The 57,671-nt window shown below is 72.3% G+C and carries 46 protein-coding genes and 1 pseudogene (2 of these 47 only partly in view); 27 read left to right on the forward strand and 20 right to left on the reverse strand.

The window, feature by feature from the left end:
* Positions 1–1,593: the 5' portion of a S9 family peptidase gene (locus OG310_RS11725; protein ID WP_329455822.1), read on the reverse strand. Its footprint begins 543 nt before the window's first position; only the first 1,593 of its 2,136 coding nucleotides appear in the window; it begins with the start codon at positions 1,591–1,593; its stop codon lies off the left edge, out of view.
* 239 nt (positions 1,594–1,832) lie between these two features.
* On the opposite strand from OG310_RS11725, the gene OG310_RS11730 reads away from it, so the two are divergent.
* The 8 genes from OG310_RS11730 to OG310_RS11765 all read left to right on the forward strand — a co-directional run bounded on the left by OG310_RS11730 (position 1,833) and on the right by OG310_RS11765 (position 9,467).
* Complete coding sequence (locus OG310_RS11730; protein WP_329455823.1) at positions 1,833–2,027, forward strand: DUF2304 family protein; 195 nt, start codon at positions 1,833–1,835, stop codon at positions 2,025–2,027.
* A 65-nt stretch (positions 2,028–2,092) separates the two neighbouring features.
* Positions 2,093–3,016: an N-acetyl-1-D-myo-inositol-2-amino-2-deoxy-alpha-D-glucopyranoside deacetylase gene (gene mshB, locus OG310_RS11735; RefSeq protein WP_329455824.1), complete on the forward strand. Its 924-nt coding sequence runs from the start codon at positions 2,093–2,095 to the stop codon at positions 3,014–3,016.
* On the forward strand, positions 3,013–3,420 hold the full coding sequence (locus OG310_RS11740) for a DUF6113 family protein (RefSeq protein WP_329455825.1): 408 nt from the start codon (positions 3,013–3,015) through the stop codon (positions 3,418–3,420). The genes mshB and OG310_RS11740 overlap by 4 nt, the downstream gene beginning before the upstream one ends.
* Before the next feature lie 192 nt (positions 3,421–3,612).
* Positions 3,613–5,778: a hypothetical protein gene (locus tag OG310_RS11745; protein WP_329455826.1), complete on the forward strand. Its 2,166-nt coding sequence runs from the start codon at positions 3,613–3,615 to the stop codon at positions 5,776–5,778.
* Between the two features lie 183 nt (positions 5,779–5,961).
* Positions 5,962–6,885 (forward strand): ABC transporter ATP-binding protein, encoded by a 924-nt coding sequence (locus tag OG310_RS11750; RefSeq protein ID WP_329455827.1) that lies wholly within the window; start codon positions 5,962–5,964, stop codon positions 6,883–6,885.
* Entirely contained in the window at positions 6,882–7,637 is a 756-nt protein-coding gene (locus tag OG310_RS11755; RefSeq protein ID WP_329455828.1) for an ABC transporter permease, read from the forward strand. Before OG310_RS11750 ends, OG310_RS11755 begins: the two co-directional genes overlap by 4 nt.
* Before the next feature lie 98 nt (positions 7,638–7,735).
* Positions 7,736–8,839, forward strand: coding sequence for a sensor histidine kinase (locus OG310_RS11760; RefSeq protein WP_329460134.1), 1,104 nt, complete (start codon positions 7,736–7,738; stop codon positions 8,837–8,839).
* 13 nt (positions 8,840–8,852) lie between these two features.
* A complete protein-coding gene (locus OG310_RS11765; RefSeq protein WP_329455829.1) occupies positions 8,853–9,467 on the forward strand; it encodes a response regulator transcription factor in 615 nt (204 codons plus the stop codon).
* A 259-nt stretch (positions 9,468–9,726) separates the two neighbouring features.
* On the opposite strand, the gene OG310_RS11770 is transcribed toward OG310_RS11765, so the two are convergent.
* From OG310_RS11770 to OG310_RS11800, 7 genes are all read right to left on the reverse strand, one after another.
* Entirely contained in the window at positions 9,727–10,848 is a 1,122-nt protein-coding gene (locus OG310_RS11770; RefSeq protein WP_329455830.1) for an ABC transporter ATP-binding protein, read from the reverse strand.
* Positions 10,849–10,873: 25 nt separating this feature from the next.
* On the reverse strand, positions 10,874–11,935 hold the full coding sequence (locus OG310_RS11775; RefSeq protein WP_329455831.1) for an ABC transporter ATP-binding protein: 1,062 nt from the start codon (positions 11,933–11,935) through the stop codon (positions 10,874–10,876).
* A gap of 11 nt (positions 11,936–11,946) precedes the next feature.
* Positions 11,947–12,924 (reverse strand): ABC transporter permease, encoded by a 978-nt coding sequence (locus tag OG310_RS11780; protein WP_329455832.1) that lies wholly within the window; start codon positions 12,922–12,924, stop codon positions 11,947–11,949.
* Between the two features lie 139 nt (positions 12,925–13,063).
* Positions 13,064–14,866, reverse strand: a complete 1,803-nt coding sequence (locus OG310_RS11785; RefSeq protein ID WP_329455833.1) for an ABC transporter substrate-binding protein — start codon at positions 14,864–14,866, stop codon at positions 13,064–13,066.
* A 111-nt stretch (positions 14,867–14,977) separates the two neighbouring features.
* Positions 14,978–16,009 (reverse strand): ABC transporter permease, encoded by a 1,032-nt coding sequence (locus tag OG310_RS11790; protein ID WP_443078613.1) that lies wholly within the window; start codon positions 16,007–16,009, stop codon positions 14,978–14,980.
* A gap of 615 nt (positions 16,010–16,624) precedes the next feature.
* On the reverse strand, positions 16,625–18,496 hold the full coding sequence (typA, locus tag OG310_RS11795) for a translational GTPase TypA (RefSeq protein WP_329455834.1): 1,872 nt from the start codon (positions 18,494–18,496) through the stop codon (positions 16,625–16,627).
* A gap of 979 nt (positions 18,497–19,475) precedes the next feature.
* Positions 19,476–21,926, reverse strand: a complete 2,451-nt coding sequence (locus OG310_RS11800) for an ABC transporter family substrate-binding protein (RefSeq protein ID WP_329455835.1) — start codon at positions 21,924–21,926, stop codon at positions 19,476–19,478.
* Positions 21,927–22,191: 265 nt separating this feature from the next.
* Between OG310_RS11800 and OG310_RS11805 the strand changes: the two genes are divergently transcribed.
* From OG310_RS11805 to OG310_RS11820, 4 genes are all read left to right on the forward strand, one after another.
* A complete protein-coding gene (locus OG310_RS11805; RefSeq protein ID WP_329455836.1) occupies positions 22,192–22,419 on the forward strand; it encodes a hypothetical protein in 228 nt (75 codons plus the stop codon).
* A gap of 182 nt (positions 22,420–22,601) precedes the next feature.
* Positions 22,602–23,450, forward strand: a complete 849-nt coding sequence (locus OG310_RS11810; RefSeq protein WP_329455837.1) for a hypothetical protein — start codon at positions 22,602–22,604, stop codon at positions 23,448–23,450.
* A gap of 90 nt (positions 23,451–23,540) precedes the next feature.
* Positions 23,541–25,532, forward strand: a complete 1,992-nt coding sequence (locus OG310_RS11815) for a fumarate reductase/succinate dehydrogenase flavoprotein subunit (RefSeq protein WP_329455838.1) — start codon at positions 23,541–23,543, stop codon at positions 25,530–25,532.
* Positions 25,529–26,407, forward strand: a complete 879-nt coding sequence (locus tag OG310_RS11820; RefSeq protein WP_329455839.1) for a succinate dehydrogenase/fumarate reductase iron-sulfur subunit — start codon at positions 25,529–25,531, stop codon at positions 26,405–26,407. The genes OG310_RS11815 and OG310_RS11820 overlap by 4 nt, the downstream gene beginning before the upstream one ends.
* A 187-nt stretch (positions 26,408–26,594) precedes the next feature.
* Here OG310_RS11820 and OG310_RS11825 read toward each other — a convergent pair whose 3' ends face one another.
* The 9 genes and pseudogenes from OG310_RS11825 to OG310_RS11865 all read right to left on the reverse strand — a co-directional run bounded on the left by OG310_RS11825 (position 26,595) and on the right by OG310_RS11865 (position 36,374).
* Positions 26,595–27,146, reverse strand: a complete 552-nt coding sequence (locus tag OG310_RS11825) for an isochorismatase family protein (protein ID WP_329455840.1) — start codon at positions 27,144–27,146, stop codon at positions 26,595–26,597.
* A gap of 135 nt (positions 27,147–27,281) precedes the next feature.
* Positions 27,282–28,634: an MFS transporter gene (locus OG310_RS11830; RefSeq protein ID WP_329460136.1), complete on the reverse strand. Its 1,353-nt coding sequence runs from the start codon at positions 28,632–28,634 to the stop codon at positions 27,282–27,284.
* A 277-nt stretch (positions 28,635–28,911) separates the two neighbouring features.
* Entirely contained in the window at positions 28,912–29,355 is a 444-nt protein-coding gene (locus OG310_RS11835; RefSeq protein WP_329455841.1) for a MarR family winged helix-turn-helix transcriptional regulator, read from the reverse strand.
* Between the two features lie 275 nt (positions 29,356–29,630).
* The gene (locus OG310_RS11840; protein ID WP_329460137.1) at positions 29,631–30,677 is read right to left on the reverse strand and encodes a hypothetical protein; all 1,047 of its coding nucleotides are present in this window, start codon (positions 30,675–30,677) and stop codon (positions 29,631–29,633) included.
* A 192-nt stretch (positions 30,678–30,869) separates the two neighbouring features.
* Positions 30,870–33,437 (reverse strand): SpoIIE family protein phosphatase, encoded by a 2,568-nt coding sequence (locus OG310_RS11845; RefSeq protein WP_329460138.1) that lies wholly within the window; start codon positions 33,435–33,437, stop codon positions 30,870–30,872.
* Positions 33,438–33,608: 171 nt separating this feature from the next.
* A complete protein-coding gene (locus tag OG310_RS11850) occupies positions 33,609–34,028 on the reverse strand; it encodes an ATP-binding protein (protein ID WP_329460139.1) in 420 nt (139 codons plus the stop codon).
* A gap of 733 nt (positions 34,029–34,761) precedes the next feature.
* Positions 34,762–35,088: pseudogene (locus tag OG310_RS11855) on the reverse strand (NUDIX domain-containing protein); the annotation flags it as partial.
* Positions 35,089–35,098: 10 nt separating this feature from the next.
* Complete coding sequence (locus OG310_RS11860; protein WP_329455842.1) at positions 35,099–35,281, reverse strand: SPOR domain-containing protein; 183 nt, start codon at positions 35,279–35,281, stop codon at positions 35,099–35,101.
* Positions 35,282–35,621: 340 nt separating this feature from the next.
* Positions 35,622–36,374 (reverse strand): GntR family transcriptional regulator, encoded by a 753-nt coding sequence (locus OG310_RS11865; RefSeq protein ID WP_329455843.1) that lies wholly within the window; start codon positions 36,372–36,374, stop codon positions 35,622–35,624.
* Positions 36,375–36,677: 303 nt separating this feature from the next.
* Between OG310_RS11865 and OG310_RS11870 the strand changes: the two genes are divergently transcribed.
* On the forward strand, positions 36,678–37,880 hold the full coding sequence (locus OG310_RS11870; protein ID WP_329455844.1) for a serpin family protein: 1,203 nt from the start codon (positions 36,678–36,680) through the stop codon (positions 37,878–37,880).
* 206 nt (positions 37,881–38,086) lie between these two features.
* On the opposite strand, the gene OG310_RS11875 is transcribed toward OG310_RS11870, so the two are convergent.
* The gene (locus OG310_RS11875) at positions 38,087–38,878 is read right to left on the reverse strand and encodes a LysR family substrate-binding domain-containing protein (protein ID WP_329455845.1); all 792 of its coding nucleotides are present in this window, start codon (positions 38,876–38,878) and stop codon (positions 38,087–38,089) included.
* A gap of 59 nt (positions 38,879–38,937) precedes the next feature.
* On the opposite strand from OG310_RS11875, the gene OG310_RS11880 reads away from it, so the two are divergent.
* From OG310_RS11880 to OG310_RS11895, 4 genes are all read left to right on the forward strand, one after another.
* Positions 38,938–39,336: a DUF5997 family protein gene (locus OG310_RS11880; RefSeq protein WP_329455846.1), complete on the forward strand. Its 399-nt coding sequence runs from the start codon at positions 38,938–38,940 to the stop codon at positions 39,334–39,336.
* 1,504 nt (positions 39,337–40,840) lie between these two features.
* A complete protein-coding gene (locus OG310_RS11885) occupies positions 40,841–41,503 on the forward strand; it encodes a helix-turn-helix transcriptional regulator (protein ID WP_329455847.1) in 663 nt (220 codons plus the stop codon).
* Positions 41,500–42,192, forward strand: coding sequence for a DUF4255 domain-containing protein (locus tag OG310_RS11890; protein WP_329455848.1), 693 nt, complete (start codon positions 41,500–41,502; stop codon positions 42,190–42,192). Before OG310_RS11885 ends, OG310_RS11890 begins: the two co-directional genes overlap by 4 nt.
* On the forward strand, positions 42,189–44,456 hold the full coding sequence (locus OG310_RS11895) for an ATP-binding protein (protein ID WP_329455849.1): 2,268 nt from the start codon (positions 42,189–42,191) through the stop codon (positions 44,454–44,456). Before OG310_RS11890 ends, OG310_RS11895 begins: the two co-directional genes overlap by 4 nt.
* A gap of 146 nt (positions 44,457–44,602) precedes the next feature.
* Here OG310_RS11895 and OG310_RS11900 read toward each other — a convergent pair whose 3' ends face one another.
* Positions 44,603–46,018, reverse strand: a complete 1,416-nt coding sequence (locus tag OG310_RS11900; protein WP_329455850.1) for an RICIN domain-containing protein — start codon at positions 46,016–46,018, stop codon at positions 44,603–44,605.
* 557 nt (positions 46,019–46,575) lie between these two features.
* Between OG310_RS11900 and OG310_RS11905 the strand changes: the two genes are divergently transcribed.
* The 4 genes from OG310_RS11905 (at position 46,576) to OG310_RS11920 (ending at position 49,343) form a co-directional block, all read left to right on the forward strand.
* A complete protein-coding gene (locus OG310_RS11905; protein ID WP_329455851.1) occupies positions 46,576–48,171 on the forward strand; it encodes a phage tail sheath subtilisin-like domain-containing protein in 1,596 nt (531 codons plus the stop codon).
* An 82-nt stretch (positions 48,172–48,253) separates the two neighbouring features.
* Entirely contained in the window at positions 48,254–48,697 is a 444-nt protein-coding gene (locus OG310_RS11910; RefSeq protein ID WP_329455852.1) for a phage tail protein, read from the forward strand.
* A complete protein-coding gene (locus tag OG310_RS11915; RefSeq protein WP_329455853.1) occupies positions 48,697–49,188 on the forward strand; it encodes a hypothetical protein in 492 nt (163 codons plus the stop codon). Before OG310_RS11910 ends, OG310_RS11915 begins: the two co-directional genes overlap by 1 nt.
* Positions 49,185–49,343, forward strand: a complete 159-nt coding sequence (locus OG310_RS11920) for a DUF6760 family protein (protein ID WP_329455854.1) — start codon at positions 49,185–49,187, stop codon at positions 49,341–49,343. Before OG310_RS11915 ends, OG310_RS11920 begins: the two co-directional genes overlap by 4 nt.
* A 439-nt stretch (positions 49,344–49,782) precedes the next feature.
* Here the strand turns inward: OG310_RS11920 and OG310_RS11925 are convergent, their stop codons facing one another.
* Positions 49,783–50,154 (reverse strand): hypothetical protein, encoded by a 372-nt coding sequence (locus OG310_RS11925; protein ID WP_329455855.1) that lies wholly within the window; start codon positions 50,152–50,154, stop codon positions 49,783–49,785.
* A gap of 2,089 nt (positions 50,155–52,243) precedes the next feature.
* Between OG310_RS11925 and OG310_RS11930 the strand changes: the two genes are divergently transcribed.
* The 6 genes from OG310_RS11930 to OG310_RS11955 all read left to right on the forward strand — a co-directional run.
* Entirely contained in the window at positions 52,244–52,846 is a 603-nt protein-coding gene (locus OG310_RS11930) for a hypothetical protein (protein ID WP_329455856.1), read from the forward strand.
* Between the two features lie 80 nt (positions 52,847–52,926).
* Positions 52,927–53,364 carry a phage tail protein gene (locus OG310_RS11935; protein WP_329455857.1) on the forward strand — a complete coding sequence of 146 codons (438 nt, stop codon included), beginning with the start codon at positions 52,927–52,929 and terminating at the stop codon, positions 53,362–53,364.
* Positions 53,365–53,366: 2 nt separating this feature from the next.
* On the forward strand, positions 53,367–54,122 hold the full coding sequence (locus tag OG310_RS11940) for a CIS tube protein (RefSeq protein ID WP_329455858.1): 756 nt from the start codon (positions 53,367–53,369) through the stop codon (positions 54,120–54,122).
* The gene (locus OG310_RS11945; RefSeq protein WP_329455859.1) at positions 54,119–55,981 is read left to right on the forward strand and encodes a VgrG-related protein; all 1,863 of its coding nucleotides are present in this window, start codon (positions 54,119–54,121) and stop codon (positions 55,979–55,981) included. Before OG310_RS11940 ends, OG310_RS11945 begins: the two co-directional genes overlap by 4 nt.
* Positions 55,981–56,427 (forward strand): GPW/gp25 family protein, encoded by a 447-nt coding sequence (locus OG310_RS11950; RefSeq protein WP_329455860.1) that lies wholly within the window; start codon positions 55,981–55,983, stop codon positions 56,425–56,427. The genes OG310_RS11945 and OG310_RS11950 overlap by 1 nt, the downstream gene beginning before the upstream one ends.
* On the forward strand, positions 56,427–57,671 hold the 5' portion of the coding sequence (locus tag OG310_RS11955; protein ID WP_329455861.1) for a putative baseplate assembly protein. It continues 714 nt past the right edge of the window; only the first 1,245 of its 1,959 coding nucleotides appear in the window; its start codon is at positions 56,427–56,429; the stop codon falls past the right edge of the window. The genes OG310_RS11950 and OG310_RS11955 overlap by 1 nt, the downstream gene beginning before the upstream one ends.

The following is a 57,671-nucleotide window of genomic DNA, read 5'->3' on the forward strand; positions in this document are numbered from 1 at the left end:
GGGGCTGCGGCCCGGGGTGCCCCGGCCGTCGGCGACGACCACCGCGAACCCCTGGTCGGCGAACCACTGGGACGTCAGATGCGCGTGGTGCGAGTTGACCGCGCGCTGCGCGTGCGGGAAGGCGTACGGGTCCAGCAGGACCGGCAGCTTCCCGTCGGACTCCCGGTAGCCGCTCGGCAGCAGCACGGCGCTCGGGATGCGGCGCTCGCCCGCCTCGGTCAGCGTGAAGCGAGCGGTGAGGACGGGCTCCTCGGCGTGCGAGGCGATGGCGAGGGGCGGCCGGCCCTCCCGCAGCACGGCCACGGCGGGGCCGCCGCGGCCGGGACCCGCCGAGCGCAGGACGGTCGTGCCCCCGCCGCGTACCGCCCCGTGCAGTCCCGGCTCCTGCGAGACGCGCCGCACGCCGAGTTCGTTGACCCGGTAGACGTGCACCTCGCCCGTCTCGGGGTCCTTCGCCTCCGGGCCCGCCGACGCGGAGACGAGGATGTCCCGCACGTCGACGTCCAGCACGGCCCGCACGTGCAGCCGCTCCCCCGTCAGGACGCGGTCACCCACCACGAGGACGCGCGCGCCGCCCTCGTCGGCGATCCGGACGAGCCGGCCGTCCGGCGCCCAGGCGGGCACGCCCGGGTACAGCTCCAGCCAGCGCGGGTCCTCGTCCTGATGGACGATGCGGGTCTGGCCGGTCACCGTGTTGACGCCCAGGTACTGGGTGCGCCGCTGGTCCCTCGACTGGACCAGCAGGAGCGGCGCGCCGGCCCCGGACCAGTGCACGCGCGCGAGGTAGGGGAATCGGGCCCGGTCCCACGTGACCTCCGTGCGCTCGCCGGTCAGGCCCGTCAGGAACAGCGTCACCTCGGCGTTGGGCGTACCGGCGGCCGGGTACGACACGGAGGCCGACGGCTTGTCCGGGTGCGCCGGGTCGGAGATCCACCACCGGCGGACCTTCGCGGTGTCGACGCGTGCGACGAGGAGCCGGTCGGACTCGGGCGACCACCAGAAGCCGCGCGTACGGTCCATCTCCTCGGCGGCGACGAACTCGGCGACCCCGTACGCCACCTCGTCCTTCTCGGGGGCGGCCAGCTCCCGGTCGCCGCTCCCGTCGGCCTCGGTGACGCGCAGCGCGCCGCGCGTCACGTACGCGACATGAGCGCCGTCGGGCGAGAGCCGGGGGTCGATGACGGGACCGGGAGCGTCGAGCTCCCGCACCACGGGCTCGGTCAGGGACGCGGTGAACAGACGTCCGGAGAGCGCGAACACGGCGGTCTCCACGGCCTCGTCGACGGCGTACCCGACGACACCACCGGAGCCCTCCCGCACCCTCTCCCGCCGGGCCCGCTCCTGGGCCGACAACTGCTCGGGCGCGCCGCCGAGCAGGGACAGCGGATCGGCCGCGATCCGCTCCTTGGGGCGCTCGCCTGCCGCCAGGTCCACCACCCAGAGCCGGTTCACCCGGTCGGTGCCCGACGAGGACCGCAGGAAGACCACGCGGGTCCCGTCCGGGGAGACGGTGAAGGCACGGGGGGCGCCCAGGGTGAACCTCTGGGTCTTCGCATGCTGTCGCGGGAACGAGAGCTGATCGTTCAAGGTCATGCACCCGAATCTAACGGCCGTGCGCCCCCGTTGTGCTGCTGTGCTCCGATCGATGCGTTGGTACGGATAGTTATGATCCATAGCGGCTGGTGGGTATGAACCACCCGCCGGGCACATGCTGCCCGGGTTTTCCGCCGACCGCTGTCCGTCCGCCGTTTCGCCGGCCGATCCCCCGACCGTTCTCCGCTGACGTCTGTCCCCAGATCTCCTGCCCAAACGCCCTGTGGAGGTGAACCACCGTGGTGCTCTCGATCTCGCTGGCGGTGCTGCTCGTGATCATCGTCATCATGATGATCCGCAAGTCGGGACTGAAGGCGGGGCACGCCATCCTGTGCGCGCTGGCGGGCTTCTTCCTCGCGAGTTCGTCGATCGCCCCGACGATCACCAACCTGACGTCGAGCCTGGCGGGCATGATCGGGAACATCAAGTTCTGACGGCGGGCGGCGCTCGCCCGGGGACGGGCCGGACGGCTGTCGGCGGTGCCTCGTAGGCTGGTGCCATGACCGATCCGTCCGACCGCCGGCTACTGCTCGTCCACGCGCACCCCGACGACGAAACGATCAACAACGGCGCCACCATGGCCAGGTACGCGGCCGAGGGCGCCACCGTGACGCTGGTGACCTGCACCCTCGGCGAGGAGGGCGAGGTCATCCCGCCGGAGATCGCCCATCTCGCGGCCGACCGGGACGACGCCCTCGGCCCGCACCGGATCGGCGAACTGGCCGGGGCGATGAAGGCGCTCGGCGTCAGCGACCACCGCTTCCTGGGCGGTCCCGGCCGGTTCCGGGACTCCGGGATGATGGGCCTCCCGCAGAACGAGAGGGAGAACGCCTTCTGGCACACGGACCTCGACGTGTCCGCTCCCTACCTCGTGGAGGTCGTGCGCTCGTTGCGGCCCCAGGTCCTCGTCACGTACGACGAGAACGGCGGGTACGGGCACCCCGACCACATCCAGGCCCACCGGGTCGCGATGCGCGCGGCGGAGCTCGCGGCCGACGCCGCGTACCGCCCCGATCTCGGCCCGGCGCACACGATCGCCAAGGTCTACTGGAACCGGGTGCCGCGCTCCGCGGCCGAGGAGGGTTTCGGGCGGCTGCGCGCGAGCGGGGTGCGGTTCCCCGGTGTGGCGGATGTGACGGACGTGCCGGGCGTGGTGGACGACGATGTGATCAGCGCCGCGATCGACGGCTCCGCGTTCGCCGCGGCCAAGACGGAGGCGATGCGGGCACACGCCTCGCAGATCGCGGTGGACGGCCCGTTCTTCGCGCTCTCCAACGACCTCGGCCAGCCGCTGTTCACGACGGAGTTCTACGAGTTGGCGCGCGGGACGGCGGGGGCCCCGCCCGGCGAGTGGGAGAGCGACCTGTTCGCGGGGATCCCGGGCCTTGGCGGGACTCCGCTGGCCGGGGAGGCCGCCGCATGAGCGGCTCGCAGTCCGGCTTCGACATGACGAAGCCCATCGGAGCGGGACGTATCGCGGCCTGCGTCGGGCTCCTCGTCCTCGGCGCGGCGGTCGGCGTCGCGGGCGCGCTGGTGCAGGGCGGGCTCTTCCCCGGCGGGCTGCTTCTCGCACTGCTCGCGACGGCCGCCGTCTTCCTCGGCGGACGGCGCGCCACCCGCAGTCAGTTGGGGCTCGGTGCGGCGGTCGCGGGGTGGCTGGTTTCCGTTATTCTGCTCAGCATGGGCCGCCCGGAGGGTGACGGTGTGTTCGCCGCCGGCATCGGGCCGCTCGTCTACCTGCTCGGCGGGATGGTGATCGCTGTGATCTGCGCCACCGTCTCTCGCTCCGCCGTCTCCGCCGCGCGGTCGGGGCCCCGCAGCAGGTGAGTTCGTCCTCAGGCCCGGAATTGACCGTATACATACCGTGCCGGACGGAAGGCTTCACGCACGCACCGGGTACACGTCCGCCAGGCCCAGTATGGTGGTGCGCGCTCCGGACCGTCCCCCGGCTTCCGGCACGGGGATCTGCACACGCATATCAGTAAGAACGGGCGGCGGAGCCAACCGGGAGAACCTGCTTTGAGTCGTGAAACTGACAGTTCGCCCTCCGGGCCCCACGGGCGCGGTGGCTCGCCGTATCCGTCGGGGACTCCGCCGTACGGATCGCGCCAGACACCGGGGCTTCAGCAGGACGCCGCCGAGGAGTCCGGTGCACCGGCGAGTCCCCGCCAGGGAGAACCCAGAACCGAGACCACGCTGACCACCCGCATCCGGATCAACATCCCCGGATCGCGGCCGATCCCGCCGGTCGTCGTCCGGACACCGGTCGCGGACAGCGGCGAGGCCACGGACGGGCGCGGCATCGCCGCGCTCGCCGGGGACGACGGCGGCGCCGAGCGTACGGGCTCCACGCCGGTGCCCGGCGCGCCGGCCGTTCCGGCACAGGGCCAGCAGGAACCCGCCGGAGAGCCGTCGCCGCAGCCGGACAAGAAGACGAGCGACTGGTTCGCGCCACGCAAGCCGATGGCGCCGGGCAGCCCCATGGGCCCGGGCGAGGACGCGCCGGACGCCGAGCCGCCCGTCACCGGGGCGTCCCCCGGTGACGCCGGGCACGGCCAGGGGGCGTCCCCCTACGGCGACGCCTATCAGGACCCGTACCCGGCGGACGCGTACCGCGACGGCACCCCCGCGCCGGACGGTCTCGGCGTCCCGCCCTACGGCACTCCCCCGGCACCGGGCGCCGGCGACCAGCCGAGCGGCCCCACGGCGGGACCGGCCACGGGCAGCTCGGCGCTCGGCCGGAACGGCACACTCGGCGGGCAGGGCGGCCCGGTGTCCGCGGGCCCCGGTCACACGCCGCCCTACGGCACGCCGGAGACCGACGGGCGCAGGCCCGACGGCACCCCGGTCCACGGGACGCCCGCGCAGGGCACTGCCCCGGGCGCCGGCGGGCCGCCGCGCATGTCCGACGACACCGCGATCCTTACCCCGCAGCAGCTCGTTCCGGAGCCGGGTGCCCCCGGCACCGCACCGGACGGCAGCCATGTGTCGGGGTCGACGCTCTCCAGCGGGGTCGCGGCCCCGTCGGCCGAGGGTCGCACAGCGCCCTTCCCGGGTTCCGGCGGGCCGGGCGGACGCCCCCGCCCCGACCTGACACCCCGACTCGACGGGCGCCCCGGGACCGGCCAGGACTCCGGCGGCCCCGGGGCCGGCCCGACCGGTCGGCCTGCGGCACCTGCCGCCGCGGCGCCCGCGGCCAAGCCCGCGACCGCCAGGCCCGCGAAGAAGAAGGGCCGTTCCAAGCTGGTCCTCGCGGTGGTGGCGGTGCTCGTGGTGGGCGGTGGCCTGTACGGGGCGGGCCTGGTGATGAACCACGCGGACGTGCCGAAGGGCACCACCGTGCTCGGTATCGACATCGGCGGCAGTACGAAGGACCAGGCGGTGGACACGCTGGAGAAGCGGCTCGGGAGCCGCGCCACGATGCCGCTCAAGCTGACCGTCGGCGGGAAGAGCGAGAACCTCTCGCCGCAGAACGCGGGCCTGACGCTGGACGACCAGGCAACGGCCGAGGCCGCCTCGGGCCCGGACTACAACCCGGTCGACGTGGTCGGTTCGCTGTTCGGCAGGCCGCGTCCCGTCGACCCGGTGATGCCGCTGGACGACGAGAAGCTGACGGCCGCCCTCACCGGGATGGCGCAGTCGCTGGGCTCGGCGCGTGAGGGCACCATCACGTTCGACACGGGCAAGCCGGTCGCCGTGCCCGGCAAGGCGGGCACCGGGCTCGACGTGGAGCGGGCCAAGCAGTCCGTACGGGACGCCTACCGCAACCAGGTGCAGACGGGCCGGCCGGTCGGGGTGACGCTGCCGACCGTTGAGCAGCAGCCGACGATCAGCCAGGCGGAGCTCGACCGGGCGATGAACGACTTCGCGAAGCCCGCGCTGTCCGGCCTCGTCACCATCAAGGCGGCCAACGGCGCGGCGGTCCCGTTCGGCCCCGTGTCCCTGCCGAAGATCCTGTCGATGAAGGCGGTCGACGGGAAGCTGGTGGACAGCTACGACCTGAAGGCGCTCAAGGAGGCGTACGGCTCCCAGTTCGACGGGGTGAAGGTCAAGCGGGCCGACGGCTCCAGCACGGCGGTCACGCCGCAGGACGTCGCCGACCAGCTGCGGGTGGCGCTGCGCGGCAAGAGCGCGGACCAGCGGGTCCGTGAGATCGGCGCGAAGACGACGGGACTGACCGGCTGACCGTACGGGCCACGCGCTCCGGCGGGCTCCCGCGGGACCGCGGCTCCACCCGGCACCCGGCCGGACACGGCCGCAAGGACCGGCGGACGGCCACGGCGTCACCGACCCGGCATGACATCCGTCATGCCGGGTCGGCCACATTCGGCACTGCCGGAGCGCCCCCGCGGCCCGCAGGATGGAGCCATGAAGTCAACAGCTCCCGCCGCGACGGCGGTGGTCACCTTCGCGAACGTCTCGAAGGCGTACGGCGCGGTCCGCGCCGTGGACAGCCTCACACTCGACCTGCACCCGGGTGAGACGGTGGCGCTGCTCGGGCCCAACGGCGCGGGCAAGTCCTCCACGCTCGATCTGCTCCTCGGGCTGCGCAAGCCCGACACCGGCAACGTGACGGTCTTCGGGACCAGCCCGGCCGGTGCCGTCGCCGCGGGACACGTCGGCGCGATGCTCCAGTCGGGCGGCCTGATGGAGGGTGTGAAGGTCCGCGAGATCGTCCAGCTCGCGTGCGACCTGCATCCGAAGCCGCTTCCGGTGGCGGAGGTGATGGACCGGGCCGGCATCACGCCCATCGCGGACCGTATGGTCGACAAGCTCTCCGGCGGACAGGAGCAGCGCGTCAGGTTCGCGCTCGCGACGGCCGGGGCCAACGACCTGATCGTGCTGGACGAGCCGACCACCGGCATGGATGTCACAGCGCGTCAGGCGTTCTGGTCGACGATGCGGGAACAGGCCGACCAGGGCAGCACGATCCTGTTCGCGACGCACTACCTGGAAGAGGCCGACGCGATCGCCGACCGGGTCCTGGTCCTGCACAGGGGCCGGCTCCTCGCGGACGGCACGGCGGCGGAGATCAAGGCGAAGGCGGGCGCCCGGCGCATCGCGTTCGACCTGGACGGCGAGATCGACGAGGCGCCGCTGCGCGCGCTGCCGTTCCTCACCTCCCTCTCGGTGTCGGGCACGACGGTGCGGCTGCAGTCGCACGACGCGGACGCGACCGTGCACGCGCTGTACGGGCTGGGGGTCTACCCCCGCAACCTGGAGGTCGCCGGGCTCGGTCTTGAGCAGGCGTTCGTGGCCATCACCGAGGCCGAGGAGGCCAGGACCGCATGATGAACCTCGCCTACGGTGCGCTGATCAAGCTGGAGATCACCCGCACCCTGCGCAACAAGAAGTTCATGTTCTTCTCGGTGATCTACCCGGCGGGCCTCTTCCTGGTGATCGCGGGCCCGCAGGACGACACGACGATCGCGGGCACCGGCGGCCTCACGCTCGGCGCGTTCTACATGGTCGCGATGGCGTCCTTCGGAGCGCTGACGGCGGTGCTGATGGGCAACAGCGAACGGATCGCCAAGGAGCGGGAGAAGGGCTGGGTGCGACAGCTGCGGCTGACCGCGCTGCCCGGGCGCGGCTACGTCCTCGCGAAGATCGCGAGTGCGGCGGTGGTCAGTCTCCCGTCGATCATCATCGTGTTCCTGCTCGCGGCAGCCATCAAGCACATCCACCTGGACCTCTGGCAGTGGCTCGCCCTCACGGGCGTGATCTGGGCGGGCAGCCTCTGCTTCGCGGCGCTGGGCGTGGCCATCGGCTACCTGGCCACGGGCGACGCGGTACGGCCGATCACGATGATCATCTACTTCGGCCTGTCGATCCTCGGCGGCCTGTGGCTCCCGACGACGACCTACCCCCAGTGGCTCCAGGACATCACGGTCTGGCTGCCCACCCATGCGTACGCGGGGCTGGGCCAGGCCATCGAGCTCGGCGGCGCCCCGCACGCGAAGGACGTGGCCATCATGATCGGCTACTTCCTCCTCTTCTCCACAGGCGCCGCGTGGCTGTACCGGAAGGACACCAGGAAGGCGTGAGCGAGCAGCGGACCACGGGCGGCGTCCCGCCGTACGACGCCCGTGAGGTGCCCATCGGACGGCCGCCGGAGAACCGCCGCCAGGCGCTGATCAAGCTGATGTGGACGGGCATCTGGCTCGCCTACCTCGGGGCGCCCGCGGCCGATCTCGACAGCGGCGGCCACACGTGGTGGGCCGTGGTCCTCGGCTCGTGCGGCCTGGTGGCGTTCGTGGGCGCGTACCTCGCCCTGGTCTTCCGCTACACGCGTCGCTCCCTCGACCCGGGCCGGGTCCTGGCGCTGCTCGCGGTCACCTTCGCCATCGCGCTCTGCCTGGCGCTGACCATGGGCTCGCCGTGGCTGGTGCTCTTCGTGTACGTGGCGGTGTCGGCGGGCGCCGCCCTGCCGATCCGGCAGAGCGCGGTGGCCATCCCGTCCACGGTCGCCGTGATGGTGCTGATCGGGTTCCAGACACAGAACGGCTCCGGTTTCGTGGTGTCGCTGGTCTTCCCCGCACTGCTCGGCGGCTTCGCGATGGTGGGGGTGAGCCAACTCGTGCGCACGATGGTCGAACTGCGCGAGGCGCGCGCCACGGTCGCCACGCTCGCCGCGAACGAGGAACGCCTGCGGATGGCTCGTGACCTGCACGACCTGCTCGGCCACTCCCTCTCGCTGATCACGCTCAAGAGCGAACTGGCGGGCCGGATGCTGCCCGGCCTCCCCGAGCGGGCCGCCGAGCAGGTCAGGGACATCGAGCGGGTGAGCAGGCAGGCCCTCACCGACGTACGGGAGGCGGTCAGCGGATATCGCAGGCTGACGCTCTCCGGTGAACTGGCGGGCGCCCGGACGACGCTCGCGGTGGCCGGGATCGCGGCGACGCTGCCCGCGGAGGTTCCCGAGGATCTGCCCGGCACGCTCGGCAGCGGGTCCGAGGAAGCGCTCGCGTGGTCACTGCGGGAGGCCGTCACCAATGTCGTACGGCACAGCGGAGCCAGGCACTGCGAGATCGCGCTGGCACCGCGCCAGACGCTGGACGGGCTGTTCCTCCAGCTCAGCGTCGAGGACGACGGCCGGGGTGTCGCGGCCGCACCGAGGGGCAACGGCCTGACGGGGCTGGGTGAACGGCTCGACACGGCGGGCGGGACGCTGGACCTGCGGTCGTCCCGCTCGGGCCTGACGCTGATGATGCGCGTCCCGCTGGCCCCGCCGGCCGAAGCGGTCTGACAGGATCCGGGGCATGAGCGAGCAGATCCGGATCCTCCTCGCCGAGGACCAGTCCATGGTCCGCGAGGCCCTCGCGGCACTGCTCGGGCTGGAGGGCGACATGGACGTGGTCGCCCAGGTCGCGCGGGGCGACGAGGTGGTCGCCGCGGCCCGCGAGCACGGGGTGGACGTCGCGCTGCTGGACATCGAGATGCCGGGGATGACGGGCATCGAGGCGGCGGCCCGGCTGACGGCGGAGCTGCCGTCGGTGCGGGTGGTGGTGCTGACGACGTTCGGCAGACCCGGATATCTGCGCCGGGCCATGGAGGCGGGCGCCCTGGCGTTCCTCGTGAAGGACGCGCCGGCGGCTCAACTCGCCCAGGCGGTACGCAGGGTGCTCGCCGGGGAGCGGGTCATCGACCCCACCCTGGCGGCCGCGGCGCTGGCCGAGGGGGCGAACCCGCTGACGGACCGTGAGCGTGAGGTGCTGGCCGCGGCGGCGGACGGGTCGAGCAACGCGGAACTGGCGCGGACCCTGCACCTGTCGCAGGGCACGGTACGCAACTACCTCTCGACGGCGATCCAGAAGCTGGCGGTACGCAACAGGGCGGAGGCCGTCCGCACGGCCACCGACAAGGGCTGGCTCTGACGGTCCACCGGGGACCTCGTGGCAGGGCTGCCGCCCTTCGCGCAGGGTTCGGCGTCGCCTCGGGGTCCCGGCGGCACGGCCGACGGCACGGCACCGGACGCCGGCCGGCCCCGGCCCGGCACCGGCACCGGCACCGGCGACCAAGCCGGCATCGCGAACGCACCTCGCGCACCCCGAGAGGGACCGCCGCGCTCCCCGGCAGCACGACGGCCCCGCTCCCCCGGTGACCGGGGCGGCGGGGCCGTACGCGCGTGCGGTGTCAGCTGTGCCCGAGGTCCTTCTCCAGCGAACGCAGGGCCGGGTCCATGACCACGTCCCCCTCGCGGTCCGCGGCGGAGGTGGTCGGGTCCTCCGGGAAGTGGCAGGCCGTCAGGTGGCCTTCCTTGTTGCCGCTGATCTGCAGCAGCGGCGGCTCCTCGGTGGCGCACTTGTCCTGCGCCTTCCAGCAGCGGGTGCGGAACCGGCAGCCGGACGGCGGCATGATCGGCGACGGGACGTCACCGACCAGCCGGATGCGCTCGCGCTGCTGCGCGTCGATGTCCGTCTCCGGCACCGCCGACAGCAGGGCGTGGGTGTACGGGTGACGGGGGCCGTTGTACAGCGTGTCCCGGTCGGCGAGCTCGACGACCTTGCCGAGGTACATCACCGCGACGCGCTGCGAGAAGTGCCGCACGATCGACAGGTCGTGGGCGATGAAGACGAACGCGATACCGCGCTCCCGCTGGAGCTCCTGGAGCAGGTTGACCACCTGCGCCTGGATCGACACGTCGAGCGCGGAGACCGGCTCGTCGGCGATGATCAGCTTCGGCTCCAGGGCGAGCGCCCTGGCGACCCCGATGCGCTGCCGCTGGCCGCCCGAGAACTCGTGCGGGAAGCGGTTGTAGTGCTCCGGGTTCAGACCCACGGTCTCCAGCAGCTCCCGCACCCTGACCTCACGGCCACCGGGTGGGTTGATGTTGTTGATCTCCATCGGGCCGGCAATGATCTTGCCGACCGTCTGGCGCGGGTTGAGGGACGCGTACGGGTCCTGGAAGATCATCTGGATCTCGGACCTGATCGGCGCGAGTTCCTTGCGGCCCGCGTGCGTGATGTCGCGGCCCTCGTAGGTGATCGTCCCGGCCGTCGGCTCCAGGAGCCGTGTCAGCATCCTGCCGGTCGTCGACTTGCCGCAGCCGGACTCCCCCACCAGGCCGAGGCTCTCGCCGGCGAAGACGTCCAGGCTGACGCCGTCCACGGCCTGGACCGCGCCGACCTGCCGCTTGAAGGGAAACCCGCCGTAGATCGGGAAGTGCTTGGTCAGGCCCTTGACTTCGAGCAGAGGCCTGCCCTTTGCCGGTGCGGCCTTGTCGGTGACCGCCGTGGTCGTCTTGTTCTCGCTCATGGTGATAGCCCCAGTCGCCGGTACGTCAGCCCAGCCGGGGCTGAATCTTCTCTATGAACACTTCACGCTTCTGCTCCCCCGTGAGGTGGCAGGCGGAACCGCGCCCCGTGGGAAGCGCGGGCCGCTCACTGGAGCAGCGCCCTCCCCCGACCAGGTCGACGAACTCGCACCGCGGGTGGAACGGGCAGCCGGACGGCGGGTTGAGCAGGCTGGGCGGGGATCCGGGAATGGGCCGCAGCGGCTCGTCCACGTCGCCGGTCAGACCCGGCATGGAGGACAGCAGACCCCAGGTGTACGGGTGCTGCGGCGACTTCAGGACCTCGCGCGTCGTGCCGCGCTCGACGGCACGCCCCGCGTACATCACCAGGATGTCGTCGGCCGTGTTGGCGACGACGCCGAGGTCGTGGGTGATCAGGATGATCGCCGAACCGAACTCCTGCTGCAGATCCTTGAGCAGGTCGAGGATCTGCGCCTGGACCGTCACGTCGAGCGCCGTGGTGGGCTCGTCCGCGATCAGCAGCGCCGGATTGCACACCAGCGACATGGCAATCATCGCACGCTGGCGCATACCGCCGGAGAACTGGTGCGGGTAGTCGTCGACGCGGTTCTTCGGGTCGGGGATGCCGACCTTGCCCAGCATCTCGATCGCCCGCGCGCGGGCCTCCGCCTTGGACGCTCCCGTGTGCTTGCGGAACGGCTCGGCGATCTGCCGGCCCACCGTGTAGTACGGGGAGAGCGCGGTCAGCGCGTCCTGGAAGATCATCGCGATCTTGTTGCCGCGCAGCGCTTCGAGCTGCCTGCGCGACAGGTCGGTGACGTCCTGGCCGTCGACCCAGATCTCGCCCTCGACCGTGGTGGTCTCGGGCGCGTGCAGGCCGAGGATGGACAGGTTGGTCACCGACTTGCCGGAGCCCGACTCGCCCACGATGCCCAGCGTCTTGCCGCGCTCGACTTCGAAGGAGAGCCCGTTCACGGCCTTGACGATGCCGCCCTCGGTGGAGAAGCGCACGTTGAGGTCGCGCACCGACAGGAAGGCGTCGGACGCGGTCGGCACCGGAGCGCCCTCGGGCTTGGTGAGTGTGGTCACTGTCGTTACTCCTAGGACAGCCGTACGCGCGGGTCGATGAGCGCGTAGCACGCGTCCACGACGATGTTGCACAGCAGGATGAAGGCGGAGCTGAACAGCATCACACCCAGGGTCGTGGGCAGGTCCTTCTGGATCACCGAGTCACGGGCGAGCCTGCCGACGCCGGCGAGGTCGAAGGTGACCTCGGTGACGATGCCACCGCCGAACAGGGCGCCGATGTCGATACCGAGGATCGTGATGATCGGGATCAGTGAACCGCGCCAGGCGTACCGGAAGAACACGTACTTCGCGGACATGCCCTTGGCGCGGGCCGCCCGTACGTGCTCCTCCTGGAGCTGCTCGATCATCGAGGAGCGTGACATACGGGTGTACTGCGCCGTGAAGATCGTCGCCATGACCGCCCAGGGGATGATCAGCCCCGTGAACCAGGCGACCGGATTCTCGGTGATCGGCGTGTACGAGGGTTTGTCGAGCCAGCCGGTGGAGAACACCAGCGCGAGCATCACCAGCGGGCCGAGGAAGTAGATCTGGAACGAACTGAGCACCAGCGAGCCGCCGCTGAACACCTTGTCGACCAGGCTGCCCTTCTTCCAGGCGGCCAGCATGCCGGCACCGAGGCCGACAACCAGGAAGACGGCCGCGCCGCCGACCATCAGGGAGAGCGTCAGCGGGAAGCGGTCGAGGATCGTCGACCAGACGTTCTGGCCGTTCGCGAAGGAGATGCCGAGGCACGGCGCGGGGCAGTGGCTGCCGCCCTGGACGCGTCCCATGACGATGCCCACCACGTAGTGCCAGTACTGGAGGTACACGGGCTGGTCGGTGCCGAGGTTCCTGCGGACAATCGCCAGCGCGTCCGGGGTGCAGTTCTTGCCGCACGCCAGCGTCGCCGGGTCCTGCGGGATGGCGAAGAACATGAAGTACGTGATCGCACTGATCAATATGAGGATCAGGACGGCGCCGAACGTCCGGCGAATGAGGAATTGAAGCATGGCTGGTCGCTGCTCTCAGGACGGCGGCTGCTGTGAGGAGTCGAGACTCGGAAACGCTGGCCCGGTACCCCGATGGCGCGCACTCCGCCGGGTGCGCACCATCGGGACAGGCCTTACGGGCTGTTACTTCCTGAACGTGTTACTTCTTCAGGAAGACCTGCGTCACGTCGACCTCGTTCGAGTCGTTCGAGTAGCGCAGCCCACCGACGTTGGATCCGAAGATCTGGAACGTCTTGGTGTAGTAGACCGGGGCGGCCGGGTTGACCCGCTCCATGATGTCCTTGTTGATCGCCGCCCAGGCCGCCTGGGCCTTCGTCGGGTCGGTGATCTTCTCAGCGGCCGCGATGTCGGCGTTGACCTTCGGGTCGTTGATGTGCGAGTAGTCCGAGGACCCGTCCTGCAGGTTGGACCCGTCGTACGTCGGCGGGATGACGGTGGAGGCGGACGGCCAGTCCTGACCCCAACCGGTCATGTAGAGGTCCATGCCGTTCTTGAGCTTGCCCATCTGCTCGTACCAGCTCTGGTTGTCGACCTCCTTGGTGACGGGGTCGAGACCGATCGCCTTCAGCATGTTGGTGATGATCACCGACTGCTGCTGGCGGATCTGGGTGTTCGCGTAGGCGTAGACGACCTTCTTGCCCTCGGCGTGCGCGGCCTTGATCAGGGCCTTGGCCTTGACGAGGTCACCGTTGGGCTTCTTCAGCTTGCCGAAGGGGTCGTACTTCGCGTCGAAGCCGGGGACGGTCGGGGCCAGCAGGCTGTTGGCCACCTCGCCACCGAACGCGCCACCGTCGAGCTTGTAGATCTGGGCGCTCGGCATGGCGTACGTGATGGCGTCACGGATCCGCTTGTCCTTGATGCGGTCCATGTTGAAGTTCATCTGCCACACGTAGGGCTGGTAGCCCTGGATCGTGCGGGCCATGGCGGCCTTGCTGCCGGTCACGTTCGGGACCTGCGTGGTCTCGACGGCACCGGTCCACTGCATGGCGTTCTGGTCCGTGCCGCGGTCCGCGAGGATCGACTTGGTCTGGTCCTCGTTCTGGACGTTGACCTGGATGTTGAACCCGTTGACGTACTGGTGGCGCACCGAGTCCGTCTTCGGGTCCCACTGCGGGTTCTTGACCAGCGTCATCGACTTGCCGGGCTTGTAGTCCGCGATCTTGTAAGGACCGGTCGACAGCGGCATCTGGTCGTACTTCTGCTTCGTGTCGCCCTTGATCGGCACGGCCGAGTAGCCGGGCATCGTGAGCGCCTGCGGCAGGTCGGGCTCCGCCGTCTTGAAGTGGAAGACGATGGTCTTCGCGTCGGGCGTGGCGAGCACCGAGTCGGGCAGGTGCTTGCCGTCGTAGCCGCCGCCCGGGAGGGCCTTGCGGTACGTGGTGCCGGCGCCGGAGAGCCACTGCTGGAGGTACGTCGGGCCGTCGGTCTCGAAGGACGCGTACAGCCGCTCGACCGAGTGCCGGATGGTGGCCGACGTGATCGCGTTGCCGTTCTGGTCCTTGATGCCGTCCTTCAGCGTGTACGTCCAGGTCTTGCCGCCGTCGGTCTGCTTGCCGGAGTCGGTGGCGAGGTCGCCGACCACGGTGAGCTTGCCGCTGGCGTCCTGGGAGTACTGCGTCAGACCGCGCTGCAGCAGGCGGTCGAGGACCTTGCCGTCACTGACGTAGGTCTGGCCCGGGTCCAGGTGCGAGAAGTCGGCCTGCTGGTAGACCTGCATGGTGCCGCCGCTGTGGGCACCGGCCTCCGCGGGGGCCGGCCCCGTGGACTGCTGGGCATCGCCGAAGGCAACCGGCTGGCTCAGCTTCTTCGCGTCCGACTGGGTCTGCGTCTTGGGCTGCCCCTTGCTGCCCCCGTCGCTGCCGCCGCACGCGGTGAGCGCCAGCGACCCTGCGGCAACGGCTATGACCGCAGCCTGGGTTCTGCGCGAGCCAAAGATCCTCATGGTGGTGAGTACCTATCTGTCAGTAGTGATCGGGCTGTGCTGCTTGTGCGCGCGGCCTGAATCCGGCGCCCTGAGGGCAGCGATCCCCTCAGCGGGGTACCGACGGGAGTGTCAGCGCCCGGACTTCGGGTCGAAGGCGTCTCGGACGGAGTCGCCGAGGAGATTGAAGGCCAGCACGAAGATGACCATCGCGGCGCCCGGGTAGAGCATGTACGCCGGGTCCTGCTGGATGAACCCCGCACCGTTCGAGAACATGCGGCCCCAGTCCGGGGTGGGCTCGACGAAGCCGACACCGACGAAGGAGAGGAACGCGACGTTCAGAACGTTCGAGGGGAGCTGGAGCGTCGCCTGGACCAGGATCGGTGACCAGAGGTTCGGCAGCAGCTCCTTGCGGATGATGCGCCAGGGTGAAGCACCGGAGATCTTCGCCGCTTCCACGAACTCGCGGTCGCGCATGGTGAGCGTGGCGGCTCTGACCAGACGGGCGAGGCCCATCCAGCCCAGGATGCCGGTGACGAAGATGATCGCGCCGGCCCGTAGCCAGACCGGGGTGTTCTCGTCCGGCTTGACGAACGCGGCCGTGATGACGGGCATCGAGGCGATCATGAACAGCTGCGAGGGGAAACCGAGCAGAAGGTCGGTGAACCTGCCGAGCCAGAAGTCCACGGCGCCGCCGAGGTAACCGCCCAACAGGCCGATCAGCACCCCGAGGACCACGACGACCACGGTGGCGCCGAGTGCCGTGTAGATCGACGTGCGCATGCCGTACAGCAGTTGCATGAACACGTCGCGGCCGAGGTTCGGCTCGATGCCGAACCAGTGACTGCCGGACGCGCCACCGAACGCGCCGGAAGGCATGTTGAACTCGTTGAGCAGAGTCAGGCTGTTCTGCCCGTAGAGCGTGTACGGATCCTTCCCGTACAGCTTGCTGATGACGGGGGCGAGAATCGCGATCAGGAAGAAGAAGATCACGACACAGGCCGAAATGATCCCGGTGCGGTCGCGCTTGAAACGCATCCACATCAACTGACCGGGAGACAGGCCCTCACTGGGCTTTGTCTCCTGGGCGCCGTCCTTCGTCAGGACGTCGGGACCGGACCCGCCGGGGACCGAGGTGTCTTCGGTCTGAACTGGACTTGTCACGATCGCACTTCCCCCGTGGGGATCACCATCGCGCGCCCGACCCGTGTGGTGCGTATGGCACCGCGCATGGGGTCCTCCTCATGAGTCCACTTGTCACTTACGAGAAGGGCAGTCATCTACGCGCGCTGACTCAGCGGTGCCTACGCGCCAGTTGCCTGCCCTCAGTGTGCTCGTGAGTCGTCGCCCCCCACAGCGCATGACCCATTGACCCGAGCTCAATGGAGCCAACTATTAAGTACGACCGGGCCGTAAACCACACTTAAAGGGTCTCGTTTTGACAACATCGACCAAGGGCGTCCGCCCGAAATCCGGACAAACTTAGTCCAGACAGACACCCCCGAAACGGACCGTTAACATATGTTCCGGAGAGCGACGTCCGGAATCCGGACGGCATTCAGAGAAAAATGATTTGCTCAGAGGCTTGGTCCGGGATATTAAACGGCCCGGCCCTGCCGCACGGGCGATGCCGTGCGGCAGGGCCGGGCCGTTGCCCGTACCACGCCGGTTCCTGCCGCTCCGTGCGCCTACGCGGCCCCGGACAGGCCGGTGGCCGCGGGCGGGGCCCACGGGCCCCGCCCAGGCCCCCCGGGGGGCGTCAGGAGTGCGTCAGGAGCGTCAGCGCTTGGCGCGCGAGGCGGCGCGACCGCGCTCCTTCTGGTCCAGGACGACCTTGCGGATGCGGACAGTCTCCGGAGTCACCTCGACGCACTCGTCGTCGCGGCAGAACTCCAGCGACTGCTCCAGCGACAGCTTCCGCGCCGGGACCACGTTCTCCGTGGTGTCCGCGGAGGCGGCACGCATGTTGGTGAGCTTCTTCTCCTTGGTGATGTTCACGTCCATGTCGTCGGCGCGTGAGTTCTCGCCGACGATCATGCCCTCGTAGACCTCGGTGCCGGCCTCGGTGAAGATGACACCGCGCTCCTGCAGGTTGACCATCGCGAACGGCGTCACCACGCCCGAGCGGTCCGCGACGAGCGAGCCGTTGTGGCGGGTGCGCAGCTCGCCGAACCACGGCTCGTGGCCCTCGAAGAGGGAGTGCGCGATGCCCGTGCCGCGGGTCTGGGTGAGGAACTCCGTACGGAAGCCGATGAGGCCGCGGGACGGGACGATCCACTCCATGCGCACCCAGCCGGAGCCGTGGTTCGTCATGGTCTCCATGCGGCCCTTGCGGGTCGCCATGAGCTGGGTGATCGCGCCGAGGTGCTCCTCGGGGCTGTCGATCGTCATGCGCTCGATCGGCTCGTGCGTCTTGCCGTCGATCTGCTTGGTGACGACCTCCGGCTTGCCGACGGTCAGCTCGAAGCCCTCACGGCGCATCTGCTCGACCAGGATGGCCAGCGCCAGCTCACCGCGGCCCTGCACCTCCCAGGCGTCGGGGCGCTCGGTGTCCAGGACGCGCAGCGAGACGTTACCGACCAGCTCGCGGTCGAGGCGGTCCTTCACCTGGCGGGCGGTGACCTTGTGGCCCTTGCCGCCCTTGCCGACGAGCGGCGAGGTGTTGGTGCCGATCGTCATGGAGATGGCCGGCTCGTCGACCGTGATCAGCGGCAGCGCGATCGGGTTCTCGGGGTCGGCCAGCGTCTCGCCGATCATGATGTCCGGGATACCGGCGATGGCGCAGATGTCACCGGGGCCGGCCTTCTCGGCGGGCCTGCGGGTGAGCGCCTCGGTCATCATCAGCTCGGTGATGCGGACGTTGGACATCGTGCCGTCGCGCTTGATCCACGTGACGGTCTGCCCCTTCTTCAGCTCGCCCTGCTCGACCCGGCACAGGGCGATCCGGCCGAGGAAGTTGTCGGCGTCGAGGTTGGTGACGTGGGCCTGCAGCGGCGCGGCCTCGTCGTACTCCGGGGCCGGGACGTGCGCCAGGATCGTGGAGAAGAACGGCTCCAGGCTGTCGCTGTCGGCGGGGACGGTGCCGTCCTCCGGCTTGGTCAGCGACGCGACGCCGTCACGCGCGCAGGCGTAGACGATGGGGAACTCGATCTGGTCCTCGTCCGCGTCCAGGTCCAGGAACAGGTCGTACGTCTCGTCGACGACCTCGGCGATCCGGGAGTCGGGGCGGTCCGTCTTGTTGATGCACAGGATGACCGGCATCCGGGCGGACAGCGCCTTGCGCAGCACGAACCGGGTCTGCGGGAGGGGGCCCTCGGAGGCGTCGACCAGCAGCACCACCGCGTCGACCATCGACAGGCCGCGCTCGACCTCACCACCGAAGTCGGCGTGGCCGGGGGTGTCGATGATGTTGATGGTGATGACGTCGCCGCCATCCTTCGGGTGGTACTTCACGGCCGTGTTCTTGGCCAGGATCGTGATGCCCTTCTCACGCTCCAGGTCGTTCGAGTCCATCATCCGCTCGTCGAGGTGCTCGGCGGCGTGGGCGGCGAAGGCACCGGCCTGCTTCAGCATGGCGTCGACCAGGGTGGTCTTGCCGTGGTCGACGTGGGCGACGATGGCGACGTTACGAATGTCGTGGCGCGTGGGCATGCTGACTGGCGCTTCTCTCGATCGTGGGATGAGGCGGCTGTCGTTCTGCTCCGTCCGCCCGCCGGGCGTCACGCCACGGCTCCCTCCATCGTACGGGGCCCGGGGACCCCGGGCCCGCCCGGCCGAGTGGGCAGGGGGCCGGAGCCCACCGGGAACGGGGCCGCGGAGCGGGTCGCGGGGCTCCTTGGCGGCCCTCGCCGGGGCTTCGCACAGGCCGGTGCGGCGAGCGGGGGCGGCGGCGGACGGCCGGGACCGCGAAAGCGGGTCCTGCCTGCTCAGGGGCCACGTGGGCGGTCGGACGCGGGGCGGGCGAGGGGGCCGGCCCGGGGCGCCGGTCCGCGACCGGCGGAGGATGCGGGCGGGGGCGCGATGGAGCGGACAGGGCGAGCTCGGGTCAGGGACTCGGACACGAGCTTGCCCGCCGGGGAGAGGCGCGGGCAAGCGGTTTGGGCCCCTGTGCGGGGCCCTCTCGGACGTGCGGGCCCTTTCTTCGTCCGTGGTTTTCGGCCCGAGCCCCGCCGGGACGCCTGCTCTTCCCCAGAACTTCAGATCCCCGCGGCGGGGCCGGGGGCCTCCGCTCCGGTGATCGGCGGCCCGGGGACCGCCGGGGAGCTCTGCTTCGGGGAGCTCTGGGGACAGGGAGCCTGGGGAGCTTCGGGGACAGGGGCTGGTGCGCTTCGGGGGTCGGGCGACCCGAGGGACCTCCACGAAGCCGGGTCCCCGGGGTGAACGCGGGGGAGTTCCGAGGCCCGGGTCCGCGCGGATCGCTGCGGGAGGCCCGGGCCGGGCGGGCTCGACTGCGTCAGGCCTGAGTCCGCGCGGGGGACACCACAAGACCCCGGCCCGGCCCCGCGCGGATTCGCGCGCGGGGCCGGGCCGGGGTCGGTGCGGAGCCGGTCCTTGCTGGTTCAGGGCCCGTACGGCCCGGTCCTGGCCCGTTCGGGCCGGTCCGGGGTCAGACGGTCAGGCGGTCAGGCGGTCAGGAGTCGTCGTCGGACGAGTCCTCGTCGCCGGCCTCGTCGTCCTTGCCCTGCGCCGCCGCCTTCGCCTTGGCCTTCGCCTTCTCCGCCTCGGCCCCCGAGTGGCCCTTGAGGGTGGTGAAGCCGATGTCCTGGTAGCGCGGCGTCTGGAAGCCGAAGGCCCCCACGTTCTTGACGTCCTTGCGCGCGGCCACCAGCTCGGGCCGCTGGTAGAGCGGGATGGAGCCGGCGGCGGCCCAGATGCGGGCGTCGGCCTGCTTGAGCAGCGTGTCCTCCTTGCTCGCGTTCAGCTCACCGGCCGCCTGATCGAACAGCTGGTCGATACGGTCCGTGCCGACACGGGTGTAGTTCTGCTCCACCATCAGCGATCCGTCGGCCGCGGGCTGCGGCTTCGCGTAGATCGGCCGTCCGTCGGTCGCCGGGTAGGCGCTCGCCGGCCAGGAGTACAGGGCGAGGTCGTAGGAGCCCGACGCGATGTAGTCCTTGAAGAAGCTGCTGTCCGGGACCTTGGTGATCTCGGTCTTGATGCCGACCTTGTCGAGCATCGTGCCGATGCGGTCCCCTACGGCGCGCAGCTGCTCGGAGCCCTGGCCGGCGGGCAGGACGAAGCGGAGCGTCAGCGGCTTGCCGCCCTTGCCGAGCGGGCCGCCCTTCGGGGCACTGCCGGGCGACGCCGTCGTGGACGGGGTGGCGGTGCCGGGCGATGCCGTACGGGACGGCGAGGCCGTGGTGGACGGGGATGCCGTGCCGGACGGCGAAGCTGTGCCGGACGGGGATGCCGTGCCGGACGGGGCTGCCGTGCCACGCGGCGCGTAGGCGCCGGCCATCCCGCCGGGCTGCTGCTCGGCGGGCTTGTCGTCGGACGCGCTGCCGCCCGTGTCGCCCTTCTTGGCGCTGTCCTTCTTGGTGTCCTCGGACGCGTCGCCCTTGCCCGGCTTGTCCGCGCCGCCCGAGCCCTTCTTCTCGTCGGCCTTCTCGCCGTGCGCGTCGGCGTCGGTCTTCTTGCCCTCGCTGCCGGCCTTCGTGCTGTTCTTCGGCACTTCGCGGGCGCCTTCCGGCGTCCAGCCCGCGTCCGCGAGCAGCGCCTGGGCCTCGTGCTTGTCCGGCTTGCCGAGTGCGTCACTGGCGTCCGCGTACGCGGGCTGACCCGCGACGGCGAGGTGACTGCCGAGCGTCCTCGCGGGCAGGCCCAGCGGCTTGAGCACGGTGTCGGCGAGCTTTTGCCGGTCGATGGCCCGGGCGACGGCACGCCGTACGCGGTCGTCCGCGAGCGGCCCGGTCTCCCCGTTCATCGCGAGCTGTGTGTAGGCGGGCTCCAGCGACTTGCGCACGGAGAACGCCTTCAGCGACTTCTGCTCGGTCCTGAAGGCGGCGAGCTCCTTGCCCTTGAGCTTCGCGGCCTGCGCTTCCGTGGCGGCCTTGGCGGCGGCGACGCGGCGCGCCTCCTCGGCCTTCTCCTTGGCGTTGGGCTTGGCAGCCTGCCCGCCGTGCGCACCCTGCGCCCCTGGGGCGCCCTGGGCGGGCCGGGCGGCGGCGGTGCCGGCCGGGCCCGACGCGGAGGAGACACGTTCCGCCAGGCCGGTGTCGACGTCGGCGACGTCCAGGTCGCCCGCGGCGAGCGCCGTCGCGCGCCCGTCCATCGGGACGGCGCGCAGCACGACCGAGTCGAGCTTCGCGGGCGCTCCCCACCAGTGGGGGTTGCGCACGAGGGTGGTCTCCTTGTCCTTCCGGTCGACGGACTTGACCTCGAAGGGGCCCGCGGAGACCTTCAGCGCGGCCCGGGCGCCGTCGTTGAACGCGCTGGGGGTGGCCATCACGTCCTTCGGGTACAGGGGCGTGAACAGCGACTTCCAGTCCGCGTAGGGCTTGCTGAAGGTGACCTTGACGTCCAGGTTGTCCTTGCCGCGCTGGATCTTCTCGATCCGGTCGTAGCCGGTGTTCCTGGCCGTCCAGAAGGCGGAGTTGCGGCCGCGCAGCGCCTGCCACTGGGCCACGAAGTCGGGGGCGCCGATCTCCCGGCCGTCGCTCCACACGGCGGCCTGGTTGAGCTTGTACTCCACCACCTGCTTGGGCTCGCGGTCGATGACCTTCGCAGACTCCAGGTAGTCGGAGTCCGCCTTCGGCGCGCCGTTCTTGTCCAGTGTGTACAGCGAGGGCAGTACGGCGTCCGCGATCCGGCCGGTCGTGGAGTCGGCGTCCGCCTGGAAGGCGTTGAGCGTCGCGGGCACCGTGTCGACGGCCCACTTCAGGGTGCCGCCCTGCGCGAGCGAGCCGCGGGAGGCCGGGGAGATGTCGACGGCCGCGGGGTTGCCGTTGTCGTGGTCCGAGCTGCACGCGGACAGGACGGGCAGGGCGAGGACACCGGTGGTGAGGAGCGCGACGGAGCGGAACGTCCGGGGGCATGTCCGCCCGGAGCACGTCCTCCCGCGTGGGGCGCCGACCTGGGACATGACTTGTACCTCTTCATCCTGTTTTGTGGAATTTAGAGATGATCACACCTATGCCCTCCCACTGAAGTGGCCCGTGCGGTCAGGGGGCGGTCGACACGGCGGCACACGCCCCCAACGCCACCCGTGCGGCCCATTCGCGCACACGGTCTTCCCAAGCGGGATGTGACGCGGAACACTCCTGTACGCGCACGAAGAGCCACCCGGGGCCCGCACCCCCCGGGAAACCCCGCACGCCACCGCGACCGCGGAAGTGAGGGAACGACCCATGTCCCTGCAGGACGAACTCACCGCCGTACGACGCTGCCTCGACGACCTCGTCCGCACGGTCGGACGCCTGGAACAGAGCCTCGCGCAGCTTCCGGAGGACCGGTACGGGCCCCGCTCGGCCGACCGCGTCGACCTGGTCACCATCCCCGACACGCCGTACGACAGCACGCTGTGGACGGACTCGGACGACGAGGGCCTGGGGGTACGCGACCACCGGGCGCCATAGCGGCCCCGGCCGAGCCGGGCCCGCCCGCGCGCGCGGCACCCCGCCGCGCTCCGTACGCGCCGGGTCCCGGGGCCGCGTCGTGGCTCCGCCCTCCCCTCCGCGATCCACCGCACCGGACCCCGCTCCCTGATCCGGCCCGTCCGCACGAAAGCCCCTGGGAGACCCCTCACCTGGGAGACGTCTTGGCCACCGGCACGGAACCTCCTCGCACCACCCCTCCCACCACCCCCGCCACCACGGGTACGGGCGTGCGCGGCGCCGGGCGCGCCGCCATCGCGGCCCGCCATCTGCGCACCGACCGCTGGTGGCTGCAGCCCGCGGTGACGGCGGCGGGACTGCTCGGCTTCATCGCGTACTCGGTCTGGCGGGCGTTCGCGAACGCCGACTACTACGCGGCGCCCTACGTCTCACCCTTCTACTCGCCGTGCGTCGCGCACGACTGCGTCCCCATGAAGGGCGGCGCCGACTGGGACGTCTTCGGCAGTTGGTGGGGACTGTCCCCGGCCCTGCTCGTCCTGATCTTCCCGCTGGGCTTCCGGCTGACCTGCTACTACTACCGCAAGGCGTACTACCGGGCCTTCTGGTCCTCGCCGCCCGCCTGCGCCGTGGCCGAGCCGCACGCGAAGTACAGCGGCGAGACGCGGCTGCCGCTGATCCTCCAGAACGTCCACCGGTACTTCTTCTACTTCGCGCTGCTGGTCGCGGGCATCCTGACGTACGACACCGTGCTGGCGTTCCGCGACGCGCACGGGGCCTTCGGCCACATGGGCCTCGGCTCGCTCGTCTTCGTCGCCAACATCGCGCTGATCTGGGCGTACACCCTCTCGTGCCACTCCTGCCGCCACCTGATCGGCGGCCGGCTGCGGCATTTCTCCCGGCACCCGGTGCGCTACCGGCTGTGGGGCCTCGTGGGGAAGCTGAACGCCCGGCACATGCAGCTGGCCTGGGCGTCGCTGATCAGCGTCGCCGTCGCCGACTTCTATGTGTACCTGGTCGCCTCCGGGGTCTTCGCCGATCCGCGCTTCTTCTAGACCACGACCGTCCGGACCACGACCGTCGGAGCACGCCCGTCGGAGCACGCCCGTCGGACCAGCAGGCAATCGCAGGGAGAGCCACCAGAAATGACGCAACCGGAACGAGGCCAGTGGGACGTCGTGGTCGTCGGGGCGGGCGGTGCCGGGCTGCGGGCCGCGATCGCCGCCCGCGAGGCGGGCGCCCGTACGGCCGTGATCTGCAAGTCCCTGTTCGGCAAGGCCCACACGGTGATGGCCGAGGGCGGCATCGCCGCGTCCATGGGCAATGTGAACTCCGGCGACAACTGGCAGGTGCACTTCCGGGACACCCTGCGCGGCGGCAAGTTCCTCAACCAGTGGCGGATGGCGGAGCTGCACGCCAAGGAGGCACCCGAGAGGGTGTGGGAACTGGAGACGTGGGGTGCGCTGTTCGACCGTACGCCCGACGGGCGGATCTCCCAGCGCAACTTCGGCGGGCACCAGTTCCCGCGCCTCGCGCACGTCGGCGACCGCACAGGACTTGAGCTGATCCGTACGCTCCAGCAGAAGATCGTCTCGCTCCAGCAGGAGGACTTCCGCGAGACCGGGGAGTACGAGTCCCGGCTGAAGGTCTTCCAGGAGTGCACGGTCACGCGGATCCTGAAGGATCAGGGCCCGAAGGGCGGCGACCGGGTGTCGGGCGCCTTCTGCTACGAGCGGGAGTCGGGCAGGTTCTTCGTGCTCGAAGCGCCCGCCGTCGTCCTCGCGACCGGTGGCATCGGCAAGTCCTTCAAGGTCACCTCGAACTCGTGGGAGTACACGGGCGACGGACACGCGCTGGCGCTGCTGGCCGGGGCGCCGCTGATCAACATGGAGTTCGTGCAGTTCCACCCGACGGGCATGATCTGGCCGCCGTCCGTGAAGGGCCTGCTGGTCACGGAGTCCGTACGAGGCGACGGCGGGGTCCTGCGCAACGCCGAGGGCAAGCGCTTCATGTTCGACTACGTGCCCGACGTCTTCAAGGAGCAGTACGCGGAGTCCGAGGAGGAGGGCGACCGCTGGTACGAGGACGCCGACAACAACCGCCGCCCACCCGAACTGCTCCCCCGCGACGAGGTCGCCCGCGCCATCAACTCCGAGGTGAAGGCGGGCCGCGGCTCGCCGCACGGCGGGGTCTTCCTCGACGTCTCGACGCGGATGACGCCCGACCGGATCCGGCGCCGGCTGCCGTCGATGTACCACCAGTTCAAGGAACTCGCGGACGTCGACATCACCACGGAGGCGATGGAGGTCGGCCCGACCTGCCACTACGTGATGGGCGGCGTGGCCGTCGACTCGGACTCCGCCGCCGCGCTCGGCGTGCCGGGTCTGTACGCGGCCGGCGAGGTCGCGGGCGGCATGCACGGCTCCAACCGGCTCGGCGGCAACTCGCTCTCCGACCTGCTGGTGTTCGGCCGCCGGGCGGGACTGGGCGCGGCCGGGTACGCCGCGGCGCTCCCCGAGCGCCCCCGGATCGACGAGGACCAGGTGGACGCGGCGGCCGCGGAGGCGCTGCGGCCGTTCAGCGCGGAGGAGGGCGCGACCGGCGACGGGAGCGGCGCGGGCACCGCGCCCGGGTCCGCGGGCGCCACCGGGACCGCGCCCGCCGAGAACCCGTACACGCTCCATCAGGAACTCCAGCAGACGATGAACGACCTGGTCGGCATCATCCGGCGGGCGGGTGAGATGGAGGAGGCGCTGGAGCGGCTCGGGAAACTGCGGGTACGGGCGCGGCGCGCGGGCGTCGAGGGGCACCGGCAGTTCAACCCCGGCTGGCACCTGGCACTCGACCTGCGCAACATGCTGCTCGTCAGCGAGTGCGTGGCGCGTGCCGCGCTGGAGCGCACGGAGAGCCGCGGCGGCCACACCCGCGAGGACCGGCCGGACATGGAGGCACGCTGGCGCCGGGTCAATCTGCACTGCGCGCTGAGCGGTCCCGGCGCCCCGGACGCCACCGGTCCCGAGCACGGCCAGATCACGCTGACCCGGCAGGAGACCCCGCCGATCCGTCCCGACCTGCTCGCCCTCTTCGAGAAGGAGGAGCTGGTCAAGTACCTGGCCGAAGAGGAGATCCACGAGTGAGCACACACGCGGGTACGGGGACGGACTCCGGCACGGGGACAGGTTCCGGCACGGCCGCGGGCGGGGGCGCCGGCCCGTCCGGCACGGCGTACGCCGCGCACTTCCGGGTGTGGCGGGGCGATGCGGACGGCGGCGCCCTGGTGGACTTCACCGTCGACGTGCACGACGGCGAGGTCGTCCTCGACATCATCCACCGCATCCAGGCGACGCAGGCGGCCGACCTGGCGGTGCGCTGGAACTGCAAGGCGGGCAAGTGCGGTTCGTGCAGCGCGGAGGTCAACGGGCGGCCCCGGCTGATGTGCATGACGCGCATGTCGGTCTTCGGGCGGGACGAGACGGTCACCGTGACACCGTTGCGCGCCTTCCCCGTCATGCGCGACCTGGTGACGGACGTGTCGTTCAACTACGAGAAGGCCCGGGAGATACCGGCGTTCGTCCCGCCGCCGGGAGTGGCGGCGGGCGACTACCGGATGGCGCAGGTCGACGTGGACCGCTCGCAGGAGTTCCGCAAGTGCATCGAGTGCTACCTGTGCCAGAACACCTGCCACGTCGTACGCGACCACGAGGAGAACAAGACAGCGTTCGCCGGGCCCCGCTATCTGATGCGCGTCGCGGAACTGGACATGCACCCGCTCGACGCCGCCGAGGAGGCGGGGCTCGACCGCAAGCGGACGGCCCAGGACGAGCACGGCCTCGGCTTCTGCAACGTCACCAAGTGCTGCACCGAGGTGTGCCCGGAGGGCATCAGGATCACGGACAACGCCCTCATCCCGCTCAAGGAGCGGGCGGCGGACCGGGCGTACGACCCGCTGGTCTGGCTGGGCAACAAGATCCTGCGGCGCGGACGCGACACCGACACCGGCACCGGCACCTGACCCGCCCCGGCCGTCCCCGCCCTGCCACACCCACCGCGCCCGCGCCGGAACCGCGCGCCGAACCTCGCGCGCCAAAGCACCGAAGCGCCGAAGGGCCCGCGCCCGCCGGAATCGGCGGAGGCGGGCCCCGGTGCGTGGCGGTCGGCGGCCACGCGCCCGCGCGGCGCGTACCGCGAGCGGCGGACGGTCAGCCGAGCAGCTTGATGATCGCGTCGGTGGTGTCCGTCTCGCCCAGGCGGGGGAAGACCCGCTCCACGGCGTTGCGGTGCGTCTCGGCGTCCATGTCGGTGACGGCGTCCGTCGCGACGGTGACGTTGTAGCCGTGCTCGTACGCCGCCCGCGCGGTGTTCTCCACGCCGATGCTGGTCGCGATGCCGCTCAGCACGACCTGCGTCACGCCCCGGCGGCGCAGCTGGAGGTCCAGGTCGGTGCCGTGGAAGGCGCCCCAGACCTGCTTGGTGACGACGATGTCGCTGTCCTGCCGGCCGAGCCCTTCGACCAGGTCGGCCCAGTCGGCCGGCGGCTGCCCGCCGCCGGACGCGCCCTCGGTGCGGCCGGGGGCCCCGCCGGTGACGCGGACGAGCACGACGGGCAGGCCCTTGGCGCGGAACGCGGCGGCCAGGCGCGCGGAGCGCTCCACCACTTCGTCGGCGGGGTGGACGGTGGGCAGGGAGACGATCCCCTTCTGCAGGTCGACGACGACCAGGGCGGTCTTGGGGTCGAGGGTGGTGGCGCTCATCTGAGGCTTTTCTCCTTGGATTTGGTGCTTCGTACGGCGCCGCGCGGAGGATGTCCCCGCCCGGCTCTGTTCGATATGTCCCGGTGTGCCGGATGCGTCCGCATCACGCCCGCCGGGGTTCTCGGGCCGTGCCTGTCAGGTCCGGGAGCCGCGGCGCAGCGCCCGGTCGGTCAGGGTCACGACGATCAGCAGCACCCCGAGGCCGGCCGACACCACGGCCATGAGGTGCAGACCGCTGTCACTGGCCTTCTGGCCGTAGGCGAGAGCGATCAGGCTCGACGCGGCGATGGCGCCGATGTACTGGGCGGTGCGCTGGAGTCCCGCGGCGGAACCGATGCTCTCCGCCGGCGAGTACGACTGGACGGCCGCCTGGTTGCTGGTGCCGATGAGGCCCTGCGGGACACCGAAGCATGCTCCCGCCACCAGCAGGACCACCAGCGGGGTGTGGCCGCCGATGAAGGCGAGCAGGATCGCACCCGCCAGCAGCAGCACACTGGCCAGGGTCAGCGGGCCGCGGATGCCCTTCGTACGGGCACCGAGCAGCGAACAGACCAGCGCGGCCACCGACATGGGCAGCATCAGCAGGCCGGTCATGGCGGAGGAGTAGCCGCGGCCGTCCTCAAGCCACTGCGTGAAGCCGTACATCACGCAGTAGATCAGCAGGTAGCTGAGACCGTGGCGGAGGTAGGTGCGGGCCAGCGCCCCGTTCGCCGCGAGCATCCGCAGGTCGATGAACGGCTGCCTGGAACGCAGTTGCCAGCGGACCAGGACCACCGAGACGACGGCGAAGGGCGCGAGCAGCCACCAGATCGGGTGGCTGAGGTCCAGCAGGAAGAACGCCAGAAGCGTCAGCGCGGTGGTGAACAGGCCGATGCCCAGCGGGTCGACGGACCGCCACACGGAACTCCGCGCCCCGGCCGCCGGATCGGCGGCCCTGGCCGCGGCCCGTTCGGCGCGCGTGGCGTCCCTCGGCACGTAGACCAGCGCCATGACGAAAGCGGCGAGCGCCACGGGCAGGTTGACGGCGAAGATGCCGCGCCAGCCGAAGATCCCGACGAGCAGCCCGCCGAGGGTCGGACCGACCGCCGCGCTGCCCAGCCCCGCGAAGGACAGCCGGGCGAGCACGGGCCGTGGCGGCGTCCTGCCGACCCGGCGGCCCTCGTCGCGCAGCACGGACATGGCCGCCGGGTAGGCGGCGGACGTGCCGATGCCCAGCAACAGCCGGGAGAGCAGCAGCCAGCTGAAGGACGGCGCGAACGTGCCGACGATCCCGGACAGGAAGACCACGGCCAGGCCGCCGAGGAAGACCCGGCGCGGGCCGAGCGAGTCGGCGAGCTTGCCGAGCACCGGCTGCGCGACGGCGCTCGCGAGGTACAGGACGGAGATCAGCCAGGCCGTGTCGGCCGCGCCGACACCGAAGTCGTGCCCGATCGACACCAGAGCCGTGGAGATCATCGTGGTGTTGAGCGGGTTGAGCAGGGAGCCCATCAGCAGCGGCAGGGTCAGGCGTCCCGCGAAACCCTTCCGCGCGCCGGGACGGGACTCGGTACCCGGCCGGGTCGGCAGGGGACGTCCGGCCCGGCCGGGGGCCGCACCGGAACCGGGGGCCGCGCCGGAACCGGAGGCAGCACCGGTGGGGCTCGCGCCGGTGGCGGGGTCGGTGGCGGCGGGGTCAGCCGTGCTGTCGCGTGCCGGTGATGACGTGTCGTTCCCTCCGTCCGTACGGGGGTCGTGGGTGTCGGTGGTGCTCACAGGAGCCGTGCTCTCACTTCTCGGTCAGGCGTCGCAGCAGGGCCGCCGCGGCGGCCAGGGTGCGGCGCTCGTCCGCTTCGAGTTCCTCGGCGATCACCTTTGACAGCCAGGTCTGCTTGGCCGCGCGCACGCCCGCGAGGACGGTACGGCCGTGGTCGGTGACGGAGACGACGGACTGCCTGCCGTCGGTCGGGTGGGGCGTCCGTTCGATCAGGCCCTGCTCCTCCAGCACACCGAGCGTGAGGCGCATCGACTGCGGCCTGATGTGCTCGGCGCGGGCGAGGGCGGCCGTCGTGGACGGGCCGTCGTCGGTGATCCGTACCAGCGCGGAGCGCTGGGAGGCGGTGAGCCCGGTCTCGGACGAGGTGGACCTCAGGCGACGCGACAGGAGCCCGGCGACTGCGGCGATATCCGCTGCCACCTGTTCCGACGTGGGGTCTCCTGACGAATCGGTCATGGCAACAGACTACGAAATTGACAGGGAGCCTTGCAAGTTTGCCTGCTGTTCCGTGCCTCACTCGGGCTGTCCCGCGCCCCGCCCGGTCTGTCCCGTGCCCCTCGGGCTGTTCCGTGCCCCTCGGGCTGTCCCCTGCCCCTCGGGCTGTTCCGTGCCCCGCTCCTGCCGGGCGGCCGGACGGGTGCCGACAGTCGGGCGGCCGGACGGGTGCCCACGGTGCGGGCGGCCGGTCGGGTGCCGACGGTCCAGGCGGCCGGACCCTGAAGCCCGCGGCCTCAGCCGCGGGAGGTCGCGCCCCAGCCGTCGCGGTACGCCGCCCAGTCGCTCTCCGTGGCCGCGAAGTCGACGTACAGCGCGACGCCGAACCGCTCACGGTGGACGTCGTCGCGGCCCAGTGCCAGCCGTACCCCGTGGATCGCGGCGGCCGGTGTCTCCGCGTACCCGTGGTGGCTCATGTCCTCCTCGCGGTAGAAGGGCAGCCCCATCAGCAGGTCCGTGCTCCGCGGCGTGACCTCCAGGGCGAGCGCGGTCTGCTGGGCCACGTAGCCCCCGTACAGCGACTCCAGCGGCATCGCCGTGTCGTAGGACATGACGGCGACCTGGTCGACGCGGCGCGCGACCTGCGCGAAGTACGCCTGCGACCACCATTTGGGGTGCCCCGTGAGCGCCCCGGCCGCCGCGTGCAGCGCGGGCAGCGGGTCGATCTGCGCCGTGGACACCGACAGGGTCGCGCCGCGCCCCCGGGTCAGGGCGTGCAGTTCGTCGAGCAGCAGCAGGAAGTCGCGGTCGCCGGAGTGCAGCGGTTCCAGGTCGAGGTGCACGCCGTCGTACCCGGCGGCGAGGACCTGCCGGGCGGAGCCGAGGACGGCCTCACGGGTCGCGGCGCGCGACAGCCGCAGGCCGTCCGGGCCCTCGCCGGCGAGGACGTCGCCGAGCCACGCGTGCACCCTGACCCCGGGCAGCGTGCGGTGGACGGCGGCGATCAGCCACGCGGCCTTCGGGTACAGGTCCGCGGGCAGCGTCCCGTCGTGCTCCAGCGGGCCGGTGTGGACATACAGGTCCCGGATACCGGTGCCCCTGACGCGGCGGGCGAACGCGGCGAGGTCCGCGTCGTCCTTGCGGCCGTCGACCCACGCGTGCCCCATCCACACGGCGTCCCTGCCCCGGGTGCGGGTGCCGTCCTGGAGATCGCCCATGTACGTGACGCGCAGCGCGGCGCCGGCCGTGACGACCGGCACGACGACCAGCGCGGCGACCACCACAGCGATCCGCCGGGGCCACCGGGCGCGCGGACCCCGCAACGCTCGCGCCACCGCCGCCATCCGTCCCCGCCCGCGCTCCCGCACCGCCCGATCCCCTCCCCAGGGCGCGGCCCCGAGGCCGCGAAGGCGCTCAGCGTACGGGCGGCGCGGGAGGTCCCGGGGCGCCCGGCGGCAACCGTTGCGGGATCAGTACATGGCGTCGCGCCTGCTCCGGACCCGGTCGGCGGTGCCGGCCGCGCCCCGGCCGACGCGTCAGAACATACTCAGCAGCTGCTCCGCCGTCGGCTCCGAGGCGCTCGCGCCGCCCGGCAGGGCCAGCTCGAACCAGACGGTCTTGCCGCGGGGCGTGCGCCGCGAACCCCACGCGGAACTCAGCATGCCGACGAGCTGCAGACCACGCCCGCCCTCGTCCGTGTCCCGGGCGCGGCGGCGGCGCGGCTGGACCAGTCCCGCGTCCCACACCTCGCACACAAGGGTGCGATCGCGCAGCAGGCGGAGCCTGATCTCGCCCTCGCCGTAGCGCATCGCGTTCGTGACCAGTTCGCTCACGAGCAACTCGACCGTGTCCACGAGCGGTTCGAGGTCCCAGGCGATGAGCTGGGCGCGCGCGTACTCACGGGCCCGGCCGACGGAGCGCGGCTCGCGCGGCAGCCGCCAGTCGCCGACCGCCTCGGCGGGCAGACCCTGGATACGGGCCATCAGCAGGGCGATGTCGTCCTGGCCGTGGCCGGTCTCCAGGGTGGAGAGCACATGGTCGGCGACGTCCTCCAGCGGCCGTTCCGCGTGCGCGAGCGAGGCGCGGAACGCGGTCAGTCCCTCCTCCAGCGTCTGGTCCCGGGATTCGACGAGGCCGTCGGTGTAGAGCGCGAGGAGGGAGTTCTCGGACAGCTCCACCTCGACCTGCTCGAAGGGCTCGCCGCCCACGCCGAGCGGTACCCCCGGCGGCACGTCCAGCAGGAGCGCCTTCTCGCCCGGCTCGACGAGCACGGGCGGCGGGTGGCCCGCGTTGGCGAACGTACAGCGCCGCGTGACCGGGTCGTACACCGCGTAGACGCAGGTGGCGAGGTAGACCTCGGCGAGGTCCGCGTCGCGCGCCTTGTGGGCGACCCGGGAGGCCTGCTGCGCGCCGTTGGGCGTCCCGAGGCCGTTCGCGATCTCGTCCAGCGCGCCGAGCACCTCGGCGGGCTCCAGGTCGAGCAGGGCCAGCGTCCGGACGGCGGTGCGCAGTTCCCCCATGGCGACGGCGGCGCGCAGGCCGCGGCCCATCACGTCACCCACGACGAGCGCGGTCCTGTGGCCCGGCAGTTCGATGACGTCGAACCAGTCGCCGCCGACCTCCGTCGCCGCGTTGCCCGGCAGGTACCGGCAGGCGATGTCGAGGCCGGCGGCCTCGGGGTCGCCGGGGGGCAGCAGGCTGCGCTGGAGGATCAGGGCGCGCTCGTGTTCGCGGCGGTACAGGCGCGCGTTGTCGATACAGACGGCCGCGCGGGCAGCGAGTTCCACGGCGAGGCCGCGGTCGCGGTCGCCGAACGGTTCACTGCCCTTGGCCCGCGCGAACTGCACGAGGCCCACCACCGTGTCGTGCGCGACCATCGGCACCGCGAGCGTGGACTGCAGGAGGCTGCCCGGTTCGCCCGGTATCGACCGCACCCGCGCACTGCGCAGCGCCCCCGCGCTCTGCGAGCTGAACGGGAAGCGGTGGACAGCGCCGACCTCGGGTGAGACATAGCCGTCGTGCCGCTCGTCGGGACCGGAGATCGGCCCGTCCGAGACGGCGCTCGCGAAGGCGACGCGGCGCAGCCGGGCCGTCCCGCCGCCGGACTCCTGCGAGGAGGCGGCCCACCGTCCGGGCGGCGCCTCCTCACCGGTCAGCAGCGACTGGTACAGGTCGACGGAGGCTATGTCGCAGAAGTTGGGGACCGCCACGCCCAGCAGTTCGCGGGCGGTGGTCTCCAGGTCGAGCGAGTTGCCGATGCGGGCGCTCGCCTCGTTGAGCAGCGCGAGGTTGCGGCGCGCGTTCGCGGCCTCACGCGCCGCGACATGACGGTGCGTGATGTCCGTGCCGATGGCGGCGACGCCGAGCGTACGGCCGCCGCCCGCGCCCACCCGGTAGAGGTTCAGCGACCAGTGCCGGCGTTCCTGGCCACCGCCCGGCGGGGAACCGACGATCTTGAACTCGACCACGGGGTCGCCGGTGGCGAGGACCCGGCGCAGCGCGGCCTCCAGCCGGTCGGCCTCACCGAGGGGGAGGTAGTCGTGGACCGACTTGCCCCGGTGCGCCGACGCCCTGCCGCCGAACACGGTGACGAAGCGCTGGTTGACGCGCTGAACGGTCAGGTTCGTACCGAAGAGAATGAAGCCGAACGGAGATTGGCCGAAAATCGCCTGCGAAGAGGCGAGGTCGGTCTCGATCCGACGCAGCGCACGCACATCCACGACGACGCACAGCGCGCCCCGCTCGCCCTGGTCCGTCTCACTGGGCATCACATAGACCTCGGCCAGACCGTGCTGCCGGGCGCCCGCGGCGCTCTCGGCCGACGGCAGGAGATACGGGACCAGACCCGTCCACTCCTTGCCGTCCAGGATCTCGCTGAGTTTGCGATGGCCCTTCGCGCGGAACTCGGGAGGTACGAAGACCTCCAGCGGATCCTTGCCCCTGACCTCAGAGGCCGCGATGCCGAACAGTTCGGCCGCACGCGCGCTCCACTGGTCGATCAGGCCGTCGGGCCCGATCGAGAAGGAAGCCACCCTGATGTGCTCGTAGATGGAGCCGGGCGGGCTGCTCTGCCACACGACGTCATCGCCCGTCGTATCTGGCATCTCTGGTGTCTCGCTCACGCGACCGTCCCCTCCAGCTCACGCACCGGACCGGCCCTGCACCGCAGTATTCAGTACCACGGGCCTGGCTGACACGGCGTTCACGATCACAGCAAGGTCTCGTTCTCTCCGGACCTGCGAGAAACCCGCTGCGACCGTCGTCCCTTGTGACTTCTAACCATGGAGAGGCAGCTCGAACCACACGGTCTTACCTGTCTTGCCCCGCCTCGTGCCCCAGCGACGGGCGGAACACGCCACGAGCTGAAGCCCGCGCCCGCGCTCGTCCTCCGGCCCCGGCGCCCGCTCCACGACGGGCGCCTCCGGGAGCTGGTCGGAAATCTCGACCAGGAGGACGTCCTCCTGGTCGGGCAGTGAACGCATCTCCAGCCGCATGCCGATGGGGCCGGGCGCGTAGGTCAGTGAATTGGTGACCAGTTCGCTGACCAGCAGCATCGCCATGTCCTCGACCGCCGGTGCCAGCCGCCACGCGCGCAGGGTGTCCCGCACGTCATGGCGGGCGACACGCACGGCACCGGGCTCGGCGGGCAGAATCCACTCGGCGGACTCGTCCTCGGTGTCGATCAACCCGACCACTTCCCACAGCACGCGACGCCCCCCGCTGTCTCGTTTGTTTCGGGGATCAAACAGCCCATACCCGAAAATAGACCTAAACTACCGCTCGACGAGGCAAGGGACGACGCGAGCACCGTAGAGATACCGCTAAGAAGTCGCCACACCCCCGCTATGCGTTATGCCCGAACGACGGTCCCATACGCGCGGGCACACCGCTGAGCGGGGGGCGCGAGGGGTGTCCGCAGGGGGCGCGCGGGGGCTCGAACGGGGGTCCGGCCGCACGGGGCGGGGCGTGCGAGGGCGGGCTCTCCTCCGAGGGCGGAGCCCGCACGGGACGCCGCACCAAGGGGACATACCGCACATTCCACGCTTTGCGCCCTCTGACGCCCCTCGTCCGGGCGCCGTTCGACCCGCTTGCCTGGTGGCGTCAGGGCCGGACGCGACCCTCGGCACACCCCAGATCGGGACCCAGCACGGCGAGCGCCGCCACGACGGCGGGCCGGTCCGCGTCCAGCCAGTCGACACGGTCCTGATCTCGCGGACGGCACGAACTCCGGGCATCACGCGCACCGTACGAATCGGCTGAATCAGGTGAATCACTCGACATCAGCATGCATTCCGGTTGGTCCAGATGATCCGGGCGTTCCCGATGGTTCGGTCGTTCCGGTCTTTCCGGTCGTTCCGGAGGGTCGGGATGGTCCGGATCGCACCGTCCGGCGCCGTTGTCGCGGCACACGGGGGCCGCCTGGGCCGCCGTCACCCACCGCAGTGCGTCGTGGTCCTGCAACGGGCGCGGCTCGCCCGAGACCAGGCGCACCGTCCAGACCCACAGCTCGTAGCCGCGTCCGAGCGGCCACGCTCCCGGCACGCGGGCCACCGGCTCGGTCTCGATGCCCAGTTCCTCGCGCAGTTCGCGTACGAGCGCGTCCTCGGGCCGCTCGCCCGGCTCCACCTTGCCACCCGGCAACTCCCAGCGGCCGGCCAGTTCGGGGGGCGCGCTGCGGCGGGCCGCCAGCAGGCGTCCGCCGTCGTACACGGCGCCCGCGACCACCACCGTCACCGCCGACTCTCGCTCCGTCATGCGCCGGAGCCTATGACGCGTTCCGCTCCAGCCGCTCGACGCTGTAGACGGGCCCGGCATCGTGGCCGTCCAGCCTCTCGGCCATCCGCTGGGCCTCGTCCCGCGTGGCGTACCACGCGACCCGGTAGCGGTTGCCGTTGTCGTCGTCGCGTATGACCTGCCAGGGCAGCACGGCGGCTCCACCTTCGTTCACGGCCGCACCCCCGCCGCCACCGTCGCCGGGACGCGTATCTCCGGACGCGTCGCGCGTCCCCAGGAAACCCCAATGCGCATATGCCGGAGCGTACGCCCGACCCTTACTCACCGGATGCGTGATTACACGAAGAGGCAACTTCCGGCCAACAAAACACCGAAAAGTACGGGCGCGCGCGAGCCCCGTGCGCCCCTGAATACGCCCCCGAGTGCGCCGGGCACGCGCCGGTACGCGCCCCCGCCGCCGGGGCCTGCACCCGTCCGGTACGCACCACGTGCGATCCGCCGGGCACGGATGGTGACTCCGCGGGCGGCGGCACAGGTGGCCCCGGGGTCCGCGGCTACTTCACCGACAGGTGGTAGCCGATCCGGAACCGGTCGGCCGGCACGACCACGTCCGCCGTCTCGACCGCCCGCCCCGACGCGTAGTAGGTGCGCTCCAGGACCATCACCACATGCCCCGGCACCCCGCCGAGCGTCAGCAGTTCCTCCGCGAGGCCGGGGCGCGCCCCGACCTCCTCCAGCACGTTGTCCACGACGATGTCGATCGCCGCCATCCGCTCGACCACCCCGCAGCCGCCGAGCGGCCCCTCCTCCGGCAGCATCACCGGCGTGCGCCCCGTGACGGCCAGGGGTTCCCACGAGGTGGAGATCATCATCGGCTCGCCCTCCGCCCGGAAGACGTAGCGCGTACGCATCACGCGGTCGCCCGCCCTGATGCCGAGCCGCGCCGCGACCTCGGGCGTCGCGTCCTCCTGCTCGCTGCGCGACTCCCAGGTCCCCCGCGCGCCCTCGTCGGCCTGCTCCTGCCGGAACGGGCTCGAACCGGTCGCGGGGCGGTAGCCGGAGCGCGCGATACGGCGCGGCACGGGTCGCTCCCGGACGTACGTCCCGGAGCCCGAGCGGCCCTCGACCAGCCCCTCCGCCATGAGCACCTTGCGCGCCTCCAGCGCGACCGTGTCGGAGACCCCGTACTCCTCGCGGATGCGGGCCTGCGAGGGAAGCCGGGTGTGCGGCGGCAGGACCCCGTCGGCGATCTTCTGACGGAGATCGCTCGCTACGCGCAGATAGGCGGGCTGCTCACCGAATGCCACGGGCCACTCCCTCAAAGTTGACAGACAGCAACAGAGTGGCAACCGACGGTTGACCCCCGCAAGCGTGGGCCAACGTTTCACCCGAAGTGATGAGTTGGTGACGGTGGACGCATGATCCGCAAGAGGCCCAGAATGGGCGACGACCAGCCACCCGCGGCGACGGTGCGCCCCGGTGCCGGCACGGTCCGAACCGGGCCCCCGGCACGGCCGGACCGGCGGCGGGCGAGCGGACCACCGCCGCGCGAATACATCACAGGACGGCCGGACAGGACGACGGGCCGGCGCGACGGAAGCGGGCGACGGATGACGCGGCAACCGGTGGACACGGCGGTGGCCGGGACAGCGGCCCTCACGGCGCGGTGGGCGGCGCACTTGGACGGCGGGCAGGACGCGGTGTTCTCGGCCGCCGGCGTCTGGCCGCTGCTCGCCCTGCTGGCGGAGACCGCGGACGGGCCCGCCCGCGCCGAACTGGAGCACGCCGTCGGCGCCCCGGCACCCGAAGCGGCCCGCGCCGCCCGCGCACTGCTCGCCCGACTCCCCGGCGCCGAGGGGCTCCAGGCGGCGCTGGGGCTGTGGACGGCGCGGTCCCTGCCGCTGCACGACTCCTGGCTCGCGACCCTGCCGGCCGGCAGCCAGGCCTCGCTGTCCGGGAACGCGGACGCGGACCGGGCGGCACTCGACGCGTGGGCGGCACGGCGGACCGGCGGCCTCATCGACCGGATGCCGGTGGATCTCGGCCCGGGCACCCTGCTGGTGCTCGCGAGCGCGCTCTGCCTCTCGACGGAGTGGGAGGAGCCGTTCGTCCAGCACGCGCGGCACACGCCCGGGACGGGTCCCTGGGCGGGCCGCGACATGCGGTGGCTGATGCGCAACACGGCGGGCACGCATCCGGTCCGGGTGGCGAGGACCCCCGAGGGACCCGTGACCCTGCTTCAGGTGCGCGGCGGCAACGGCATCGACGTCCACCTCCTGATCGGCCCGCCCGGCATGGGGCCCGGCCAGGTCATCGGCGGCGGTACGGGCGCGCTCGCCGGCCGGTACGAGGTGATACCCCCCGAACTGCTGCCGTACGGGAACCAGGCCGGCCCCGGCCTGGTCAAGGACGAGATCGATTCGATGAGCCCCGGGCCCGTCCTGTCGGTGAACATGCCGGCCTTCCGCCTCAGCGCCGAGCACGACCTGCTGCGCCAGGCCGCCGTCTTCGGTCTGGTCTCGGCGTGCGACGCGTCACGGGGGCATTTCCCCGGCATCAGTCCGTCCCCGCTCGCGATCCGCTCGGCGGCGCAGTCGGCGATGGCCGACTTCGGCCCGACGGGCTTCACGGCGGCTGCCGTGACGGCGCTGGGCCTCATGCCCGGCGCCGCGTCGACGGCAAGGACACGGGTCATGAGCATCGTCGCGACGCTGGACCGCCCGTTCGGCTTCGCCGCCGTCCTGCGGGCCACGGGTCTGTGTCTGGCCACGGGCTGGGTGGCCACCCCGCCGGCACGTCCCGACAGCGTCTGACGTCCCGCCGCGCGGCGGGACGGCGCAGGGAACGGCCTGTCCGGCCACCGGTGCGGGCCTCGCGGGGCGTCGTCGCCGCCGCGGGTCCCCGGTACCGGACCGCGTGCGGTCGAGGGCCCCGACTCGTCCCGTCGACGGGCCGAGCACGGCAGCGGCATCCGTCGCCCGGCGGGCGTGAGGCGTCTCACCGGGCGGCGCGGGGCGCTTTACGAGCGCTTGCGGGGCCTGCCGCGCTTCGCCGCCCCCTTGGGCGCACCTTTCGGGCTGCCGGAGCCTTTCCGCTGAGGCTTCCGAGCCCCGCCGGCCGCCGGAGCGCCCGCCTTGCCCGCCGACGGCTTGCCCGAATTGCCCGCCGCGGGCTTGCGCTTCGGCTCCGCCGCGGCAGGTGCCGGTCCGCGCGAACTGTTGACGGTACGACCGCGGACGATGCCGATGAACTGCTCGACCAGGTCCGTGGTCGTGTCCTCCCGCCACGACAGCGCGACCCCCGACACCGGGGCGTCCGTGACGGGCCGGTACGTGAGGTCCTTGCGATGGTGCAGGCGGGCGAGCGACTGGGGTACGAGAAGGACCCCGATCCCCGCCGCCACCAGTTCGACGGCGTCGGCCGTGGTGGCGGGCCGCTCGATCGCCGGGCGGCCCGGAAGGCGCTCCCAGTCCAGGGAGTCGTCCAGCGGGTGCAGCACGATCTCGTCGGCCAGGTCCTCCACCGTCACCTCGTCGACGGCGGCCACGAGGTGGTCCTTGGGGGCCACGACCACGGTCGTCTCTGTGTACAGGGGGATGGCGCTGAGATCCGTACGGTCGACGGGCAGGCGCAGGAAGGCGGCGTCGGCGCCCCGCTCCCGCAGGATCCCGGCCGCCTCGTCGGTGGAGACCCCGGTCAGGGTCAGCGGAACGCCGGGCAGGCGCTCGTTCCAGATCCGCACCCACTTCGCGGGCGTCACCCCCGGAACGTACGCGAGCCGGAAAGAGGGAGGTACGTCCGAGCCGGTCACCGGTCCAGGTTAACCGGCCGTGGTCGGCGGGGGCGCCCGCGCTCGTTACGCTGGGCACCATGACGTCGCACAAGACCACCCAGACCATGAAGCCCGCGACCGCGGCGAAGAAGCTGGGTGTGTACCTGGAAGCCACCCCCGCCGAGTTCCGGGAGGGCGCCGTCTCGCGCAGCGAACTGAACGCGCTCCAGAGCGACCCGCCCCAGTGGCTGCGGGAGCTGCGCCGCGACGGGCCGCACCCCCGCCCGGTCGTCGCCGCCAAGCTGGACGTCTCCATCGCGGGCCTCGCCCGGGGCGGCGTCACCGAGGCGCTGACCACGGAGCAGATCGAGGCGCTGAAGCAGGAGGGCCCCGAGTGGCTCCGGCGCGAGCGGGCCACCCAGGCCGAGGTCCGCAAGGAGACCACCCGTATCAAGGAGCGCGACGAGGAGCGGGCGGCGCGCTCCGACGACGCCTGACGCCCCCCCGGGGGGCCGGCGTCGGCTTCCTCTTCGTCTTCTTCGGCCCCTTCTTCTTCGGCCTCTTCACTGCTGACGCCCGTCCTGGCCCTGCGGCGCCGCGGGCGCCCACGCGGTTCGGGAGGCGGGACGTCCCGGCCCGGAGGTGTTCTCGCGGGCCGATGACTATTCCGCTCCCTCGACGACCGGATGAACGACCGGCGCGGGACGCGGCTCGACCCGTCCGGCACCCGGCCCACCGGGCCCGCGACCGCGCCGGATGCCCGCCCCGTGTCGCGGGGTCAACCGCCGCGTAGAGCGGGATCACGCGCCGACGACCGGCGCGCCGCCGGAGTCCGCGGTCCCTCAGGCGTATCGGGAGCCCGAGGAGAGGCATCGCGGACCGGGACGTCCGGGCCGGGCGACGTCGCCGATCGTCCGGTGCGCCGGGCCCTCGCCGCGTCGCCCCGTCCACGGGCGTGGCGCCTTCCCGGCGAGGACCACCGAGGACCGCGCGTCCATGACCCATTACGGGGCGAGACCGCACCACCCGGACGTGCCGGTCGTGAAGTCCGGTGGAAGGGTGGCCCGTTCCGGCGGCCTCCGGCATTCGGCCCCACGTATTCGACTTGTACGCGTCAAGTAATAACTCGGTCACCATGCACATTCCCGCGCGATCCCACGAAATGGGCGCGCACGGGCCTCGCCCTGACCGATCGTACCGTCGCCGCCACGACCGGCACCCACCGTCCTCGCCGCCACCGGGACCCCGTCCGCCGCACTCCGGCGCAGGCCGAGGCCCGCGGGAGCGGCCCCGACGCGCGTGGCCCCGCCGCGAGGACCGCACGCGGGCCGAGACCCACCAGGGCAGAGCCGACCGCCGGTTTGCATGGTTTGCCCCCGTTACGCAACCCGCGCGCTTGCGGTCCCGAACCGCGTCCGCGCCCTCCGCCACGGCGCGCCGACGCGTCCCGACCACGAAAGGCCTTCCGTACTCCTGTGCTACCGTCAACCGGTGTAATTTACACGCGACTTGCGGAGCAATGAGGCAATTTACGGAGTGCCCCGGTCCGCTTCGGTCGCCGTCCCGTCTCGACGCACCCGGGAACGCCTCAGGCGGGAGGGTTGGCCGCCATCGACACCGTCTCCATTGGCAGCAGCACACACGCCCCGAGCCCTGCCCTGCCTCCGCGCCCACCTGGCGCGTCGAGATCCGTCCTCGTACCCGGCCCCGGGGCGCGGCTCCTGGGCCAGTGGCACAGCCGGCCGCACGAGAGGCACGCCCACCGGCCGGAGCGCGGCCCCCCGGCCGATCCCCCAGCGGAGATCACCACGGGAAGTTCGTGCGGCGCCCAGGGGAGAGGACGCCTGCCGTGAATTCCCGTCGCCGATCACCCCATGAGAAGTCGTCCAGTTGAGCAGTAATTGGGGCAATATCCGAGCGATCTCGGAATCGCGGAGCATATGAGGCCGTCGAATCCTCATGGCGTACCGGCGGACGATCTCGCTCGGCAGGGGAGGGAAATTGCACGCCTCTTTTCAGTCGACCGCGCCGGAATCCGGCCAGCGGATTCCTGTCGTCGTCCACGCGCCCGATCCGATCTCCCGGGAAGGGACGATCAGTCAACTGCGCCAGCACCCCGTGGTGGACCTCGTCGACAAGGTCGACGCCCAGGGGCACGGCGTGGCCGTGCTGCTCGCCGAGTCGCTCGACCCCACCGTGCTGGCGTGGCTGCGCCGCCTCGTACGCAACGAGGGCCTGCACACCGTCCTGGTCGTGAGCCTGCTGCGCGAGGCGGAACTGCTCGACGTCTTCGAGTGCGGGGTGGGGGCCATCGTCTGGCGGCACGAGGCCACCGCGCAGCGGCTGTTCCGGGCGGTGCTCGCGGCCCATCGCGGCGAGGGCGACCTGCCGTCCGACCTGCTCGGCCGCCTCATCAGCCAGGTCGGCACGCTGCGGACCAGCGCCGTCGGCACGTCCGGCGTCCAGCCGTCCGGCCTGACGCCCCGGGAGACCGACGTCCTGCGGCTGGTCGCCGAAGGTCTGGGCACCGGGGAAATAGCCGGGAAACTGTCGTACTCCGAACGGACTGTCAAGAACATCATGCAAGGACTGACCACTCGCCTGGCACTCCGCAACCGCACGCACGCCGTGGCCTACGCCCTGCGCGAGGGGTACATCTCGTGATCCACGAAGTGGACGCCCTGCTCAAGGGGTTGCTGAAAGGTGGCGCCCTGGCGGGCGCCGACGTCGAGGTCTCCTTCGAGGCCCCGACCCGCGACTGGGCGGCCCGGCGCAACGCGCCCGCCTTCAACATCTACCTGTTCGACATCCGGGAGGACGTCAAACGGCGCGAGCGCGGGTCGATGGACGTGCGGGACGAGCGCGGCATCGTCGTGCGCCGGCGCCGTCCGCCGCGCTGGTTTCGGCTGTCGTACCTCGTCACCGCCTGGACCAAGCTCCCCGAGGACGAACACCGCCTGCTCTCGGCGGCGTTGGCCACCCTGCTGCCGCACGAACTCGTCGCGCCCGAACGCCTTCCCGACGCGCTCGCGGCGCTCGGCCTCAGTGTGCCCGTCGCCGTTTCCGGGATCCAGGCCGAGACGCGCTCGCTGGCCGAGATCTGGACCGCGCTCGGCGGCGCGCTCAAGCCGTCGCTCGACCTCGTGGTCACGGTGCCGTTCCCGGCCTACCCCGATTACGACGCGGGACCGCCGGTCACCGAGGGCGCGGTGGTGCGCGCACGGGAGATCGACGGGCCCCTGGAGGACGGCGAGCGGGCGCATCTGCCGCGCCATCTCTCCGGCGCGGAGCAGGAGCCGGAAGCCGCCCGCGGCTCGGCCACGACGACCCGGTTCGGAGCACCTCCCCGATGACGCACGGCACTCCCGACCCCGGCGGCCCGCCCACCGGCGCCCCCGCGGACATCCCTGCCGGAATCCCCGCCGGCATACCTGAGGGCATCCCTGAGGGCCCGCTGCTCGCCCGGCTCGCCGGGCTGCGCGAGCGGGTCGCCGACCTGGTCGAGCGCCGCAGCGCCGAGGACCCCACCGCGGCCGACCCCCTGCGGGGCCTGTACCTCTCCGTCGAGGCCGTACGCCATCATGTGCGGCGGGCCGCCGGTCCTGAGCGGGCCGGGCACGGCGAACCGGACGGCGCCCGGGGCCCGGCCGACGGCGGGGACACCGGGCCCGACGCCGGAGGCCCGACGGCCCCGGCGGCCCCGGCAGACCTCACCGACGCCCTGGACCCGGCGGACCCGGCGTCTTTCGGGGACCCGGCGGGCGCCCACCCGGCGCACGACCGGCTGCACCGGCTCAGCCGCCGCCTCGGGCTCACCGCGGTGGACGCCACCGTGCTGCTCATCGCGCTCGCCCCCGACCTCGACCGGGGCTTCGAGCCGCTGTACGGGTACCTGAACGACGACGTCAGCCGCCGGCGGGCCACCATCGGGCTGGCACTGGACGTGTGCGGCCTGCCCGCGGCCCAGGCCGGCGCGCGTGACCTCTTCCACCCCACGGCGCCACTTTCCGCGTCCGGCCTGCTGCTCGTGGAGGACAGCGAACGCCCCTTCCTCAGCCGCTCGTTGCGCGTCCCGGACCGGGTCGCCGCCCATCTGCTCGGCGACGACACCCCGGACGCCGCACTCACCGGGCACATCCGGGCGCTGCCGGACCTCGCCGAGGACCCCTACGCGAAGGACGGCGGCACGTCGGCGCACCGGCTCGCGAAGCTCCTCGCCGCCGCCCCGCTCACGGTCTACCTGCGCGAACAACGCGACGGCGACGGCCTGTTGTATGCGGCCTCCGCGCTGCGTGCCGCCGGCCGCGACGCGCTGCACTTCACCCCCTTGGGCGGGGGCGCGCGCACCGGAGGCCCGGACGGTGACCCCGGCGGGGGCGGGCGGAGCAGCACCGAGGGCCACGGCCCGGTCGTGGAACTGCTGCGCGAGGCGCGGCTGCTGGGCTGCTCCGTCGTGGCCAGTCCGCTGCCCGAGCGGCCGGGCCCGCTGATCAGGGCGCTGACGGTGTCCGACGTGCCGGTCCTGTTCACCGGGCGGGGCCCGTACGACCCGCAGTGGTGCGAGAGCGATCCCCTGGTGCTGGACGTGCCCCGGCTGCCGTCGGGCGCGGTGGGCACGTGGTCGGCCGCGCTCGGTCTCGACGCGGGCGAGGATCCGGGGTTCGACCTGGCCACGACCGTCGCCCCCTACCGCCTCGGCGGTGACGGCATCGCCCGCGCCGCCCGCTCGGCGCTGGAGCTCGCCGCCCTCGACGGCACCGCGCTGACCGCCGCGCACCTGCGGCTCGCCGCCCGGCAGCAGTCCGCGTCAGGGCTGGAACGGCACGCCCGCCGTATCCGGCCCGACGTCGGCTGGGACGACCTCGTCCTGCCGGCGGGACCGCTGGGGCACCTGCGGGAACTTGCCCTGCGCGCCCGGTACCGCAGCCGGGTCCTCGGTGACTGGCGGCTCAGCGCCGGCGGCGGGCGCGGCCGTGGGGTGCTGGCGCTGTTCGCCGGGGACTCCGGTACGGGCAAGACGCTGTCGGCCGAGGTGGTCGCCGCCGACCTGGGCCTCGACCTGTACGTCGTCCAGCTCTCCTCCGTGGTCGACAAGTACGTCGGCGAGACGGAGAAGAACCTGGAGCGCATCTTCACGGAGGCCGACCGCGCGGACTCGGTGCTGCTCTTCGACGAGGCCGACGCCGTGTTCGGCAAGCGCTCCGAGGTCAAGGACTCCCACGACCGCTACGCCAACATGGAGAGCGCGTACCTGCTCCAGCGTCTTGAGGCGTTCGACGGCATCGCCCTGCTCACCACCAACCTGCGGGCGAACATCGACGACGCCTTCACCCGACGCCTCGACCTGGTGGTCGACTTCCCGTTCCCGGACGCCGGTCAGCGGCTCGCCCTGTGGCACCACAGCCTGACTCATGTGCCCTGCGCGGACGACGTCGATCCGGGCGTCTGCGCCCGGGACTTCGAGCTGGCGGGCGGTTCGATCCGCAGCGCGGTGGTGACCGCCGCCTACGCGGCCGTGGGCCGTGGCGAGACGGTCACCACGGCCGACCTGCTGACGGGTGCCCGCCGGGAGTACCGCAAGGCGGGCCGCCTGGTCCCCGGCGACGTGGGCTGGTGAAACGCGGACCGGCGGGCCCCCGTGAACGAGGACCCGCCGGATCGTAGCCGGGGTCCGTCTGATCGGTCCCGGTGCGGCCCGGAGCGCGCGGGCGGCCCCGGCCGGACCCCGTCACCGGAGCCGGCCGGGGCCGCCGCCCGCCGAAATCAGCTCTTGTCGGGCTTGGCGAGAAGCCATCCCTGGTCGTCGGTGTCGGTGCAGTGGAAGAGCGTCAGCGCGCCGCCCTCCGCGCGGTCGGACCCGTCCGACGCGTTGCCGTAGACGTCCAGGCACAGATTGTTGCTGGCGTAGTTGTGGATCCAGTAGAGGCCGCCGCTGTTCGGCCGCTTCTCCAGCCACCAGAGCTGGTTGTCGTTCATCGTCTGGGTGCAGGCGCTGTCCTGCGGCTTCGCACTGAGCGGTGCGGCGCCCGTCCCCGACAGGTCCATGCAGAAGCCGGTCGACTTGTCGCGGAGCTGGTAGAGGTCCCGGCCGTCGGGCCCCTTGCCCTTGGCCACCGTGTCGAAATCCCACACCTGGTTGGCCTTGGTATCGGTGTTGCAGGTGTACTGGCCGTAGGTGCTGCCCGCCGATCCCGTCGCGAAGGCGGGGCCCGCGCACTTCTCGGTCGTGCCGTTCCTGAGCATGACGTCTTTGAAGGGGTGCGGCGCGGGGGACTTCTTGGCTCCCCCGCCGCCACCCGCGCCCGCACTCGTCGACGGCTGCGGCGGCGGGGTGTTCTGGGCGGTCTCGGTCTGCGACGGCTGGGGCGCCGGGGCCTGGGACGGAGGCGGCGGCGTCAGGGACGTGACGGGCGTGTCATTGCGCTCCGTGGCCTGGCTGGCCACCGCGGGCTTGTAGGCGATCCAGATCATCACGAAGGCCACGGCGAGCGCGATCAGCATCGAGAGCAGCACCCCGAGCCAGCGGGGCAGCAGCCCGGGCTGGACGTACGTGCCCTGCACCGGCAGCGGCTCCGCGCCGGAACGCTGCACGGAGAGCGTGTACGGGCGGGACTGCTTCTGCCCCGCCCAGATGATCTGCCGCGGCTTCAGCGTGCTCTTGATGAACGCGGCCCGGCCCGGCGCGATCTGGACGTTGGCGGGGTGGATGTCGTACGCGAGCTGGTCGCCGTTGTCGCTGCCGCCCACGGAGGCGGTGAGTTTGACGTTGCCGAGGTTGTCGACGGCGAGCCGGGGGCGCCCGCGGAAGCGGCCCTTCACCGTCTGGGGCACGAGTTCGGCCCGTACCTCGGTGAACGGGGTGACGGTCACGTTGCCCTCGGAGACCGTGGTGGCCTCCGGGTACTCCGACGGGATGATCTGCACGCCGTACGGGTGCGGTCCCGCCGCGGCGTCCGGGGTGCGGGGCGGGGCGAAGGCCAGCTCCACGGTCCCGGTCGTCCCCGGGTACAGCCGGATGGACTGCGGCTCGACGGTCGTCCACGGGGAGAGGTCACCGACGGGTACGAACCGGTACTCGTCGACGACGTCACCGGTGTTGCGCACCCGCAGCCGCACGCGGGTCGAACCGCCCGGGTCCACGGTCGTCGAAGGGGGTTCCAGGGAGGTCCAGGGACTCATGTGCCGACGCTACGGTGAGCGCCACCGCGGTGTCGCAGGCCACGGGGCAGGATGGGGCGGCCGAAAGAGCAGCAGCGCTGTCCTTCCGGGCGCCTCGCGCACCGGCCTGCCCGGGATGCCGCCGGGACCGGGCCCGGGGCTGTCCCCGTGCCCTGCTCGTCCCGCTCCTCCTCGCGCCCGGGCCGCATTTCGTCAGCGGGTACGAGCCCTACCCTGTCGCGGCGTCGGACATGCGCGCCCACGGCTCGATCCTGCCCTGCCACGGGGACATGGACCGATCGGGCACTTCCAGGGGCCCGCAGGGCATCGACGGCGGGCGTCCGGTCCTCGGGCGGGGCCGCTCGGGCCGCCCGGCGGCTCCCGAACCCGGGGCGTCGTCACGGGTATCGCGGCGGGCGCGGCCCGTCGCCCGGCGCCGCGACGCCCCCGGGGCACGGCGGCGTCCCGTTGGGGCATCGGCCATGCCCCCTAAGCGGCACTGAAGGCCCTTACGGCGATCTACGCGCGGCGCCAGTGTTGTAGCTGTTGACCAGTCATACCCCCGAGGAGAGCAGAGTATGCCGTCCTACCTGTCGCCGGGTGTCTACGTCGAGGAAGTCGCCAGCGGCTCCCGCCCGATCGAAGGTGTCGGCACCTCCGTGGCGGCGTTCGTGGGCCTCGCACCCACCGGTCCGCTCAACAAGCCGACCCTGGTGACCAACTGGTCCCAGTACGTCGCCGCCTTCGGGGAGTTCACCGACGGCTACTACCTGGCCCATTCCGTCTACGGCTTCTTCAACAACGGCGGCTCGGCCGCGTATGTCGTGCGGGTCGGCGGCGCGGCCGAAGGGGACGGCCCGAACGCCGGCGCCCCCGCCGCGGTGCCGGGCTCCGCGGCCCCGGCCGCGCTGAACCCGGGCGCCCCCGCCGCGCTGGGCACGTTCACGGTCCGCGCCCTCGCGGCCGGCAGCGGTGGCGGCGCGCTCAGCGTCGAGGTGAGTGACGCGGAGGGCGAAGGGCCCGCCGAACGGTTCCGGCTGGTCGTCAAGGACGGCGAGAAGCCCGTCGAGACCTTCGACGTGAGCGCCAAGAAGAGCGGCCGCAACTACGTCGTCACGCAGGTCAAGGAACGCTCCACGCTGATCAGCGTGCAGGAAGCGGTGCCCGCCGCGCAGCTCGCCCGTCCGGACAACCAGACGGTGGCGCTCGCCCGCCCCACCCAGGCCCCCGCCGCTCTCCCCGTCGAGAGCGTGAACGCCGGCCACCCCGGCCCGGCCGAGTACCTCGGCGACTCCTCCGACCGCACCGGTTTCGGCGGCCTGGAAGCGGTCGACGAGATCGCGATGGTCGCCGTCCCCGACCTGATGGCCGCCTACCAGCGCGGCGCGATCGACCTGGAGGCGGTCAAGGCCGTCCAGCTCGGACTGATCGCGCACTGCGAACTGATGGGCGACCGGGTCGCCGTGATCGACCCGCCGCCCGGGCTCAACGCCCGTGACGTCCGGGTCTGGCGCCAGGACACCGCGGGTTACGACTCGAAGTACGCGGCCGTCTACTACCCGTGGATCAAGGTCTTCGACCCGGCCACCGGGCAGGCCCGCATGGTCCCGCCGAGCGGCCACGTCTCCGGTATCTGGGCGCGCAACGACTTCGAGCGCGGGGTGCACAAGGCGCCCGCCAACGAGGTCGTGCGCGGCGTCGTCGACCTGGAGAACCAGATCACCCGCGGCGAGCAGGACCTGCTCAACCCCATCGGCGTGAACTGCATCCGCGCCTTCCCCGGCCGCGGTATCCGCGTCTGGGGAGCCCGCACCCTCTCCTCCGACCCGGCCTGGCGCTACATCAACATCCGCCGGTACTTCAACTACCTGGAGGAGTCGATCCTGATCGGCACCCAGTGGGTGGTGTTCGAGCCGAACGACGAGGCGCTGTGGGCCCGTATCCGGCGCAACGTATCGGCGTTCCTGGTCAACGAGTGGCGCAACGGCGCCCTGTTCGGCTCGCGTCCCGAGGATGCCTTCTACGTCAAGTGCGACGCGGAGAGCAACCCGCCGGAGTCGGTCGACCTCGGCCGGGTCATCTGCGAGATCGGTATCGCGCCCGTCAAGCCCGCCGAGTTCGTGATCTTCCGGCTGGCCCAGTTCTCCAGTGGCAGCGGCGAGTTGGAGGAGTAGCGGCGCGCCGGCCCACGCCGGGCCACCCCGTCCCCACCTTCCCCAGGTACGTCGTCAGTAGTAGAAGGACAGACAGCGGCTCATGAGTCTTCAGCCCGGTGATTCCCTCACCTCACACAATTTCGGCCTCCAGATCGACGGCGTCATGGTCGAGTACCTCCAGGAGGTCAGCGGCCTGAGCCTCGAACAGGACGTCATCGAGTACCAGCAGGTCTCCGCCCAGGGCGTGCCCGTGACGAAGAAGCTGCCGGGCGTGAAGAAGGCCGGCACGTGCACCGTCGTGCGCGGCATGACCCAGTCCGCGGCGTTCAACCAGTGGATCAACGAGTCGATCGCCGGCCAGATGGCGACGGCCCGCAAGAACGCCACGATCATGCACATGGACTACACGAACGCCCCGGTCAAGCGCTACAACATGCGCAACGCCTGGTGCAGCAAGGTCGAGGCCAGCACGGTCAAGGCCGGTGAGGCGTCGGCGCTCACCGAGACCGTCACCATCACCTTCGAAGAACTGGTCATCGAGTAATGCGCCGTACGGCTGCCCGCTCCTCGGCGGCGCCCGCACCCGCGGGCGCCGAGCCCGAGGAGTCCGAGCCCACTCCCCCGGCGAGCGCCCCGGTCGCCGAGCAGGTGCCCGAACGGCAGTCGCTGCGAACGGAGTTCGACTTCGAACTGCCGCGCGGATACGTCGACGACGCGGGCACGGTGCACCGCACGGGCACCATGCGCCTGGCCACCGCGCGGGACGAACTGGTCCCGCTGCGCGACCTGCGCGTGCAGGAGAACCCGGCCTACCTGTCGGTCGTGCTGCTCGGCCGGGTCATCACCCGGCTGGGCACGCTCGGGCAGGTGCACGACGGGGTCGTGGAGAACATGTTCGCCTCCGACCTCGCCTTCCTGCAGGACTTCTACCGGCAGGTCAACGCCGAAGGACACACCAGGGCCGGGGTGACCTGCCCGCACTGCGAGCAGCCCTTCGAGGTGGAGCTCGGCGGGAGCCGCCTGGGGGAATCGTGACGTACGCGACCGACCGTGTCCACGAAGAGATCGCGTACATCGCTTACCACTTCCACTGGAGCCTGGAGGACATCCTGGACCTCGAACACCGCGACCGGCGGCGTTACGCCCAGGAGATCGCCTCTCTCGTCAGCCGCGCGGCGACGGAGGGGTGATGGGGTTCCTCGACAGGCTGCGCGGACGGCCGGACGCGGGCCGCGGCGGACCGGACGGTGCGCCGCCTCCCGCGGCGGAGGCACCCGCGGACCGTCCGCAGCCCGCGCACCCCACGGGCCCGGGAGCGGCGGGCTGGTCGAGCCTGCCGCCGCTGCGAAGTTCCCTCACCCGGGGAACCGGAGCCGTCACCGACGCCGGGTTCGGCGTGTCGCTCACCACCTGGCAGAACCCCTCCTTCGTCGGGGCCCTCTCGCACGCCGTCCTCGACGGTGCTCCCGGCGGCCTGGTCAAGGGCCCGCTCCCGGTCCTGGCGGCCTCGTCGCCCGGGCCGGAACTCGGCATGCCCTCGCTGACCCTGCCGGTCGCGGGAGCAGCCGCCGTCCCGGAACCCGGCCCCGCTGCCGCGCCGTTGGCCCGCGCGGTCCCGGACACCGCCCCTCAGGGAGCCCCGCCGCTCGCGGGCCGGACCGCGGGGCCCCGGGTCTCGCCGGTGCCCCCGCGTGCCGCCCGGCCCGTCACCCTGACGACGTCGCCCCCGGTGCAGCGACGCGCCCTGCCGACGGTGACGGCGTCCACGCGTGCCGGCGGCTCGTCACGTGCGTCCTCCCCGCCCGCCCCGATGGCCGCACGCTCCGAGCCGGGGCAGGCCGTGAACACGGACCCGACGCCGGACGCCCCGTCGGTCTCCGCCGCATCCGCGCCCGCACCCTCCGCGCCGCCGCGCCAGGACATGTCCCCGCCGCCGCCCACCGCGCCGACCGCGATCCAGCGGCGCCCCGCCGTCGGACCCGTACGGCCCGGACTCGGCACACCGGCGGGCGGACCGGCTTCGGCAGGACCGGCATCGGCAGGACCGACAACTGCCGGACCGGTATCTGCCGGGCAGCCGTCGAGCGGACAGGCGAAGACCGGTCAGGCACCGAGCGGATCGCCGTCGGCCCCTTCGGGCTCGCGCGGTTCGACGGCGAGCGGATCACCGTCGGCCCCTTCGGCGTCGGCCGGTTCGGCATCGGGCGGGCAAGCCGCAGGCGGCCCGGGCGCGCGTCGAGCGCGCCCGCTGCTCGGCGCCCCGCTGTCCGCTCCGCCCCCGGCCACGGGGCCCGCCAGGCCCCAGGGGCCCGGGACCTCGGCCGGGCGCCGCGCCACGTCGCACCCGGCGTCTCCCGGCTCCGACCCCGCCCGTGGCGCGGCCGGGCAGGCGTCCCCGCCCTCCCCCACTTCCCTCGCTCCCCCGCGTTCCACCGCCGCGCTGGCCGGCGACGGCCCCGCGGCCGCCCCGGCCCCGGTCCAGCGTGCGCCGATGCGGCCGGAGCCGTCGCCGCGCCCCGTGACCCCGGGCAACCGCGCCCCCTCGGCCTCGGCGCTCCCTTCCTCGGGACGCCCCCTGTCAGAACCGGCGCGGGACGGCGCGGCGTCCGGCACCGCGAGATCCCTGCCGACAGCGCCCCTCACCCCCGCGGCACCGCGAGCGGAGGCGGCTACCGACCCGCGCTCGACCGGCGTCCTGCCCCCGGCGACGACTTCCGGCGGGGCCGCGCGGCCGGCCGCCCCGGCGGCCGGAGACAGCGGCGCCCGCGCCATGCCGTCCGCGCCGGTGCGGTTCGACGGCAGGGACGATCCGGCCGCCACCGCCGCGCACACGGCACCCGCGTCGCGTACGACCGTGCTGCCCGTGGCAGCCGTCGTGCCCGTACAGCGCGTCCGGGCGTCCGCCGGGACCGGGCCCGCCGGGGCTCCCCGCTCCCCCGCGATGCCCGTCGTCCCCGTGCGGCGCGCCGCCGCGTCATCCGGGCGGCCCACAGCTCCCGGTACGGCATCCCCCGTACGCGCCCCGGCCGGCAACGGACCTGCCCCGGCGGCCGGTTCACGGCTCCCGGCCTCGGTGCCCGGCACACCGGAGGGCGCCACCGCGGCAGGTACCGAGGACGCCACCGCCACGAGGGAACGGCGTCCTGACTCCGGTGGCGCGTCCAACCACCGCTCTCTCGCTCTGACTTCGGCCCGTCCGTTGGTGTCCGCCCTGCCGCCGGTGCCGGCGCCCGCCCCCGGCACCACTGCCCTGCAGCGGCGCCCCGCGACCACGGCGGTACCGTTGCGCCGCCCCGCGGCCCCTGTCCTCGCGGCGCCTTCCGGCGTCGGCGGTCCGCCACGCCCTGCCGCGCCAGGCCGCCCGGGCGCCGGCGGCCCCGCCCCTGCGGCGCGCGGGGGAGCGGGGGCCGGGACGGCCGCTCCCGTCCCGGCGGCAGCCGCCGTCCGGCCCACCGCGATCCCGGCCGGCACCATCCCGCCCAACGCCGGCCCGCCCAACGCCGTCCGGCCCACCGGCCCGACGGGAGCCGGGACAGCGTCGGCGCCCGCACCCGGGGGCCGCTCGGGCTCTGCCGGCCCGACGGTGCAGCGCCGTGCGGCGCCGCGATCCGGCTCCGCCCCCACCGTGAGCGGACCCGCGCTGCCGCGAACCACCGCTCCCGTATCTCCTGCCGGGCCGGTGGGCCGTGGCGGACCGCCCCGGCCGGTCGCCCTCGGGCTCCCCGGCGGTCCCGCCGCCCCGCCGCCGCGCGGTGGCCGGCCCGCCGCGAGCGGTCAGGGCGGCGCGGCGGGCATCGTGCAGCGTCTCGCGGCGTCCCCGGCTTCCGGGCTCGCACCGGCCCCGGCCGGGCCCAGGCCGCTCGGGCCCGCCGCCTCTGCGGCGTCGGCCACGGCACTCACGCCTCCACGCCCACCGGCCGGCGCCTCGCACACGCCCGTTCCGTACACCCCCGTTCCGTCCACCCGGGTCGGGACGACGTCCCGTCCGGCGCTGCCCCTGTCCCCGCCCGTCTCCCCCGCTCCCGGGTTGCCGGGCCGGACCGTCACCGCCGCACCCGCACCCGCCGGGGGTTCCGTACCCGGTGGGCGCGTGGCGCTGCCCGTACAGCGCGCGGCGGCCGGTCCCGGGTCCTTCGGCCTGCCGTCCGGCCGTCCCGGGCCCACCGCCCGGACCGTCCCGGCCGGGGCTTCCCCGGGGCCGACGGGTTCGCCCGTACGCCTCCCGGCGTACGCCCCCGCGCCGGCGATGCCGGTGCAGCGGAGCACGGCGCCCGCCTCCGCTCCGGCGCGCGGACCGGCGCTCGCCAAGGTCCTCGCGGCTCCCGGCCCGTCCGCCGGGCCGGGGCCCCGGCCCGCCCGCCCGGCGGCCGTCGCACCCGTCCCGCAGATCCAGCGGCGCGCCGCCGCGCCGGTCCGCGCCCCGGCGCCGAGCACGGCCGGCAGGTCCCCCGGGACCTCCCGCTCCACCGCGGAGTTCAGCGCCAACGGACTGACGGAACGTCAACTGGATGAACTCGCTTCGCGGTTGAGCAGCCGAATGGCGCGACTTCTGGGGTTCGAGGCGAAGAAACTCTCAGAGCGCCAACTCGACGAACTCGTCCACCGGTTGTTCGGCCCGCTGACCCGGCTGCTGAGAACCGAGTTGCGCCTCGACCGGGAGCGCGTCGGGAAGCTGCGTGACGCGCGCCGCTGACCGACACCGGGCCCGGAGCCGGTGATCCGGGAGCCCGCCTCCCCGGGGAAGTCACAGACTGCAGACGAAAGGCCGATCCAATGCCCAGCGATCTCGACCCGGGATCCTCGATCTTCTTCACCCTGACCATCGACGGCGAGGACCTGGGGTACTTCAACGGCTGCGAGGGCCTGGCTTCCGAGGTCGAGATGGAGCACTACCAGGAGGGCGGCAACAACGGGTTCGTCTGGCAGCTGCCCACCCGCGTCACGTTCTCCACGATCCGGCTGACCCGTCCCCTGACGGCCGGCACGGCGAACGTGGCCGCCTGGATCTCCTCCGTCACCACCGGGGTCTCCCGGCCCACCGCCGAGATCGCGGCGCTGCGTGCCGACGGCTCGGTCGTCGTCCGCTGGGGCCTGATGGACGTGGTCCCCGTGCGCTGGCAGGGCCCGACGCTCGATCCGGCCAACCCGTCGGTCGCCACGGAGGTCCTGGAGATCGCGCACCACGGATTCACGGACGTAGGGGGGGAGTAGCGATGGCAGGCAAGGAAGGCGCCTTCGACAAGGCGGGCAACAAGTTCTCCGAGGTCATCGGGAGCCTGGTGCACGCCACGCTCGCGATCCACGAACCGCCGCTCGGGCACAGCACCACGCCGGGCGCGCTGATCAAGTCGTTCGGCTTCGAGTTCAACCCCTCCCAGCTCTCCCTGACCCGGCGCGCCCAGTGGCAGTCCACCCCGACGGCCATGGTGCGCGACGGCGCGCTGCCCGAGTTCATGGGGCCCGAGCCGCTCGAACTGTCCGTGGCGGTCTTCCTCGACCGCTCCGACGACCCGGACAGCAATGACGTGATGAAGATGGTCGAGTCGCTGTTCTCCTGCTGCGAGGTGACCTCCATGAGCATCGCGGCGAAGCAGCCGTCCACGCCCTGGGTGATCTTCCAGTGGGGTTCGTTCCGGACGGCCAGGTTCACCGCGTACGTCGAGTCGGTGGACACCACGTACACCCTCTTCGGCACTTCGGGGATGCCGATCCGCGCCACCTGCCAGCTGCGGCTGCACGAGATCCCGGGCAAGACCCTGGGACAGAACCCCACCTCCGGCGCGCTGACCGCGCGCCGTGTGCACCGGGTCGTCGCGGGCGATTCGCTGCAGTCGCTCGCCTGGCGGGAGTACGGGGACGCCACCGTGTGGCGGGCGATCGCCGAGACCAACGAGATCGACGACCCGGCGCGGCTCAGTCCCGGCACCGAGCTCATCCTGCCCGCGGTCGAGGAGGTCACCGCCCCATGACTCTGCTTGCCTTCTCCAGCGTCATCGACGTCAGGGTCGGCGGCGGCAAGCTGCCCGCCACGGTCGCCGACAAGCTCGTGAGTGCCTGGGTCGACCTCGGGGCCGGGGTGCCCGGCGCGTTCGAACTCGCCTTCCGCGACAAGGCCCGGCGGGAGGTGCTGGGCCTCGCGGGCATCAGGATCGGCACGAAGATCGAGCTGGCCGCGGTGGCCGACGGCAAGGGCGCGCAGGACCCGCTGCTGACCGGTGAGGTCACCGGACTTGAGGCGGACTACGACGGCACCGGCACCTTCACCGTCGTGCGGGGCTACGACCTCGGGCACCGCCTGCTGCGCCGGCGCCGGGTCGCCGGGTACACCAAGATGACGGCTGCCGCGATCGCGCGGAAGCTGGTGCCGCAGAGCGGGATCCCGCTCGGCAGGATCGAACCGACCCGGCCCGACTACGACTTCATCACCCAGGACAACGTCACCGACTGGGACTTCCTCGCGCGGCTCGCCGACGAGAACGAGAAGGTGATGTACCTCGACTCCGAGGGCAGGTTCCAGTTCGTCAGCCGCGAGCGGGCCTCCGGGGCTCCCCCGGAGGGCACCGACACGGACAAGAGCGCGTTCGTGCTCCAGGCCGGGCGCGACGTGCTGCGCTGCCGGGCCGCCGTCACCTCCACCGACCAGGTACCCGAGGTCGAGGCGCGCGGCTGGGACGTCGGGGCCAAGCGGGCCCTCACGTCCAAGACGAAGACCCTCACCAACCCGGCTCTCGACATCGGCGCGGAACCGGGCGAGATGGCCCGGAAGTTCCCGTCCGGCGATCTGGTGGAGACGAGCACGCCGTACGACCAGCAGGCACAGGTCAAGCGGGCGGCGGAGTCCCTGGCCGACGACGTGACGTCGGCCTTCGCGGAGCTGGAGGTCACCGTGCACGGCAACCCCAGGCTGCGCCCCGACGTCGCGGTGCTCCTCGAAGACGTCGGCGAGCCCTTCGAGGGCAAGTACACCGTGACGGGCGTCCGGCACACCTTCGAGAACGGCCGGCCCTACCGCACCCGGGTCACCGTCAGCGGCAGGCAGTGGCGCTCCCTGTACGGGCTCGCCTCCGGCGGCGCGGCGGCGGCACCTCGTCTGCCGAGCGTGGCGAACGCGGTGGTCACGGACGTGAAGGACCCCCAGCGGCTCGGCCGGGTGAAGCTCACGTTCCCCTGGCTGGACGACAGTTACGTCAGCGACTGGACCCGTACCGTGCAGCTCGGCGGGGTCAGCGGCGGCAGCATCATCCCGCTGGACGTCAACGACGAGGTGCTCGTGGCGTTCGACCGCGGCTCCCTCGACCATCCCTTCGTCCTCGGCGGGCTCTACAACGGCAAGGACCGGCCCCGGCCCGGCGATGTGCCGCTGCACGACAAGCTCAGCGGCAAGGCGAGCCGCCACACCCTGGCCGACCGGGAGTTCAACCGTGTCGACCTGCTCAGCCAGCAGACCGGCCTGCGCAAGCGCGGTGTGCGGCTGAGCACCGGAAACGACCGGCTCGTCATCAACCTGGACCGTACGAAGACCGAGATCACCGTGGACAGCAAGGGCAGCGTCTCCATCAAGGGAAGCCGGTCCGTGTCCGTCGAGGCCGGCCTCAACCTGACCCTGAAGGCGGGCGGTTCGCTGAAGCTGAGCGCGGGCGGCGCCATGACCCTCGATTCGGTCGGTGCCCTCGCCATCAACTCGGGTGTGATGGCGATCGATGCGAAGGGGGCCCTGAGCATCTCCGCCGCCCTCGACGCGAACATCCAGGCGCTCAACATGCAGATGACCGGCGCCAAGATCGCGATGCTGGGCCTCGTCACGGCCAACGGGGAGCCGGTGATCTGATGCCCGAGCAATTCGTCGGCTCCGGCTGGTCCTTCCCGCTGCGCATCGGTCCCACCGGAGGCATCGCGCTGGTCAGCGGGGAGCGGGAGGTCGAGGAGGCCATGCACCTGGTGCTGGCCACCGCACCGGGCGAGCGGCCCATGCGCCCGGAGTTCGGCTGCGCCATCCACGACATGGTCTTCGCGCCCGTCAACGAGACGACCGTGGGCCGCATCCAGCACGAGGTCTTCACCAGCCTGGACCGCTGGGAGCCGCGCATCGAGGTGCACGAGGTGGAGGTGACCCCCGGCGACGACACCCAGGGGGTGCTGTTCATCGACGTGCGCTACGCGATCCGCGGCACCAACAACCCGCGCAGCCTGGTCTTCCCGTTCTACGTCATCCCCTCACACGACGATCCCGAGCCGCCGTCCGACGACGGCCCGGCCACCGAAAGCGACCGCTGATGGCACTGCCCTCCCCGAATCTCGACGACCGGCGCTTCCAGCAGTTCGTCGACGACGCCAAGCGCTACATCCAGCGGCGCGCCCCGGAGTGGACCGACCACAACGTGTCCGACCCCGGCATCACCCTCGTGGAGACCGTCGCCCACCTGGCCGACCAGATCGTCTACCGGCTCAACCGGGTCCCCGAGAAGAACCACCTGGCCTTCCTCGACCTCGTCGGGATCACCCTCTTCCCGCCGTCCGCCGCGCGCACCGACGTGACGTTCTGGCTGTCGGCCCCGCAGGAGGACCCCGTCGTGGTCCCCCTCGGCACGGAGACCGCGACCGTGCGCGCGGAGGGCGAGGAAGCCGTCGTCTTCTGCACCGAACGGGAACTGTCCATCATCTCCAGTGAGTTGCGGCACCTCGCGGTGCAGAACGGCGGCCAGGCCGTACTCGACAGGAGCACCGACCTCGCCGAGGCGCGGGACGTCCTGTGCTTCGCCGAGGCCCCCGGCGTCGGTGACTGCATGCTCCTCGGACTCAGCGCCGCCGTCCCGCACTGCGCCGTCGCGCTGCGGCTCGACAGCCGGGTCGACGGCGTCGGCGTGGACCCCCGGCAGCCCCCGCTGGTGTGGGAGGCGTGGACCGCCGACGGCTGGGCGGCGTGCGAGATCGAGGAGGACGGCACCGGCGGTCTGAACCGCCCGGGCGACGTGGTGCTGCACGTACCCGCCGGGCACATCCTCTCCCGCAGCGGCCGGCACGAGGCGGGCTGGCTGCGCTGCCGGGTGACCGAACCCGCGCCGAACCAGCCCTTCTACACCACCTCTCCCACCGTGCGCTCTGCCGAGGCCTTCACCATGGGCGGAACGGTCCCCGTCGTGCACGCCGAGACGGTCTACGACGAGGCCCTGGGCGAGTCCAACGGGCTGCCGGGGCAGCGGCTCCGGCTCACCCACGCCCCCGTCGTCGGCGACATCCCGCCGGTGCACCTCCAGGTCGCCGACCACGACGGCTGGCAGGACTGGTCGGTCGTCCAGCACTTCGCGGCCTCCCGGACGGACGACCGCCACCTCACCCTCGACGCCGCGACCGGTGAGATCGCCTTCGGCCCCGCCGTACGGGAACGGGACGGCACGCTGCGCCAGTACGGGGCCGTACCGGCCAAGGGCGCCGTCATCCGGGCCCGCCGCTACCGCACCGGCGGCGGCCGCGCCGGCAACGTCGCCCGCGGCGCCGTCCGCACCCTGCGCGACTCCGTT

This window comes from Streptomyces sp. NBC_01497 (assembly GCF_036250695.1).
In the GTDB taxonomy this organism is placed as follows: domain Bacteria; phylum Actinomycetota; class Actinomycetes; order Streptomycetales; family Streptomycetaceae; genus Streptomyces.

Bases quoted from the DNA above. Each gene is read 5' to 3' on its own strand.
- OG310_RS11895 (WP_329455849.1), top strand. From the start codon at position 42,189: ATGACGCACGGCACTCCCGACCCCGGCGGCCCGCCCACCGGCGCCCCC.
- OG310_RS11950 (WP_329455860.1), top strand. From the start codon at position 55,981: ATGCCCGAGCAATTCGTCGGCTCCGGCTGGTCCTTCCCGCTGCGCATC.
- mshB (WP_329455824.1), top strand. From the start codon at position 2,093: ATGACCGATCCGTCCGACCGCCGGCTACTGCTCGTCCACGCGCACCCC.
- OG310_RS11940 (WP_329455858.1), top strand. From the start codon at position 53,367: ATGGCAGGCAAGGAAGGCGCCTTCGACAAGGCGGGCAACAAGTTCTCC.
- OG310_RS11910 (WP_329455852.1), top strand. From the start codon at position 48,254: ATGAGTCTTCAGCCCGGTGATTCCCTCACCTCACACAATTTCGGCCTC.
- OG310_RS11845 (WP_329460138.1), bottom strand. From the start codon at position 33,437: ATGCCAGATACGACGGGCGATGACGTCGTGTGGCAGAGCAGCCCGCCC.
- typA (WP_329455834.1), bottom strand. From the start codon at position 18,496: ATGCCCACGCGCCACGACATTCGTAACGTCGCCATCGTCGCCCACGTC.
- OG310_RS11830 (WP_329460136.1), bottom strand. From the start codon at position 28,634: ATGGGCTCCCTGCTCAACCCGCTCAACACCACGATGATCTCCACGGCT.
- OG310_RS11760 (WP_329460134.1), top strand. From the start codon at position 7,736: ATGTGGACGGGCATCTGGCTCGCCTACCTCGGGGCGCCCGCGGCCGAT.
- OG310_RS11905 (WP_329455851.1), top strand. From the start codon at position 46,576: ATGCCGTCCTACCTGTCGCCGGGTGTCTACGTCGAGGAAGTCGCCAGC.
- OG310_RS11815 (WP_329455838.1), top strand. From the start codon at position 23,541: ATGACGCAACCGGAACGAGGCCAGTGGGACGTCGTGGTCGTCGGGGCG.
- OG310_RS11800 (WP_329455835.1), bottom strand. From the start codon at position 21,926: ATGTCCCAGGTCGGCGCCCCACGCGGGAGGACGTGCTCCGGGCGGACA.
- OG310_RS11750 (WP_329455827.1), top strand. From the start codon at position 5,962: ATGAAGTCAACAGCTCCCGCCGCGACGGCGGTGGTCACCTTCGCGAAC.
- OG310_RS11780 (WP_329455832.1), bottom strand. From the start codon at position 12,924: ATGCTTCAATTCCTCATTCGCCGGACGTTCGGCGCCGTCCTGATCCTC.
- OG310_RS11935 (WP_329455857.1), top strand. From the start codon at position 52,927: ATGCCCAGCGATCTCGACCCGGGATCCTCGATCTTCTTCACCCTGACC.
- OG310_RS11740 (WP_329455825.1), top strand. From the start codon at position 3,013: ATGAGCGGCTCGCAGTCCGGCTTCGACATGACGAAGCCCATCGGAGCG.
- OG310_RS11840 (WP_329460137.1), bottom strand. From the start codon at position 30,677: ATGGCGGCGGTGGCGCGAGCGTTGCGGGGTCCGCGCGCCCGGTGGCCC.
- OG310_RS11805 (WP_329455836.1), top strand. From the start codon at position 22,192: ATGTCCCTGCAGGACGAACTCACCGCCGTACGACGCTGCCTCGACGAC.
- OG310_RS11770 (WP_329455830.1), bottom strand. From the start codon at position 10,848: ATGAGCGAGAACAAGACGACCACGGCGGTCACCGACAAGGCCGCACCG.
- OG310_RS11915 (WP_329455853.1), top strand. From the start codon at position 48,697: ATGCGCCGTACGGCTGCCCGCTCCTCGGCGGCGCCCGCACCCGCGGGC.
- OG310_RS11785 (WP_329455833.1), bottom strand. From the start codon at position 14,866: ATGAGGATCTTTGGCTCGCGCAGAACCCAGGCTGCGGTCATAGCCGTT.
- OG310_RS11880 (WP_329455846.1), top strand. From the start codon at position 38,938: ATGACGTCGCACAAGACCACCCAGACCATGAAGCCCGCGACCGCGGCG.
- OG310_RS11755 (WP_329455828.1), top strand. From the start codon at position 6,882: ATGATGAACCTCGCCTACGGTGCGCTGATCAAGCTGGAGATCACCCGC.
- OG310_RS11765 (WP_329455829.1), top strand. From the start codon at position 8,853: ATGAGCGAGCAGATCCGGATCCTCCTCGCCGAGGACCAGTCCATGGTC.
- OG310_RS11870 (WP_329455844.1), top strand. From the start codon at position 36,678: ATGACGCGGCAACCGGTGGACACGGCGGTGGCCGGGACAGCGGCCCTC.
- OG310_RS11945 (WP_329455859.1), top strand. From the start codon at position 54,119: ATGACTCTGCTTGCCTTCTCCAGCGTCATCGACGTCAGGGTCGGCGGC.
- OG310_RS11835 (WP_329455841.1), bottom strand. From the start codon at position 29,355: ATGACCGATTCGTCAGGAGACCCCACGTCGGAACAGGTGGCAGCGGAT.
- OG310_RS11825 (WP_329455840.1), bottom strand. From the start codon at position 27,146: ATGAGCGCCACCACCCTCGACCCCAAGACCGCCCTGGTCGTCGTCGAC.
- OG310_RS11900 (WP_329455850.1), bottom strand. From the start codon at position 46,018: ATGAGTCCCTGGACCTCCCTGGAACCCCCTTCGACGACCGTGGACCCG.